The 57,671-nt window shown below is 45.5% G+C and carries 54 protein-coding genes and 1 pseudogene (1 of these 55 running past the window's edge); 40 read left to right on the plus strand and 15 right to left on the minus strand.

Going from position 1 to position 57,671, the window contains the following annotated elements; translation table 11 throughout:
• On the plus strand, positions 1–1,017 hold a 1,017-nt coding region (locus OB236_RS05480), incomplete at its 5' end, for an alpha-L-arabinofuranosidase C-terminal domain-containing protein (protein ID WP_317259319.1).
• Positions 1,018–1,065: 48 nt separating this feature from the next.
• Positions 1,066–2,829 (plus strand): glycoside hydrolase family 2 protein, encoded by a 1,764-nt coding sequence (locus OB236_RS05485; RefSeq protein ID WP_262683117.1) that lies wholly within the window; start codon positions 1,066–1,068, stop codon positions 2,827–2,829.
• Positions 2,830–2,966: 137 nt separating this feature from the next.
• Here the strand turns inward: OB236_RS05485 and OB236_RS05490 are convergent, their stop codons facing one another.
• The 3 genes from OB236_RS05490 to OB236_RS05500 form a co-directional block, all read right to left on the minus strand.
• On the minus strand, positions 2,967–3,116 hold the full coding sequence (locus tag OB236_RS05490) for a hypothetical protein (protein WP_262683118.1): 150 nt from the start codon (positions 3,114–3,116) through the stop codon (positions 2,967–2,969).
• A 98-nt stretch (positions 3,117–3,214) separates the two neighbouring features.
• Complete coding sequence (locus OB236_RS05495) at positions 3,215–3,523, minus strand: hypothetical protein (protein WP_262683119.1); 309 nt, start codon at positions 3,521–3,523, stop codon at positions 3,215–3,217.
• A gap of 72 nt (positions 3,524–3,595) precedes the next feature.
• The gene (locus OB236_RS05500) at positions 3,596–4,060 is read right to left on the minus strand and encodes a hypothetical protein (RefSeq protein ID WP_262683120.1); all 465 of its coding nucleotides are present in this window, start codon (positions 4,058–4,060) and stop codon (positions 3,596–3,598) included.
• Positions 4,061–4,204: 144 nt separating this feature from the next.
• On the opposite strand from OB236_RS05500, the gene OB236_RS05505 reads away from it, so the two are divergent.
• From OB236_RS05505 to OB236_RS05525, 5 genes are all read left to right on the plus strand, one after another.
• Complete coding sequence (locus tag OB236_RS05505; protein ID WP_262683197.1) at positions 4,205–4,624, plus strand: GNAT family N-acetyltransferase; 420 nt, start codon at positions 4,205–4,207, stop codon at positions 4,622–4,624.
• A 255-nt stretch (positions 4,625–4,879) separates the two neighbouring features.
• Positions 4,880–6,319 carry a M14 family zinc carboxypeptidase gene (locus OB236_RS05510; RefSeq protein ID WP_262683121.1) on the plus strand — a complete coding sequence of 480 codons (1,440 nt, stop codon included), beginning with the start codon at positions 4,880–4,882 and terminating at the stop codon, positions 6,317–6,319.
• Between the two features lie 263 nt (positions 6,320–6,582).
• Positions 6,583–7,995 (plus strand): NAD(P)-binding domain-containing protein, encoded by a 1,413-nt coding sequence (locus OB236_RS05515; RefSeq protein WP_262683122.1) that lies wholly within the window; start codon positions 6,583–6,585, stop codon positions 7,993–7,995.
• A 313-nt stretch (positions 7,996–8,308) separates the two neighbouring features.
• The gene (locus OB236_RS05520; protein ID WP_262683123.1) at positions 8,309–11,332 is read left to right on the plus strand and encodes a hybrid sensor histidine kinase/response regulator; all 3,024 of its coding nucleotides are present in this window, start codon (positions 8,309–8,311) and stop codon (positions 11,330–11,332) included.
• A gap of 411 nt (positions 11,333–11,743) precedes the next feature.
• On the plus strand, positions 11,744–12,265 hold the full coding sequence (locus tag OB236_RS05525) for a GNAT family N-acetyltransferase (protein ID WP_262683124.1): 522 nt from the start codon (positions 11,744–11,746) through the stop codon (positions 12,263–12,265).
• A gap of 79 nt (positions 12,266–12,344) precedes the next feature.
• Here OB236_RS05525 and OB236_RS05530 read toward each other — a convergent pair whose 3' ends face one another.
• From OB236_RS05530 to OB236_RS05540, 3 genes are all read right to left on the minus strand, one after another.
• Entirely contained in the window at positions 12,345–13,220 is an 876-nt protein-coding gene (locus tag OB236_RS05530) for a DUF3298 and DUF4163 domain-containing protein (protein WP_262683125.1), read from the minus strand.
• Complete coding sequence (locus OB236_RS05535; protein ID WP_317259320.1) at positions 13,221–13,727, minus strand: RNA polymerase sigma factor; 507 nt, start codon at positions 13,725–13,727, stop codon at positions 13,221–13,223. It lies immediately after the preceding gene.
• A gap of 120 nt (positions 13,728–13,847) precedes the next feature.
• Complete coding sequence (locus OB236_RS05540) at positions 13,848–15,065, minus strand: helix-turn-helix transcriptional regulator (protein WP_262683126.1); 1,218 nt, start codon at positions 15,063–15,065, stop codon at positions 13,848–13,850.
• 157 nt (positions 15,066–15,222) lie between these two features.
• On the opposite strand from OB236_RS05540, the gene OB236_RS05545 reads away from it, so the two are divergent.
• Genes OB236_RS05545 through OB236_RS05555 form a run of 3 tightly spaced genes read left to right on the plus strand, consistent with a single transcriptional unit; the run spans position 15,223 to position 18,706 of the window.
• A complete protein-coding gene (locus tag OB236_RS05545; protein ID WP_262683127.1) occupies positions 15,223–16,635 on the plus strand; it encodes an MFS transporter in 1,413 nt (470 codons plus the stop codon).
• 50 nt (positions 16,636–16,685) lie between these two features.
• Entirely contained in the window at positions 16,686–17,846 is a 1,161-nt protein-coding gene (locus tag OB236_RS05550; RefSeq protein WP_262683128.1) for a Gfo/Idh/MocA family protein, read from the plus strand.
• Positions 17,843–18,706: a sugar phosphate isomerase/epimerase family protein gene (locus OB236_RS05555; RefSeq protein ID WP_262683129.1), complete on the plus strand. Its 864-nt coding sequence runs from the start codon at positions 17,843–17,845 to the stop codon at positions 18,704–18,706. Before OB236_RS05550 ends, OB236_RS05555 begins: the two co-directional genes overlap by 4 nt.
• A 51-nt stretch (positions 18,707–18,757) precedes the next feature.
• On the opposite strand, the gene OB236_RS05560 is transcribed toward OB236_RS05555, so the two are convergent.
• From OB236_RS05560 to OB236_RS05575, 4 genes are all read right to left on the minus strand, one after another.
• A complete protein-coding gene (locus OB236_RS05560; protein WP_317259321.1) occupies positions 18,758–18,982 on the minus strand; it encodes a carboxymuconolactone decarboxylase family protein in 225 nt (74 codons plus the stop codon).
• 20 nt (positions 18,983–19,002) lie between these two features.
• Positions 19,003–19,146, minus strand: coding sequence for a hypothetical protein (locus OB236_RS05565; RefSeq protein WP_262683131.1), 144 nt, complete (start codon positions 19,144–19,146; stop codon positions 19,003–19,005).
• A 75-nt stretch (positions 19,147–19,221) separates the two neighbouring features.
• Positions 19,222–19,899 (minus strand): Crp/Fnr family transcriptional regulator, encoded by a 678-nt coding sequence (locus tag OB236_RS05570; RefSeq protein WP_262683132.1) that lies wholly within the window; start codon positions 19,897–19,899, stop codon positions 19,222–19,224.
• A gap of 76 nt (positions 19,900–19,975) precedes the next feature.
• The gene (locus tag OB236_RS05575) at positions 19,976–20,557 is read right to left on the minus strand and encodes an NAD(P)H-dependent oxidoreductase (RefSeq protein ID WP_262683133.1); all 582 of its coding nucleotides are present in this window, start codon (positions 20,555–20,557) and stop codon (positions 19,976–19,978) included.
• Between the two features lie 171 nt (positions 20,558–20,728).
• Here OB236_RS05575 and OB236_RS05580 point away from each other — a divergent pair, with 171 nt between their 5' ends.
• Positions 20,729–21,733 (plus strand): AraC family transcriptional regulator, encoded by a 1,005-nt coding sequence (locus OB236_RS05580; RefSeq protein ID WP_262683134.1) that lies wholly within the window; start codon positions 20,729–20,731, stop codon positions 21,731–21,733.
• Between the two features lie 64 nt (positions 21,734–21,797).
• On the opposite strand, the gene OB236_RS05585 is transcribed toward OB236_RS05580, so the two are convergent.
• Positions 21,798–22,577: an AraC family transcriptional regulator gene (locus tag OB236_RS05585; RefSeq protein WP_262683135.1), complete on the minus strand. Its 780-nt coding sequence runs from the start codon at positions 22,575–22,577 to the stop codon at positions 21,798–21,800.
• Positions 22,578–22,727: 150 nt separating this feature from the next.
• Between OB236_RS05585 and OB236_RS05590 the strand changes: the two genes are divergently transcribed.
• The 7 genes and pseudogenes from OB236_RS05590 (at position 22,728) to msrA (ending at position 29,139) form a co-directional block, all read left to right on the plus strand.
• A complete protein-coding gene (locus tag OB236_RS05590) occupies positions 22,728–23,786 on the plus strand; it encodes an amidohydrolase family protein (RefSeq protein ID WP_262683136.1) in 1,059 nt (352 codons plus the stop codon).
• 19 nt (positions 23,787–23,805) lie between these two features.
• A complete protein-coding gene (locus OB236_RS05595; protein ID WP_076230470.1) occupies positions 23,806–24,156 on the plus strand; it encodes a Rieske (2Fe-2S) protein in 351 nt (116 codons plus the stop codon).
• A gap of 18 nt (positions 24,157–24,174) precedes the next feature.
• On the plus strand, positions 24,175–25,695 hold the full coding sequence (locus tag OB236_RS05600; protein WP_262683137.1) for a glycoside hydrolase family 88 protein: 1,521 nt from the start codon (positions 24,175–24,177) through the stop codon (positions 25,693–25,695).
• A gap of 195 nt (positions 25,696–25,890) precedes the next feature.
• Positions 25,891–26,018 (plus strand): annotated as a pseudogene (locus OB236_RS40310) (IS91 family transposase); the annotation flags it as partial.
• A gap of 150 nt (positions 26,019–26,168) precedes the next feature.
• On the plus strand, positions 26,169–26,642 hold the full coding sequence (locus OB236_RS05605; protein WP_262683138.1) for a MarR family transcriptional regulator: 474 nt from the start codon (positions 26,169–26,171) through the stop codon (positions 26,640–26,642).
• A gap of 156 nt (positions 26,643–26,798) precedes the next feature.
• Positions 26,799–28,034, plus strand: coding sequence for an MFS transporter (locus OB236_RS05610; RefSeq protein ID WP_262683139.1), 1,236 nt, complete (start codon positions 26,799–26,801; stop codon positions 28,032–28,034).
• A gap of 424 nt (positions 28,035–28,458) precedes the next feature.
• Positions 28,459–29,139 carry a peptide-methionine (S)-S-oxide reductase MsrA gene (gene msrA, locus OB236_RS05615; RefSeq protein ID WP_262683140.1) on the plus strand — a complete coding sequence of 227 codons (681 nt, stop codon included), beginning with the start codon at positions 28,459–28,461 and terminating at the stop codon, positions 29,137–29,139.
• A 13-nt stretch (positions 29,140–29,152) separates the two neighbouring features.
• Here msrA and OB236_RS05620 read toward each other — a convergent pair whose 3' ends face one another.
• Complete coding sequence (locus OB236_RS05620; RefSeq protein ID WP_262683141.1) at positions 29,153–29,950, minus strand: helix-turn-helix domain-containing protein; 798 nt, start codon at positions 29,948–29,950, stop codon at positions 29,153–29,155.
• Between the two features lie 143 nt (positions 29,951–30,093).
• Between OB236_RS05620 and OB236_RS05625 the strand changes: the two genes are divergently transcribed.
• From OB236_RS05625 to OB236_RS05640, 4 genes are all read left to right on the plus strand, one after another.
• The gene (locus tag OB236_RS05625) at positions 30,094–30,543 is read left to right on the plus strand and encodes an SRPBCC family protein (protein WP_262683142.1); all 450 of its coding nucleotides are present in this window, start codon (positions 30,094–30,096) and stop codon (positions 30,541–30,543) included.
• Positions 30,544–30,821: 278 nt separating this feature from the next.
• Complete coding sequence (locus tag OB236_RS05630; RefSeq protein ID WP_262683143.1) at positions 30,822–31,451, plus strand: YhbD family protein; 630 nt, start codon at positions 30,822–30,824, stop codon at positions 31,449–31,451.
• Between the two features lie 15 nt (positions 31,452–31,466).
• The gene (locus tag OB236_RS05635; RefSeq protein ID WP_262683144.1) at positions 31,467–32,144 is read left to right on the plus strand and encodes a polymer-forming cytoskeletal protein; all 678 of its coding nucleotides are present in this window, start codon (positions 31,467–31,469) and stop codon (positions 32,142–32,144) included.
• Positions 32,145–32,171: 27 nt separating this feature from the next.
• Positions 32,172–32,912, plus strand: a complete 741-nt coding sequence (locus tag OB236_RS05640; RefSeq protein ID WP_262683145.1) for a bactofilin family protein — start codon at positions 32,172–32,174, stop codon at positions 32,910–32,912.
• A gap of 53 nt (positions 32,913–32,965) precedes the next feature.
• Here OB236_RS05640 and OB236_RS05645 read toward each other — a convergent pair whose 3' ends face one another.
• Positions 32,966–33,247 (minus strand): hypothetical protein, encoded by a 282-nt coding sequence (locus tag OB236_RS05645; protein WP_076230453.1) that lies wholly within the window; start codon positions 33,245–33,247, stop codon positions 32,966–32,968.
• A gap of 318 nt (positions 33,248–33,565) precedes the next feature.
• On the opposite strand from OB236_RS05645, the gene OB236_RS05650 reads away from it, so the two are divergent.
• The 10 genes from OB236_RS05650 to OB236_RS05695 all read left to right on the plus strand — a co-directional run bounded on the left by OB236_RS05650 (position 33,566) and on the right by OB236_RS05695 (position 44,980).
• Positions 33,566–34,837, plus strand: a complete 1,272-nt coding sequence (locus OB236_RS05650; RefSeq protein WP_262683146.1) for a glycosyltransferase family 39 protein — start codon at positions 33,566–33,568, stop codon at positions 34,835–34,837.
• The gene (locus OB236_RS05655; RefSeq protein WP_076230451.1) at positions 34,810–35,517 is read left to right on the plus strand and encodes a glycosyltransferase family 2 protein; all 708 of its coding nucleotides are present in this window, start codon (positions 34,810–34,812) and stop codon (positions 35,515–35,517) included. The genes OB236_RS05650 and OB236_RS05655 overlap by 28 nt, the downstream gene beginning before the upstream one ends.
• 22 nt (positions 35,518–35,539) lie before the next feature.
• Complete coding sequence (locus tag OB236_RS05660) at positions 35,540–35,917, plus strand: DUF2304 domain-containing protein (protein ID WP_076230450.1); 378 nt, start codon at positions 35,540–35,542, stop codon at positions 35,915–35,917.
• 20 nt (positions 35,918–35,937) lie between these two features.
• Positions 35,938–36,255: a hypothetical protein gene (locus tag OB236_RS05665; protein ID WP_076230449.1), complete on the plus strand. Its 318-nt coding sequence runs from the start codon at positions 35,938–35,940 to the stop codon at positions 36,253–36,255.
• Between the two features lie 6 nt (positions 36,256–36,261).
• Positions 36,262–37,305 carry a GNAT family N-acetyltransferase gene (locus OB236_RS05670; protein ID WP_262683147.1) on the plus strand — a complete coding sequence of 348 codons (1,044 nt, stop codon included), beginning with the start codon at positions 36,262–36,264 and terminating at the stop codon, positions 37,303–37,305.
• A gap of 92 nt (positions 37,306–37,397) precedes the next feature.
• Positions 37,398–38,063 (plus strand): class I SAM-dependent methyltransferase, encoded by a 666-nt coding sequence (locus OB236_RS05675; protein WP_076230447.1) that lies wholly within the window; start codon positions 37,398–37,400, stop codon positions 38,061–38,063.
• Positions 38,056–38,916: a polysaccharide deacetylase family protein gene (locus tag OB236_RS05680; protein ID WP_262683148.1), complete on the plus strand. Its 861-nt coding sequence runs from the start codon at positions 38,056–38,058 to the stop codon at positions 38,914–38,916. Before OB236_RS05675 ends, OB236_RS05680 begins: the two co-directional genes overlap by 8 nt.
• 112 nt (positions 38,917–39,028) lie before the next feature.
• Positions 39,029–39,766 (plus strand): GGDEF domain-containing protein, encoded by a 738-nt coding sequence (locus OB236_RS05685; RefSeq protein ID WP_262683149.1) that lies wholly within the window; start codon positions 39,029–39,031, stop codon positions 39,764–39,766.
• A 243-nt stretch (positions 39,767–40,009) separates the two neighbouring features.
• On the plus strand, positions 40,010–41,257 hold the full coding sequence (locus OB236_RS05690; protein ID WP_262683150.1) for a sn-glycerol-1-phosphate dehydrogenase: 1,248 nt from the start codon (positions 40,010–40,012) through the stop codon (positions 41,255–41,257).
• Positions 41,258–41,377: 120 nt separating this feature from the next.
• Positions 41,378–44,980, plus strand: a complete 3,603-nt coding sequence (locus OB236_RS05695) for an Npt1/Npt2 family nucleotide transporter (RefSeq protein ID WP_262683151.1) — start codon at positions 41,378–41,380, stop codon at positions 44,978–44,980.
• 81 nt (positions 44,981–45,061) lie between these two features.
• On the opposite strand, the gene OB236_RS05700 is transcribed toward OB236_RS05695, so the two are convergent.
• Entirely contained in the window at positions 45,062–45,724 is a 663-nt protein-coding gene (locus OB236_RS05700; RefSeq protein ID WP_262683152.1) for a hypothetical protein, read from the minus strand.
• Between the two features lie 306 nt (positions 45,725–46,030).
• Here OB236_RS05700 and OB236_RS05705 point away from each other — a divergent pair, with 306 nt between their 5' ends.
• Positions 46,031–49,045: a glycoside hydrolase family 2 TIM barrel-domain containing protein gene (locus OB236_RS05705; protein ID WP_262683153.1), complete on the plus strand. Its 3,015-nt coding sequence runs from the start codon at positions 46,031–46,033 to the stop codon at positions 49,043–49,045.
• 236 nt (positions 49,046–49,281) lie between these two features.
• On the opposite strand, the gene OB236_RS05710 is transcribed toward OB236_RS05705, so the two are convergent.
• Positions 49,282–50,175: a helix-turn-helix transcriptional regulator gene (locus OB236_RS05710; RefSeq protein ID WP_262683154.1), complete on the minus strand. Its 894-nt coding sequence runs from the start codon at positions 50,173–50,175 to the stop codon at positions 49,282–49,284.
• Positions 50,176–50,323: 148 nt separating this feature from the next.
• Between OB236_RS05710 and OB236_RS05715 the strand changes: the two genes are divergently transcribed.
• The 7 genes from OB236_RS05715 to OB236_RS05745 form a co-directional block, all read left to right on the plus strand.
• On the plus strand, positions 50,324–51,070 hold the full coding sequence (locus OB236_RS05715) for an RraA family protein (RefSeq protein ID WP_262683155.1): 747 nt from the start codon (positions 50,324–50,326) through the stop codon (positions 51,068–51,070).
• A gap of 76 nt (positions 51,071–51,146) precedes the next feature.
• A complete protein-coding gene (locus OB236_RS05720) occupies positions 51,147–51,626 on the plus strand; it encodes a YhcH/YjgK/YiaL family protein (protein WP_262683156.1) in 480 nt (159 codons plus the stop codon).
• A gap of 181 nt (positions 51,627–51,807) precedes the next feature.
• On the plus strand, positions 51,808–54,096 hold the full coding sequence (locus OB236_RS05725; protein ID WP_262683157.1) for a helix-turn-helix domain-containing protein: 2,289 nt from the start codon (positions 51,808–51,810) through the stop codon (positions 54,094–54,096).
• Positions 54,097–54,345: 249 nt separating this feature from the next.
• Positions 54,346–55,143: a polysaccharide deacetylase family protein gene (locus OB236_RS05730; RefSeq protein ID WP_262683158.1), complete on the plus strand. Its 798-nt coding sequence runs from the start codon at positions 54,346–54,348 to the stop codon at positions 55,141–55,143.
• 30 nt (positions 55,144–55,173) lie between these two features.
• Positions 55,174–56,121: an ABC transporter permease gene (locus OB236_RS05735; RefSeq protein WP_076230436.1), complete on the plus strand. Its 948-nt coding sequence runs from the start codon at positions 55,174–55,176 to the stop codon at positions 56,119–56,121.
• Between the two features lie 21 nt (positions 56,122–56,142).
• Positions 56,143–57,018: a carbohydrate ABC transporter permease gene (locus OB236_RS05740; RefSeq protein ID WP_076230435.1), complete on the plus strand. Its 876-nt coding sequence runs from the start codon at positions 56,143–56,145 to the stop codon at positions 57,016–57,018.
• Positions 57,019–57,070: 52 nt separating this feature from the next.
• Positions 57,071–57,671: the beginning of an extracellular solute-binding protein gene (locus OB236_RS05745; RefSeq protein ID WP_262683159.1), read on the plus strand. The gene runs 1,040 nt beyond the window's last position; 601 of the gene's 1,641 nt are visible here — the first part of the coding sequence; its start codon is at positions 57,071–57,073; its stop codon lies off the right edge, out of view.

A 57,671-nucleotide genomic window follows, 5' to 3' on the forward strand; every position in this document is an offset into this window, starting at 1 on the left:
GGGCCTTGGCAGGTGGGACACTGCAGCGCTGAGCAGTTTGCTGAACGTTATGCTTGCTTTGCCCAAGCCATGAAGGCTGTTGATCATGGGATCAAGCTGTTGGCTTGCGGAGACGTCCGAATGGATTGGAACCAGACTCTCTTACAGAAAGCCGCAGAGCATATCGATTATTTGACTTTGCATTTATATCATGGGTACTCGCGTTTTGGAATGAATGAGCATACGCCAAAGGATGAGCGTTATAAGGCAATGGTTTCCTTTCCGGAATGGACAAGGGCATCTATACAGCAATTAAGAGAAATGTTCAGTTCCAATCAACGGTATGCCCATTTGAAATTGGCTATTACTGAATATAATACGATGTATGCTCCGAATACCATTCGTAAGGGTCTTCCCCATGAGCACACGCTGGAAGCTGCGGTTGCCAATGCGGCGAATTTGAATGAGTTTATTCGAAACAGCGACCTGGTGGAGATTGGCAGCTTCTCCGACCTTGTCAATGGCTGGTTGGGTGGATGTATCAGGGTGGGGGACTTCTATGCGGATCAGTTTCGCGGTAAATCGACAGGCTGGAGCGGTAAGTCTTTGACTGTCTATGGCACACCCACTTATCATGCGATGAAAATGTATGCAAACCGTGACTTGGGTCATGTAGTAAACAGTCATACCGAATGCGGCACTTTTAAAGTGGATAGTCTTGTGTCTGCTGTACCACAGCTTGATCACCTGCTGGATCTGGACGTCGTGGCTTGTATCAATCTTAATGGAGATAAGCTGACCGTCTTTATAGTCAACCGAAGTCTCGAAGCTGCGTTGACCGAAGTGCAGCTGGCCGGATTTGCAGACTCAGGCACAGCCCGTTTATTTGAGTTAACAGCGAATGATTATGAATCCATCAACAGTGTGCACAATCCGGATCTCCTTGTTTGCGTATCCCATGAATTACAATTTTCGCAAAGTCAAGTGAGCTGTCAACTAAGGGCATCATCCGTCTACGTATTGGAAATAACACGCTAACAGGATGGCGATTGCCACTAGCATAAACAGAGGAGCGAAACGAACGAAATGACGACAAAGAAATATGTAAAAAATTATCCGAGACCTCAGTTTGTCAGGGATAACTGGGTTGATCTGAACGGTGAGTGGAGCTTCGGTTTCGATGATGTCAATGAAGGTGAATCCAAGAGGTGGCAGCGAAGCTTCGGCGGGGACGATAAGATTATCGTTCCTTTCACTTACGAGACGGCGGCAAGCGGCATCGGTGAAGAAGCCCACCATCCTTACGTCTGGTATAACAGAGTGCTGCACATCCCGTTGGAAGCAGCCGGCAAGCGAATTCTCCTGCATTTTCAAGCGGTTGATTATATTGCGAAAGTATGGATTAATGGCGAATACGTCGGAAGGCATCAAGGTGGTTATTCGGCATTTTCCTTCGATATCGCACCTTTTGTAACCATCGGATCTTCCAACGAGCTAACGGTCAAGGTGGAAGACAGTATAGACACGACCCAGCCCCGTGGCAAGCAGCGTTGGGTGGACGATAACTTTGAATGCTTCTATGTACAGACGACGGGTATATGGCAGACCGTTTGGCTGGAGTATGTAGATCGGGAATACGTCGATTCGGTGAAAATCACGCCGGACGTCGATTCCGCAACCGTTCGCTTTGAGTACCAGGTCAAAGGCGATGTCCACTCTGGCAGCAGGCTTCGGCTGGAAACAATTATTACGATGAAGGGTCGTCAGGTTAAGCAGGCAAGCTTGATGATTGACCGCTCTTGGCTGCAACTGGAGGTCGATCTCGTTCACGAAATGAACGGACCGTGGAAGCGTTGCTACTGGGCACCAGGTCGTCCGAATCTGTACGATGTTGAGTTTATTCTGTACCGTGACGATGTCGTGATTGACCATGTCTACTCTTATTTCGGCATGAGAAAAATATCTATTGAGAAGGACAAGGTGCTGCTTAACAATGTTCCGATCTACCAGCGGTTACTGCTGGATCAAGGCTATTGGCCGGACAGCCATTTGACGCCTCCTTCCGAGGATGCACTGATCGCGGATATCGATCTCCTTCTGCAGATGGGGTATAACGGTGTCCGTAAGCACATGAAGGTGGAGGACGCCCGGTTCCTGTACTGGTGCGATGTCAAAGGCGTACTTGTATGGTCCGAGATGGCTGCGACCTTCGAATTTAACGATAATGCGGTTCAAAATTTTACATTGGAGTGGATGGAGGTCGTTCGTCAGCAGTATAATCATCCTTCCATTATCACGTGGGTTCCGTTCAATGAATCGTGGGGCATCATGAACATTTTCAAGGATCAAAGGCAGCAGAAATTCACCGAATCGATCTATTATTTAACAAAGGCGTTCGATCCGAATCGCCCGGTCATAACTAACGACGGCTGGGAGCATACGGTGTCCGATATATTGACGCTGCATGATTACGTGGAAACAAAGGAGCGATTCCTTAAACGTTATGCGAACAAGGACGAAATCGTGAACAACGAGAAGACCTTCAACCAATGGAAATACGCTTTTGCCGACGGCTACAGCTACAAGGGACAGCCGATCATCGTCAGCGAATTTGGCGGCATTGCCTTCAAGTCTGACAAAGGCTGGGGCTACGGCGGTCAGGTTGGTTCGGAAGAAGTGTTTCTTGAACGCTTCCGCGGCATTCACGAAGCTATCAAGCAGACGGAATACATCGTAGGGTACTGTTATACGCAAATTACCGACGTTCAGCAAGAGGTGAATGGGCTCTTGACCGAGGAGCGCAAGCCTAAGGTGCCGATTGACAAGATTAGGGAGATCAATCTTGCCTGAAGAGAGCGATCTGTTAAGTTAATCGAACACAATTACCAGTATGAGCCAGTTTCCAAGCAACAAAGAAGCCTTAGTCCGGTATTCACCGAATTAAGGCTTCTTGTCATGGCACGAACACGGATTGAAATGAGGAACGCTTATCGCTTATCTTGGTCTTGATTAGGCGTTTCCGGTAGATCCTCTTGTACCTGACTATTTACAAAAGCCTGCTTGTCTATATTGGCTTGAAACGCGATTTTACCTTCAGCCAATTGTTGTATTTTTGCTATTTGTTGACTTTTGTTCAACAAGATCGCCTCCATTTCATCCATAAGATTCCCATAAAAGAAATGAATCATGCAAATCCGTTCATAAATCGACTTCGTTTCTTTACTCGAATTTAAATTTATCCTTCCATTACATCCGCACCCAATTCGCCTGCAACCTCAATCATTTTGGGAATTACGGCTTCATTGGTGCCGGATACATAAATATCTCCTTGATAGTACCGAAATGGGATCTTTGCATCGCCACAGCTCCACATGAAAAACTCCCCTTCAATGGACATGCTGGTAGAGCCTGTCACCGTAAATACGGAGGTATAGGAAAAATCAGGTTTAGAAGAAAAAAACTTTTTGCACTCTTCTAATGTTATGGTTTTCGCTGAATTGTCATTGTCCTGTAGTGCTCTTGTGATTCGATAACGTTGACTCATTGAGATTCCTCCATTATTACTGGATAGCTGGGTCGTGCACGAGTTCAATGCAGCAGGTACCCTTGTCCAGGCTTATTTTATGACTTTGTGTCCTAGCTCCGCCTTATGTTGAGTTGAAGCCGTAATCATGCAAACCCAAATGCTGAATACTCCACAGATGATATAAGTATACGTATAGTAAGGTGCTGCTTCACCACGAATGAACATCATTGTTGTAATACCATTGGTCGATCCATCGCCTCCAACAAGTATTAATAAATAACCGATTAAGTATATCAATAAACGCTCACTAATTACAGGAATTATACTGACCCATAGTGCGCCAGAGCGCTTTTTGACAAAAGCCCTTTTTACATATAGTCCTGCAAGCAGATACGGTACGATTATCAAAGGTACACCAATAAAAGTGCCGGAAAGATCCCAATTGTAATCAGCTGGTTGTTTGAAAAGTATGGGATACAGTGTAAACATAGCAAACAGCGTAAGTAAATAGCCAAACGTTGTAACCAACCAGCCTCCAACAATCTTACCCATCATATCTATCATCCTCCTTTCCATTGTTGCCTACAGTTATCTTTAAGTAAAGACTGATTACGAGGAAATAATGTCATACTGACGTGTATCCTATTAGGATATAATATGATGGATGAACTCCTCTAGAAGAAAGAGAGTGTGGAAATTTTGAAAATTAGAGTAGCAAGGGAATCCGACTATCCAGAATTAAGACAAATATACCTTGACTCACGTCGTAACAGTTTTGAGTGGGCTAATAAAGAAGAAATGACCTTGGAAGACTTTGATAAGCATACTGAAGGAGAATATATGATTGTAGCAGAAGAAGACGCCCGTATTATGGGATTTACTTCGTTGTACTTGCCGGATAATTTTATTCATAATTTATTTGTTCACCCTGATTGTTCAGGAAAGGGCGTTGGTAGTCAATTACTTCATTCTGCCATAGAAAAAATGAATAAACCAGTAACCTTGAAATGTGTATCTAAAAATCAAAAGGCAATGCAGTTCTACGAAAATAATGGCTGGAAAAAGGTTGTTGAAAAAGGCAGTCCCGATGAAAGGTATTGGGTAATGGTGTACGAATAAAGCAGGATAAAGCAGGATAAAGCAGGATAAAGCATGGTATGAAGAAGTCTTTTCGCTCTGAATGTTGCCACTAGTCTGCCCTCTCTAAATGCTTTTATTTTAATAAAACTATCAAAAAAATACCATTTTCCTGAAGATTTCTTGTAAAATACAGTCGGATATATGGTTTTTTTGTCGGATATATATTAAAATAACTAAGCATTTTTGTAAATTCTTCCTCTGGAAGAGTAATCATACATTATAGGAGAGAGAGACTTGGGCACAGAGAGAAAGAGTAGAGTGCTGCTGCAAGTGCTGGCAGCTATTCTAGCAATCCTACTTATGATGGGGAATGTAGTAGTAATAGCCTCGGATTCGCAATCGGTCAGCAAGGAGATCGTTGATCCCTATCAGGTGTACACGTATGAATTGATGACGCAACAAATCGACCAGTTGGCAGCTGCTTACCCTGAATTAATTGAGGTGAAGTCAATTGGGACAACAGGGTTTGGCCGAGATATTAAGGCGGTAAAAGTCGGGAAAGGCGATGCCTCTATCCTCATAGATGGGTCTCAGCATGCCAGGGAATGGATGGGGACAAATCTGATCCTATATATGATAGACCGTTACGCGTATGCCTATGAGCATAATATGAAATATGAACATTATCCTGTTCGTCAATTGCTGGATCAGTGTTCGATCTGGTTTGTGCCGATGGTCAATCCGGATGGTGTGACGCTTCAGCAGGAAGGGCTGAATGCTTTTCCTGAGTCGTACCATTCTTATCTGCTCAGCATGAACGGTGGCAGCACTAATTTCAAACGCTGGAAAGCAAATGCGACAGGAATCGATATTAACCGTCAGTATCCTGCGATGTGGACGGGCATTCGTAATTCTCCCCAGTACCCGACATTCAAAAACTATAAGGGCTCAGAGCCGGTGGAAACAGCCGAAGCCCTCAGCATGATTCGATTTACATACGAGAGCGATCCGGAAATTGCCCTTTCCTATCACACCTCAGGCGAAGTGTTATATTGGCATTTCAATACGGCTTCGGAATATGTTGCGCGCGATAAAAAAATGGCTGATACGATAAGTGGCATGACAGGATACAGCCAAATCAAACCGGAAAAGGACCCTTCAGGTGGAGGCTTCACGGATTGGTTTATTGTGCAATTCGGGCGCCCCGGTTTTACAGCCGAGCTTGGGCCGTATCAAGAAGAAAACGAGCTGCCCCTGTGGACGTTTACTGACATATGGGAGAAAAATCAGTCGATGGGCCTGTATCTGGCTTCAGAAGGGTACAAGCTGTGGCGGGAGCGCTACCCGATCGAAAAGGTCGAGGAAAACATTCAACTGCTCGAGCCGGTGCAACTCTACAATCGCCCCAGCGATTCGTTTCCTACTGGCGGGGAGTTGAAGGAAGCAAAGGTTACATCGGATTCCCGCATGGGGGATTGGTACCGCATACCAACATGGCTCGGTCCGAGGTGGGTACGACTGAATCACGTGTCTTATCTTCATGGACACAGTGAGAGTTATCCGAATCGCATCAACCTGAAGGAAAAGACAGCTATTTATAAGTATCCCAAAGCGAACGAGGCAGAGCTGCTCGGCCAATTGGAGCCGCAGGAGGTTGAGACCTTGGAACGCTGGAATGACTGGATACTAATCCGAACCTGGTCAGGCGATGGCTGGATACAGGAGAAGAAATAGGGTTGATCGTGAGGTCGGGTGCATTTCGCACTCGGCTTTTTGTTTACTTTGTTTTTTTGAACAATTAGCTCATTAAAATTTAGATCGAATTACAATAAACAGTAGATCAAATTGAAATGTCAGGTTATAAGCGGTAAAATGTGGGCAAGAGCACTTTTATGTCATGAAACATAACGTATATAAGTGTATAAATGAATGGAACATCTTTTTATGGCAATTTTCCTTACAATTAATTCGGGTCGTACAGAAAGGAATGATCAATGATGAGCTTAGAGGCTTTGAACGAACGGGTAAAAACGGATCTTTCCTATCTCGCTTACGGCGGGCCGAACTGGGTACGACCGCTTAACCATCCTGATGGACATGTATATGATGTAGTAATCGTCGGCGGGGGTCAAAGCGGATTAGGTGCGGCCTTCGGCCTTTTGCGTGAGCGAGTATCCAATATTCTGGTCATCGACGAAAACACCGAAGGATTGGAAGGGCCTTGGGAAACTTATGCCCGAATGGTGACACTGCGCACGCCTAAGCATCTGACCTCTATTGATCTTGGAATTCCTTCTCTGACATTCCGCTCGTGGTGGGAAGCGCAAGTGGGGCTGGAAGGCTGGGAGGCATTGGTCAAGATTCCGCGGGGCGACTGGATGAACTATTTGCGCTGGTATCGGAAAATTCTCAATCTGCCCGTCATAAATGAGGTCAAGCTGAAGTTGATTGAGCCTGCTGAAGGAGGCATCCACCGACTGCATGTGGAGAGAGCGGGTATCTCATCCAGTCCATTGCTGGCGCGCAAGGTCATTCTGGCCACGGGGATTCAAGGTGGTGGCGAATGGCATGTTCCTCCCCTGATTGCCGACAACTTGCCGAGGCATCTTTACGCACATACCTCTGAGGCTATTGACTTTGAAGCTCTTATGGGCAAAAAGGTGGCTGTTTTGGGTGGTGGAGCTTCGGCCTTTGATAATGCCAATTTTGCACTATCAGAAGGTGTAGCTGAGGCCCATGTATTCGTCCGCCGCAAGGAGATTCCTCGTATCAACCCGATTCGCCAGATGGAGGTTTCCGGTATGATTGAGCATTTTCCAGCCTTGTCGGACGCTGATAAATATGCGGCTATTGCCCATTTCTTTAAACACAACCAGCCGCCGACCAACGATACGTTTGAACGTGCGGCTTCATGGTCTGGATTTAATGTTCATTTGAATGCACCGTGGCTTGATGTAGAGGCAATTGGTGAGGGTGCATTGGTGACTACGCCTCAAGGCACATACCACTTTGATTTTCTGATTATCAGCACGGGTTTGCTCACTGATCCCGCCTTGCGTCCCGAGCTGAGACTTATTGAAACACATATTGCCCGTTGGGGCGACCGCTACAAGGCCCCGGAAGAGCTGGCCAATCCTGTGCTCGACGCGCATCCTTACCTTAGCCCTGGGTTCGCTTTCTTAAGTCGTACTGAAGAGGGCCAAAAGCAGCTGGACGGACTTTTTACTTTTAGTTATTCGGCATTGATCAGCTGCGGGATTTCCGCCTCTGCACTTTCAGGTATGCGATATGGGATTCCGAAGCTCGTAACAACCGTGACAGACCAGCTTTTCCTGGACGATCGTGAAGAGATTTTGAAAAACTTTTTTGCCTATAGGGATACTGAATTTATAGGAGAATGGACGAAGTAGGGGGAAGCTATGAGTTAGTAACAATGTGCTCGGGGTCATTTTCAGGTGATGCAAGGTAAGGGACTATGTATGGATTTTGAACAACAAGTTCCTGCAAAAAGGTACTGACCTAACGGTCGGTGCCTCTTCGTTATGTAGACTGCCTTGAGTGGAAATTTGATCCTGAATTTATGATATCTTTAAGGTTCCATGGCAGGTGGACCACATTGGGATGTCGAAAAGGTCACTTATGATAAATTCAATGAGTAAATGGAACTATATGAAATTCTTTTTAATGATTGGAGTGATCTGTACCCTACTGGTGGGATTCCGCATGCTCTGGATTGTTATTCAAACGATTCCCGAGCATCCTAAAGCCGTACAGGGCGTTCTGGATCTTAGAAACTTCAGCATCAATAACAGTCGCCCCATTACGTTGGATGGCCAGTGGGAATTTTACCCGGGTCAGTGGTTACAAACAAATGATACAGCCAGCCTCGCGGCGACAACGAACCGAGACTACCTTAACGTTCCCGGCAAATGGGATGATGCCTTCTCTTCAACTGCCCAAGAGAATGCTGCCCACGGTTATGGAACATATCGCTTGGTCGTCAAGATCCCCGAAAGTGAAGAAACAATGTTTGGCATCAGGGTGATGAAAGCGGTAAGTGCCTCCGAGGTATACATCAATGGACATTTGACAGCCCAAAATGGGCGTCCCGCCGTATCGAAAGAGCTTCACCAAGCTCGAAATACACCTTATTCCGCATTCTTCACATCGAATGGAAGCACGATTGAGATCATCATACATATGTCCAATTATGAATATGCACGTGGGGGAGGCATCGTCCGCTCGGTGAAATTGGGAACAGCCGAAGCGATTGGACGGGAGTCCTTGCTATACACCGTCACGAACCTGACAGCAGCTATTGTTTTGTTTCTGTATGGGTTTTGTGCTTTCATTTTGTATGCCTTTCGGAACAGGAGTAGAATGTTTCTTTACTTCTCGTTTCTTTTATTCAGCGGCGCGAGCACGGTGCTGATGAATTATGAAAAACTATTTCTGATAGGGGTGCCTCTCAATTTCGAATGGGCCATGAAGCTTCAGTACCTAGCATATTGCGGTACGGCCATGTTCGTATTACTGTTCTTGAAGCATCTTCTTCCTGAATATGGGAAGGCTAGATCCATTCCCTGGTTTTGTACGCTGTGTGGTTTGGTTGCCTTGGTGAGTGTGCTATCCCCAGCCTCTTACGTTGCGTTAATCGAGCCGCTGCCTGTACTTCTAAACGCAACAACCGCGATTATCGTTCCTGTCTTTTATCTTCGCGAGGCCTGGAAGAGGGGTGAAGGTGCCTTTTACATGCTGCTTGGGGCGTGCGGAACCTTTTCCCATACAGTATGGAGTGTAATGGACAATATGGCTTTATTCGAGGCTGCTTATTATCCATTTGATTTGCTCATTTCATTTTTCAGCTTGGCTTTATTCTGGTCAGTAAAATTTCTTCGGGCCACTGAGAACACCAAAAAGCTCGCCGAGGAGCTTCTGCAAGCAGATCGTAACAAGGATGAATTCCTTTCCGTGACTTCTCATGAGCTGCGCAATCCGCTTCACGGAATGATTAACATTGCTCAGGCTGTCATCGATACTGCGAAACCTGCGCTTGACCACAAGCAAACGAAAGATCTGGAGCTGCTCATTTCTATCGGGCGTCGGATGTCCTTCCTGCTGAATGATTTGCTGGATCTGGATCGTCTAAAAGCGAATGCTATCCGACTTGAGACGTCCCGTGTTCGTGTGCAGTCCGTGGCTTCCGTTGTCCTGGACATGCTTCATTTTATGATAGAAGACAAGAGTCTCCAATTGGTCCATGCCATACCTGATGATTTTCCTGAAGTGAGGGCTGACGAAAATCGGCTTTTGCAAATTTTGTTCAACCTGCTGCATAATGCGGTCAAGTATACACATGAAGGGTCGATTTCGATAAGTGCAGAGTTGAAGGAGGGCATGGCCTACATTCATATTCATGATACCGGAAGCGGCATCGATGTAGAACTGCAGAGTAGAATTTTTGAGCCTTATGAGCGCGGCGATGCTAACCTGACGGGTACGGAGGGTGGACTGGGCCTCGGTTTGAGCATCAGCTCCCGATTGATACAGCTGCATAAAGGATCTTTGACGGTCAGCTCCGAGCAAGGACGGGGATCTATATTTACGTTCACGCTGCCGCTGGCGGATGTTATTGATCCAACGGCCATCATGATGGTTCAAAGTGTAGCTGCAGCTGCTTCATTTAAGGAAATCGCTGCTGCCGCTGTCGCTAATACCTACAATGAGACTTCACTTTCATCGGCGCACTCCCTAACGAATTCACCGAGAATTTTAATTGTAGACGATGACACCATCAACTTGAAAATATTGTACAACCTGCTCAAAGCGGAGCTATATGAAATTGTTACCGTTACAGGTGGTCACGAAGCGCTCGCCATGCTGAACAAAGATCATTGGGATCTGGTTATTACAGATGTGATGATGCCCTATATGTCAGGCTATGAGTTGACACGTTCGATTCGCAATCGGTTCTCATTATCAGAGCTTCCAGTGCTTCTATTAACGGCAAGAAATCGTCCGGAGGATGTATCGATGGGATTCCAGTCCGGTGCGAATGATTTTATTACCAAACCGATGGATGCGCTGGAGTTGAAATTCAGAGTGCGAACCTTGACCGATCTGAATCGCTCGTTCCGCGAACGCCTCAGTCTGGAGGCCGCATGGCTTCATGCCCAGATCAAACCGCATTTTCTTTTTAATGCCTTAAACTCGATAGCAGCTCTTAGCGAATTCGATATGGAGCGCATGCGGAGCCTGCTGGAGGCTTTTACCCAATATTTACGTGCAAGCTTTGACTTTCGTAATCTCGACCAGTTGATTCATCTTGAGCAGGAATTAGACCATGTCCGCACTTATTTGTTTATAGAAAAGGAAAGATTCGAGGATCGCTTAGAGGTTGTATGGGAGTTGAATGGAAAGCAACATCTGATGGTTCCCCCGCTATCGATACAACCTCTTGTGGAAAATGCTATCCGACATGGTATCATGAATCGTATCCAGGGTGGAATTGTCACAATAAGAGTAACACAAAGGTTGGACGGAACGGAAATTACCGTAAGCGATAACGGTGTTGGCATGACGGATGAAAGACTGCAAGCGGTATTGAATAGAACATCGGATGAACGCCAAGGTGTCGGTTTGTACAATCTGGATCGCCGTCTGAAGCAGTCGTTCGGTGAGGGTTTGAACATAGAAAGCGAAGCAGGTCTTGGCACAACGGTGAAGATGTCCATCCCTCTTCAATAAAGCCTCTTAGTCAACATTGCCCGGTTATAGAATGGATAATCGATGAATAGGGGGAATAAGATGAGGTTTATATGCATTTAATTGCTATACCTCAAAGGACGGATGGTTTAACGTTATATCGGGGAATTTACGCAGCTGCTGGTGACGCCATACAGATAGGGCAAATGTAATAAACGCAAATCAGACCCGCATCATATACATGATGTGGGTCTGACCATTAATGTAAGAGGAGGGGTATTGATAGAATACCAGTGGTTAATTAATTTAACCTTAATCACTCGTGAAGGTAATGTTAATTTTATCAGATAATCATTTTTAATGATTATGACTAACAATATTAAACTGGGGAGTCTGAAACAAATCTGTAAGCTGATCGATGTGATTGAAAAAAATGGATCAGGAGTGATTGCGATGCATACCATTCGACTAGTTAAACCTTCCATGGAATACCGTGAATCCTACTTGTCGTTCTATGACGACTGGATAAGCAGCGGTGAAGATATCGTACCTTGGGTAGTCGAAAAGGACCCCAGCGATTTCACGGCAATGCTGGAGTCTTTATATTCAGAGGATAGCGAGGAGAAGTTAACCAATCTCCATTGGGTGCCTCACTCGACCTACTGGCTGATGAATGAGGACAACCTGCTCGTAGGCGCGGCGAACATCCGTCATCGATTGAATCTGAAGCTCCTGAACAGCGGCGGACATATTGGTTATGGAATACGACCCTCATATAGACGCAAAGGGTACGCGAGTGCTCTGTTGGCCCACACCTTACAAATCACGAAGGTAATGGGCTTGGATAAGGTGCTGTTAGTATGTGACAAAGACAACATCGGTTCGGAAAAGACCATTCTGAAGCACGGTGGCGTGTTTGAATCTGAATTTGTGATGGAAGATGGCAATATCGTCAAGAGATTTTGGATTGGATAACACTCATGAAAAACGCTAAGCCCTTGAAGGCTTAGCGTTGAGCCAGGTAAGAAGGTTCCCTCACTTGATTGGCCCTGATTTATTTAACATAATGATGGCTAACCAGAACGTCAGCAAGTACATCGGTTGGAATGATGAATTCTGTAATTCCCATGTAGCCGGGAGCCACCTCGTATTTATCAAAGGAGATAACCAATTTGCCCTCATTGTTAATATAAAAGTTTTGATCCTTCTTAATGGTCATAAATTCCTCTGTGGGGACGTCATTTTTTTCAGTTGAAATCCAATAGATCTTATTAGGATCTGCCTTCATCCGTGCTTTCATTTGTTCCTTGATATTATCACTGATTACACTCATATATCGATCATCTTTAAATAGCATTGGCAGATTCAATAATAGTTGATTCGTCTTATCTATCGTATCATATTTCATAGTTGTAGAAGATGAACCTACGGTATTGACTACGTATCTGCCGATAGACAATAGTTGATCGTTGTCCGTTTTCACCTCATACCCCGTATCTAACCCTAAGTGGCCGTCTCCATTTTTCTTTAATGACTCCATTTCAGCTTGAAACTCATCATATAGCTGTTTGTTTTCCTTCAGATATTTTTCGTTGAGCTCAAGTTCTAATGCTTTATTATCGAGATTGGTAATGACGGGGACCTTGACGTCAGCATTATAGTAGGGCTCGTCAATCTTATACTCTCTAAAAGTGAGCACCTTGACTATACTCTCGACCCCGGGTATTGCGGAAAAAGCATTCGCCACCGTCGTGCTGGTGTTGATTCCGATAACAAAAATCAGTGCTGCCGCACTAACTCCAGCTAGCCATTTAGAGGGAATCCGTTTCTTCCTACCATTACGTAAGGCTCGGTTGACGATTAGGTCCAGTTCCTCAGGAATAGGGACCTGCTTGTATTCATCTTGCAGCTTTTTGAATGGGGTATCCATCTACTTTACCTCCTTGGCAGGTTCGTCATTCATAGTGACTCTTAATATTTGGAGTGCCTGATAGAGCCGGGTTTTGATCGTATTGACGTTTTCATTTAATATGTCAGCGACTTCCTCAATTTTCAAATCTTCAAAATATCTAAGCACGATGACACTTCGATACTTATGGGGAAGATTGTCTAACGTTTGTTCCAAATCAATATCGGGATAAATGTCTGCCGTCCCAGGGCTGTAGGATTCGATCGTTTCTTCATCTACGATTTGAACCTTTTTTTGTTTCCTCAGAAAATCTAAAGAGGTGTAGACCACAATTCTGTAGAACCAGCTCTTGACGGCTTCAGGCTTGTTGAGAAGCTCGATGGACGTCAAAGCTTTGTAAATCGAGTCCTGAACGATATCGAGCGCATCCTCTTTATTTTTGACATAGCTGTATGCCAGTCGGTATACATTTTCCTTGTGATCGGTGATGCAGCGAGTAAGTAATTGTTCGGTTTTCCTGTTGGGCATGATCAGCAATACCTTTCTCTTTATTGACAACTTGATGTCTGTATACAAGTAAGACGTGTGGGCAGCCCAAAAAAGTTTTAACTTGCATCTATTTGATTATCATCTTTTACAAAGTGAGGCTCAAAATTCTTTTCTATATCTGGACGGGGTCATGCCTTCCAGCTTATTAAATATACGAGTGAAATAGCCTGCATCATCAAATCCGACTTGACCGGCAATCCAGTCAATGGAGGTGTTAGCCTTTTTTAATAAAAGCTTGGCCTGGTCGATTCTTGTCCTATTCTGATAATCGGTCAGTGTCATCCCCGTTTCCTTTCTGAATTGCCTTGATAAATGTGAGGGGTGCACAAGACAAATATGGGCCAGCTCTTGCAGGATCAAGGGTTTACTGAAGTAAACATGAATGTGTTGAGCTGCTTTTTGCACCAAGGGGGAATATCCAGAAACGGCACGACGCTTAACCATATCGCAATACTCTTCATACATCCAATCCAAAAGCGCATTAAGGGAATTGATGCTATCGCAGCGTTCGATCTGCTTGGAAAACTTTTCGGAGATGTGATGCAGGAAAAACGGCTGAACCTTTCCTCTGGCTGCAGCCATACGTAACAATGTGTTTAAAACAATTAACATGTTTTTCATTGCCCTGACAGGCTGATTGGGAAAGCGGTCAGAAAAATCAAATAAATTTTTGGTTTCCTTCAGGAGATGCTTCAACATTTTTTTATCCCCGTTTTCGACCGCACTCATAAGTTCTTTCTCTAGTTCATATCTGAGTTCAATAACTTTCGTGTCCATTTCATCGGGCTGCGCCAAAATATGCTGGATGTCGTTGGCATCTAATCGTTCCCACGTATGCTGTGTGTTTAATTTTCGATAAGGAACCTGTTGAATGGAGCCTGCCTGGTTCAAGATATTAACGGCACTCTGGATTCTGGCATTGTTGAGCAGCTTCAAGCAGCGAACAAACTCCCCCATAGCCATTTGCTTGTTTTGTTCTGTACGGAATAGCGCATTAATTTTGTCCATATCCGGTATCTGCATGAGAAAAGGCCCAATTACCCAAACAGCGGGTGGCTCCTCTTCAAACTCAAAGAATCTTGATAAATAAGTCAGCCCAAATACATTCGTGTATGTGCAGCATTGTAGGGGAGCCTGCCTGGTTTGCCAGCTAAGTCTTAAAAAGTCTTCCTGCTGCGTCTGGAGTAAAAAATTTGGCAAGGGGTCGTGGATATGCGCCATCTCTACAGAGCCTTCTGGAGTTAATATGATGGTATTCATATCAAGTACATGGAAAAGGGTCAAACTTGCAGACGTTAGTTGAAAATGCTTGATCACGATGATCCAATCCTTTACATGTGAAATAAGTCCTGATAATGCAATTTACATCCTTCTCGTATGTTTTGAATTTGATTATACTCTTTTTGTAAGCAGTTTCAAATTGAAACCCAAGCTTGCTAAACGATGTTTTTTTGAAAATATTGGAGGGGGAACAATGAAGCAGCATGTCAGTCTGGAAGCCGCGAGCTCCGTGCATACAATGGTGGAAATCAAAAAATTCGGCTTGAGAGATAAATTGGGTTATTTGTTTGGCGATTTCGGGAATGATTTCTTCTTTATTTTAGTAAGCTCATTCTTGATGGTTTATTATACAGATATTTTTGGTATTAGCGCTGTGACGGTAGGGATGCTCTTCCTCGTAGCACGCTTATGGGATGCTCTGGCAGATGTTACCTGGGGTCGGTTTCTGGATTCGAGGAAAGCTGGCAAGCACGGCAAATTTAAGCCATGGATATTCCGAATGTCATTTCCGCTCGTCATCTCGGGTGTACTGATGTTTGTAAAAATTCCAGGAATGTCAGACGGATTCTATCTGGCGTATGCTTTTGTATCCTATCTCATATGGGGGACTTTATACAGCACAGTCAATATTTCTTACGGCTCCATGGCCTCTGTCATTACGAGTGATCCCGTTGAACGTACAACCTTATCTACATTTAGAACGATGGGCGGCTCGTTAGCGAGCTTAATCATTAATGTAGCGGGACCTTTGATCTTGTTTGTAGACAATAAGGCAGACGCAAGCCGGTTTACATTAGGGGCTGTTATTTTCGGAATACTGTCTATTTCTTGTTATATGGCGTGTTACAAATTATCTACGGAACGGATTGTGACTCCCGAAATCAAGGATCGCAAATCCCATCTCGGCCAAACCTTAAAAGGGTTGTTAAGAAACAAACCGCTGCTGGCTATTTTAACCGCATCTCTTATTTTTATGATGTGCAACATGCTCTTGGGTGCAGTCAACGTCTATTTGTTTAAAGATTTTTTTGGTCATGCAGCCGTGCTAAGCCTGGTTGGTTTTATCCAGATCGGTACCGTATTTATTGCAATTCCGCTAGCCAAACCGTTGGTAGCCAAATTTGGGAAAAAGGAAACAGCCTCTGTGGGTATGTTAATCGCAGGTTTGGTATATACACTTCTATACTTCTTGCCTCATTTATCCTCTATCTCGTTTATTGCGATTTCAGCAATCGGTATGTTTGGATATGCATTTTTTAATCTGGTAGTTTGGGCGTTCGTTACCGACGTGATTGATTATCATGAATATGTAACAGGATTGCGCGAAGATGGAACCGTGTACTCTGTGTATTCATTTTCCCGTAAGGTCGGTCAGGCTATTGCTGGCGGTATCGGAGGGGTAGCGTTAACGGCAGTTGGCTATGATGCGACTCACAAGGTACAAACGCAAAGCGCACTGGATGGGATTCATACAATTGCTACTCTGGTGCCTGGTATCGTCTTTTTGGTAGTATTCATCATTTTAGTTTTCTTCTATCCATTAACCAAGCAGCAATCCAAGCAGCTTACAATTGATTTGACAAATAAAAGGCAAAATCCGTCTTGAAGCATGGCTTGAAAATGAAAATATAACTATAGAGAGTGAGGAAAAAAGTAATGAAAAATGTAAAAATGGGAATTATCGGTTTGGGAGCAGAAGGTGGATTATATGCTGGATTTTTGGCAGATGGCAAAGTGAAGGGCATGGTGATCGGTGCGATCTGTGACATAGACCCAGCCAAAAAAGCCTTGTGCGCAGACAAGTATCCGGGCATCCCGTTCTATGACAACTATATCGACATGCTGGAGAGCGGAGATGTTGATGCTATTGTGACGTGTGTACCGCATTATTTGCACCCGGAGATGGGAATCGAGGCACTCAAGAGAGACATACACGCCCTGGTGGAAAAGCCGGCAGGTGTTTATACGAAGCAGGTCCAAGAATTAAACGATTTTGCAGCGACCAAACCTGAGCTGACCTTTGCAATTTTCTTCAATCAGAGGACAAATCCGTTGTACCAGAAGCTGAAAGAGTTGATTGATCAGGATGAAATTGGCGAGATTCGCCGGACGAACTGGTTGATTACAACCTGGTGGAGACCGCAGGGCTACTACGATCAGAGTGAGTGGAGAGCAACCTGGAAAGGCGAGGGCGGAGGTGTGCTTGTCAACCAGGCGCCGCATCAATTGGATTTGCTGCAGTGGATTTGCGGAATGCCGAAGAAGGTATATGCGAATGTAAAATACGGCTATCAAAGAACGATTACCGTTGAAGATGAAGTTACCGCGATGTTTGATTACGAGAATGGGGCGACAGGCGTATTTATTACGTGCACGCATGATGTTCTCGGTACGGATAGGTTTGAGATTTTAGGCGATAAAGGTAAAATCGTCGTGGATGACAGCAAGAGGATTACGATCAAACGACTTATGAAGCCCGAGCCTGAAATGAGTTCGACAATGAGCATGCAGGATGTGATGAAAATTTTCATGGGTCAAAGCGCATCTGAAATCTACAGCGAAGAAGTGCTTGAATTTGAAAGTGTATGGGGCGCTCAGCATATCGCCGTATTGGAAAACTTCGCTGCGAATATTAATGATGGCACACCTTTAATTGCAGCAGGCAGCGAGGGTATTCATGGAGTCAGGCTGGCGAACGCGATCCATCTATCGGGATTTTTGGGTCAAGAAGTCGAGATTCCATTCGATGAGGAGCAATACGTAGCTGAATTAAATAAAAAGATTGAAGAAGAACAACAAATGGAGGTATCTCAATGAAAAAGGGTAAATTCGGTGTTCAAATGATGATGCTCAAAGGGAAAGTGGAGCAAATCGGTGTGTATGAGACGATGAGAAAAATAAATGAGCTTGGGTATCACTGTGTAGAGGTTTCTCAAATTCCGATGACGGCTGACAATGTATCCGAGCTCAAGAGAGCCAGTGCAGATTTCGATATTCAAATCGCTTCACTTTCTGCCGCTCTGGAGCCGATGATGCCCGGTATGCCTGGCGAAACCTTGGCTGCTGATTTCGATAAAATTGTAAATGACTGCAAAACCTTAGACTGCAAGTTTTTACGTATAGGGATGCTTCCCTTAACAACCATTGGGAATAAAGATAAGATCATGGAATTTGTCAAAAAAGCAGATGGTGTCGCAGCCCAACTAGTCGAGCATGGAATCGAATTATATTATCACAACCACCATATCGAGTTTCAAAAATATGATGGCGAATATTTGATGGATATTATCAAAAACAATACAACGCATCTTGGCTTTGAATTTGATATTCACTGGATTCAAAGAGGTGGGGAAAATCCTATAACGTTTATAAAGAAATATGCAGGACGTATCGCCTTATTGCATTTGAAGGACTATCGAATCGGTCAGATCGATATGAGCGTATTAGCAGGCAGTCTGGATATGGGTAAGTTCATGCAAGCTTTCACGAATGTAGTTGAATTTGCCGAGGTTGGCGAAGGTAACCTGGATATGAAAGGTATTATTGAAGCCGGTCTTGAGAGCGGCTCACAGTATTTTCTGGTAGAGCAGGATGATGTATACGGACGTGATCCGTTTGATTGCTTGAAGACATCCGGGGACAACCTGAGAAAGATGGGTTATGCCGACTGGTTTTAAATTTGTACTAATTTAGAGGGCTGCCGCATGGCAGCCTTTTTAGTATGTCGTTCAGCAGAAGCAGTCAGGTGCGGAGGAGGGTGAATCCGTTGACTTGTGGGTGGGAGGATGGGACTGCTCCTCAAAGGATATTAAGGCATGTGTCGCATGACTGAGAATGGCACCTGCCCGCGTAGAGGCTGCGATCATAATCGCCTCCAACATTTCCTCCTGTGTACCTCCGAGGGCTTTGCATTTTTTTACGTGCACATCAATACAGTAGGGGCATCCGGTCACATGAGCAATGGCGATGGCAATCAGCTCTTCATTTTCAAAGGAATCGCATTGGTGGCATGAAAGACATCTTTCTCAAAGGTCAAAAAGGAAGCCGCGGCTTGTGGGGCAAGCTGCATCAGCTCGGGAATTCGCTCCAGATTGGAGCGGTCATAATAAGGTTTCATCGTGTACCTCCCATACAATTTTGGTGAAGCTATGCTTGATTGTATGGGAATCCGGCTGCAGCTTCAGTGACTTAGTCACAAAAGTGGATTGATGATGAGATTGAGTATAGAGCGATCGGAAATGGTGATCCTTCCTCTGCCCAAAACGATAGCTTTTTTAGCTGCCAAATCCTTTAAGGTGCGGGTAATGACCTCGCGGGAGGATCCCAATTCAACCGCCAGCCGTTCATGGGTGATGAACACGCTTGAAGTTTGTGCAGACTGCAATAGCAAATATTCCGCAATCCGATAAGGAATCGATTGAAAGGCAACATTTTCAAGCAGATGAGTGACATTCGTCATCCGGTCAATAAATTGCTTGAAAATATATTGCCGTATCGGTTGGTGGGTGTTCATCCAAGTCCTGAATTGTGCGACCGGGAGCAGTAGAACCTCAGTCGCGGCCTCGATCGAAACCGACGCTTCGTATTCCGTTTCCCCTAATATACTTGCCATCATAAGCACACAGCACTGACCGCTGCCCACGCGATACAAAGTAATTTCTTTGCCTGATGAGCTTATTTTGAAAACTCGAATCCAACCATCCATAATAAACATCGCATGTTGAAGCATATGGCCTTCCCGAATCGAGTGTGGAGTGGAGGAAGTGACGCGAACGAGTTGTGCCAAATCCCAGCTTTCATCGGGAACGTGAGAAAAAACGGGGAAGACTTGTTGAATGTGATCCCGTTGTTGATCATTCAGATTAGTCATACATCGGCTCCTTAGGCGTAGCGGTCACTTAAATATTTCTCCACAACTTCCTAATCACCTGTTTCCCGATTGTGGGTCATGCTCTCTTGTTGCCCAGCGCCTCCACCTTCCGAAGCCACTTTTCCCTTGTTTCCGCAGAGGTTGTTTTTACCATTCCCATTTCGGTAATGGCTACAGGATGGATGCCGCAAAATTGCAGGACGACACTCTTCATGATATGATGACCTGCTCTTCTTATGAACAGACGGTAATACCAGAGCGGGGAATCCATAGTGACGATAAGACGAGCGGATTTCCCTTTCATCAGCTTCTCGACCATCACAGAATCTGGCTTGGATTTGAAAGCAAAGCCAGGTAAAAACACCCGGTCAATGAAGCCTTTCAGGATTGCTGGCATCGTGCCCCACCAGTTCGGATATACAAATACGAGATGATCAGCCCAGCGGAGCGTCTCCTGAGCAGCTAGCAGATCAGGCTCCAGCTCGGTCCGTTGATGATAACCGTATTTCAAATTGGGGTCAAAGCTGATCTGGGCGAGATCGAGGATACGAACGTCTGCGCCGCTGCTGATAGCACCTTTCGTGTAAGCCTGTGCTAATGCATTGCAATAGCTTTTGGGATAGGGGTGGCCAATGATAACAGCAATATTGTTTTTCAAAATAATTCCTCCTCGTTTGTATGTGGATACACGAGAGCAGCCGCATCGCTCCACTTTGCAGGATGTCCGTGATAAGATAGCTATAGTGTAATGATAAGCTCGGATGCTGTAATTACCCATGATGAAATACGCAAAGATATTGATTTTTTATGCAAAGGAGTAGTGGGTTGGATGAATACACAGGGTGTTTCTGTATCTCTTCTGTTTCCGATTATGAAGTCACTGGTTTTAGGCGGATATGATTGGGACGCCTTTTGCACATATGCAGAAATCGATGCGAGCCTGTTGTTGAGGGAGGAGGTGCGCATTGCGCAAGAGGAATTTGAGCGAATGGTGAAGGCGGCTGCCCAATATACAGGGGATGACATGTTTGGACTGCATCAGGGCCAGCGCATGGGGATTTCCGACTTAGGCGTGCTCGGTTATGTCATGCTGCATTCCAAGACCTTGGGTCAAGCGCTGTCGGCCTATCAAAAATATAACTTTATCGTCTGCAGCGGGTTCAATGCTGATATCGACATTGAAGGGGAGGATGTCGTTATTTCCTTGTTCCTCAACAATTCTCCAGAAGTGCCGAGCCGACACTGCGTTGAGGACATGACGGTATCCTTTTACCAGATACTGCTCGGATTAAGCTGCAGAGTGATCCCGATTAGAGCGGTTCAATTCATGTACGACCCACCAGCTGTGATGGATGAGTATTCGACTGTTCTGGGGGTTGTTCCTCAATTTCATCAGCAAGCCAATACACTGCGGTTCAGTAAAGAGATGCTGGATTATCCGGTAATAGGTTCAGATGCGAGACTGCTGGGGGTTTTTAAAGCGATGGCAGAGGAGGTTAGAGTTAAGCTAACTATGGGCTCCGACCTAAAAGTCAAGCTGAGCAGGTGGATCATTGAATGCATGCCTTCCCATTTTCCAACCCTACAGGAGGCCGCCAAGGAGCTGCATATGAGTGTAAGAACGCTGCAGTCCCGGTTGAAAGCAGAGGGAACCTCGTATAATCGCTTGGCAAATGAAATCCGCAAGGAGCTCGCTATCCGTTATTTAGCTCAGCAAGAATATTCAATTGCAGAGATTGCATATCTACTGCATTTCTCCGAGCCGAGTGCGTTTCAGACAACCTTCCGTAAATGGACGAATGTGGCGCCCGGGGAATACCGGCAGCGTGCGTAAGCTTACTCGCAACAGGCTCAAAACTCCGAATCCCCTATCCCCATCCTTCTCGACAAGACACTCATCAGCTCGTTGTATATCCGGTTTTCAGCAAGTGTGACGGTGGATGGCCTACAATCTTCTTGTATATATAGTTGAAATAGGTCTGGTCGCAGTAGCCGAGCGATTCGGAGATTTCTCCAATCGTCATATTTGTGGTTAACAGCAGTTCTCTGGCTGCAGCAATGCGTACTTCATGCATGTACTCCACGGGGGTCCATCCGGTCACTTCTTTAAAAACATTGGAAATGTAATTTGGGCTCCGGTCGACGTGTTCGGCGAGCTCTTTTAAACGGAGCTGACTGCGGTAATTTTGTACAATATATTGCTGCACACGAATCGCCAGATTACGTCTGGAGGAAGGGATTCCACCGGAGACCAGCTCGCGCTGAATCATCCCCAAAATTTCCATCAGGATGCCCTTGGAGATCATTTCATAACAGGGCATCTTTCCGATCCAGCATTCATGAAGCACAGACATACGCTGTTTAAGGTAATCGTTACCGAGCGGACGTATGATTTTGTATGGCTCATCCATGAAATAGGCGAGCTGCTCCGGAGGTAAATCGCTAAAATGCATGGAATACATTTGCTGCGGATCTGTCACATCGCTTTCTGCAGAACGCAGTGTACCCTGCGGCATAAATAACCCCTCTCCTTTTCCAAGCGTGACGGTAGTGCCATCGATATGGTAATGAACTTTGCCTTTGACAACAAGGAAAAGGATATGATGTCGGGTCGGAGCTAAACCGACTTTCCAGTTGGTTCCGTTCGATTGATCGAAATAGATATGCTCGATTTTCAAAATAGATGCCCTCCTATTTAATGATCCTAACCATAATCGTTGAATCGTTAAAAAAAGTGTATGATTACCAATCGTAATTCGAAATCAATGATTTTACAATAGAACCTATAGTGCATAGAGGTAATAACTTGCAGGAGAGGTGTCTAATACATGGATAAGGATTTACGAATTATTGATGTCGATGTGCATAATGACCTGAAGAGCCCGCTAGAGCTTGTACCCTATTTACCTGAACCATGGAGAACCCGGGTAGCTGCATCGGGAATCGGTATGCCAGGTCACGGTTATATGTCCCCTGTTGGAGTCGTGCGTAAGGACTGCATGCCGCCTTCTGGTGGCCCATCAGCTTCTGATCCCGATTTTCTTGTTCAAGATCTGATGCAGCAGTTCAACATGGAACATGTTATTTTAACAGGCAATATGACCAATATTTCAACGATGCATGATCCCGATTATGCTGCCGCTATCGCTTCGGCCTACAACGATCACATTATTGCCGATTGGTTATCGAAGAATGATGCCTTTCGGGGTTCGATTACCGTAGCGCCGCAGGATCCGCTTTTGGCTGCCAAGGAGATCGACCGTCTGGCCGGGCATCCAAGCATGGTGCAGGTGCTGATGGGCAGTGCCCAGCGTGCACCGCTCGGTCAGCGCCAATTTCATCCGATCTATGAGGCTGCTTCACGACATGGTCTCCCGGTTGCGATTCATCCAGGCGGCGAAGGAGCGGGTGGGACTCCGCCTCCAACTCCAGCCGGTTATCCTACACGTTATCTCGAATGGCATACCTGCTTGTCGCAAAATTATATGGCGCATTTGGTCAGCTTGGTCTGCGAAGGTGTGTTCGAGAAATTCCCCAATTTAAAATTCGTCATGCTGGAGGGCGGAATTGCGTGGCTGCCGCACTTGATGTGGCGTCTGGATAAAAATTATAAAGGACTGCGTTCCTCCGTACCTTGGCTGAAGCGAATGCCGAGTGCCTATATACGTGATCATTGTATGTTCTCAACCCAACCCATTGAGGAGCCTCAAGAACCGCAGGAATTGATCTCCATTTTCGATATGATCGATGCCGAGAACATCCTGATGTTCTCAAGCGATTATCCGCACTGGGACAATGATATGCCGACAGAAATATTGAAACGGCTAAGTCCTGAAGCGCGGACGAAAATATTTAACACCAACGCCAAAACGTTATATAAAATCTAGCAGGAGGGATTTAACTCATATGGCGATTCATTATGTGGCTCAAGCAGATGAAATTGAAGAGGGCAAGAGTAAGATTGTTGACGTCGAAGGTCGGTCAATTGGTATATATCGTATTGGCGAGGCGTATTATGCGCTGCATAACCGTTGTCCGCATGAAGGAGCACCATTGTGTAAAGGGCCTGTCTGCGGAACCACGCTGCCCTCGAATGTGTATGAATATGAATTTGGACGCAAGGGAGAGCTGGTACGCTGTCCTTGGCACGGGTGGGAGTTCGACATCAAAACAGGCAAGTCGGTTTTCGATGAAAAGGTACGCACAAGAAGCTATAAAGTCCAAGTCGATGAAGGCAAAATAGGCATTATCATATAAAGCAGGGGAGCGATTGCATTGAGTTTGGAATCTCCAGATTATTATCCGGCGCGGATTATGAACGCGCCGGACAGATTGTTGCCTGAAGGCAAACGATTGCCTCACGGATGGTCAGCTGTCCCTGTTGTTAACGAGCCGCTGCAGTTGGAATGGCCGGACACCGGGGATTATATAGCACGCAAGCTCCCGGCACCATCCCGACTTCGTATCACGGTTGCTCTGGATTACAGAGACGCCAAGCTTATAGAAGTATTTTTGCCGGAAACGGGCTCCGTGTTAGGCCATATTGATATTCGTTACGCCTATGTATTTCAGCCCTTTGAGCTTGCGCTTACTGCCGAACAGACAGAAGCCGTACTGCGTCAGGGCGTCGGTATCAGGGTGGACGAGGGAGAATGGCCGTTGTGGATTTTTGATGCGCTGGAGGGCGACATCTCGCGCAAATTGTATGCTCCGCATCTGTTGATTGGCGACGATCAACAGCCCATGAAGCATTATTTGGATAGTGTATCATCGTTGTCATCCCTGCAGCCCTTCGGTTGGCTTGAAGGCTGTGTGCTGGATGGCATTTATGCGATGCGCAACGTGCTGGGCGCGCAGCGGATTGATCAAGTGATCGAGGCTCATCTTGGACAATTCCTGGATAGTGAAGGCAATCTGCATTACGAGGATCTTCACGGCAGGAAGGCAGATGGCTCATTTACAACGATCGAAGCCACATTGCCCTTGGCCGTCATTGTTAAGGTATGGCCGGATCATTCGATCGTCACGGGGGCGCTGGAATTCTGGAGCTCAAGAGGCACGGATACAGCTGCCGGAGGACTCGTCATCGATGGTGACGCGGTGACTGCGGAAGGGGCTTATACAGTGGCCTATCCGCTGGCGGCTATTGCATCAAGGTTGAACCGACAGGATCTTGCAGAGCAGGCTATTCAGCAGCTCCTGCTGCGTCGTGATTGCTTGGCTGATGGCAACCACATTTACTTAAGATATTTTCAGCAATCACAAACCCATACGTTCCGCAGCTGGTCGCGCGCATTTGCGTGGTACATGCTGGGCATGACCCAAACATGGATTGAGTTGAAGACGTCTCGTTACGCCTCTCTGCCGGGTGTAAGCGAAATCGAAGAAGAGCTCCGCCGCGTCGCCAAAGCGGCACTTTCCTGGCGGCAGCCGGAAGGGCTGTGGACCTGCTTCCTGGATGAACCGGAAACGGGTATTGAGACATCCGGTTCGGCTGGCATTGCGGCAGCGATTGCCCTTTGTGCCAAGCATGGCCTGCTGCAAGAGTCGTATGCGGTCGTGGCAGCGGAGAGCCTGAACGTGCTGGCAACCTATTTGACACCGGACGGTATCCTGTCGGGTGTGGCCCAGCATAATGCCGGAGGCCTGGAATTGCAGCGCGGTGGTTACCGTGTACTATCGCAAATGGGGATGGGCTTGATGGCACAGCTGTATGCGGCGATTCATTCTGATGCACGATTGTCTGCGTTAGGTTCGCGGCTGAGCGATGACATAGGGGTCCGCGATTATGAATAACGGATCGACGATAGACTTAGGGGTAAGGGGTAGAAGATAAAACCACATACCCATGTCCTCGCCAACGCACCCACGTTTCGGGTTTAGACAAGAACTGAGCCGCAGGCTGGGTTATTCTTAACATTATACAATTTATAAATTTTCGGAGTGGGAGTAGGACTACCACTCTGTTTTTGTTTTTGGTAAGGTAGAGGTATGGAGACGAACATTCTGAAACGAATTATCTTTGACGAGCGAGGACATTGGGATGAATTTGTAAAAAATACAAGGATAAACTTCGTCCCGATGTTCTGAAGGAAGTAGAGAAGTTCCGCAAATGCGGATGAGAACTTTAAGACGATCCGTTACTATGGGGTTTACTCGCGGCGGATCAAGAGCTTCCTATGAATAGAATATCCAGGAACAAGGTCAATTCCACTTTAAAAATAATTATTTTAATATTGTTAATGCATCAACGGGTGGGAGGACAGGCCATGAACAAAGAAGAACAGGTCATAATGGGTTTCAGGGACTTATATAACAAGATGGTTTGGCTTAATAAGGATAAGATGGAAGACAGTCTTAAGGGTTATAAGTCTTCTGAAGTACATTGCATCGAATACATTGAAAGAAATGTAGATTCCAACGTGACAAAACTTGCGGAGTCCTTTTATATGACTCGCGGTGCCATAAGTAAAATGACTAAGAAGCTCATAAAAAAAGGCCTTATCGAAAGCTACCAGAAGTCGGATAACAAGAAAGAAATCTATTTTAGGCTTACTGAGCAAGGGAAAGTAATTTATAAAATCCATGAGGACCTGCACAAAGAGTTTCAAGAGCGGGATAAAGCCGTATTTGAGCAGGTAACCGAGGAACAATTTGATAGTATGCTTAGCTTCCTGGAAAAGTATAGTAGGCATTTGGATGCAGAAATAAAGAAACTGGGTATAGATATGAAGTCTGAATAAATTTGAATAATGAAAATGTAACCACAGGCAGCCGGGCTCTATTGAGAACGGGCTGCCTTTTTATTGTCATTAATTTGTTGACAGGGAAACAAAATTGGGATACGATGATTTTGTTTCCAAGGAATCAAAGATATAACTTTTGAGGAGAGAATTTAAATGTCCATATTTAAATCACACAATGAACAGAACAAAGCACAAACCGTAGATAAGCACGCTTTAATATTCGGTCTTATCTCTGTGTTTCTTTGTGGAATAGGCTTCAGTATCATAACACCTGTCGTCCCATTCTTGGTGCAGCCTTATACAAGCAATCCGGGAGAACAAGTTATAGTTGTTACGCTGCTGACCTCTGTTTATGCAATCTGCGTGTTTTTTGCGGCCCCCGCACTTGGAGCTTTGAGCGACAGATATGGTCGTCGTCCATTGCTCTTAGTATGCCTTTTGGGTTCCGCAATCGGGTACTTAGTTTTCGGCATAGGAGGAGCTCTATGGATACTATTTGCTGGGCGCATAATAGAAGGTATAACAGGCGGGAGCGTAAGCACTATCTTCGCATATTTTGCAGACATCATTCCTCCTGAACAGAGAACCAAATACTTTGGATGGGTGAGTGCGGTTGTAGGTGTAGGTGTGGTCATTGGCCCGACTCTAGGCGGATTACTTGCCAACTTTGGTTATTCTGCACCCATGTATTTTGGAGCAATAATCACTTTATTGAATGTTGTTTATGGATATTTTTTTATGCCTGAGAGCCTTAACAAGAACAATAGACTTAAAGAGATTACTCTCGTGAGGTTGAATCCATTTACACAGCTTGCAAACATACTTTCCATGAAAAACTTAAATAGGCTGCTTGTCTCAGCGTTCTTACTTTGGATACCCAACGGATCTTTACAGGCAGTTTTTTCGCAATTTACAATGGATACTTTCAGTTGGGATCCTGCACTAATCGGACTTATGTTTTCAATTATGGGATTACAGGACATCATTTCACAAGGTTTTATAATGCCAAAGCTTTTGAAAAAACTTAGTGATAAACAGATAGCAATTCTTGGAATGGTTGCGGAGATAATAGGCTACAGTTTTATTGCAGTATCGGCTTTGTTCTCATTCTATCCTCTTGTTATCGTTGGAATGTTTATATTTGGTTTTGGTGATTCGATCTTTGGGCCTTCATTCAATGGGATGCTCTCCAAGTCTGTTGATTCTAGTGAACAAGGAAGGATTCAAGGAGGTAGCCAATCTATTCAGGCTTTAGCAAGAATGATTGGGCCTATCATTGGAGGTCAAATCTATATATCACTTGGTCATGCCGCACCCGCTTTTATGGGTATGATCCTTATAGCAGCGGCAATAGCAGTTTTGTATAAGAGAACGCATGTAAATATGTAAATACTTACTTATATTGAATGACAATGCAATAGAGCAAAATGTAAAAACAACTTGCCCTGTGTAAAACGCAGTTTTGGCAGTAGTTTTTTGCTGTAATTTTAGCGGCAAGACCAAACGGCGGCTTTGAAAATAACAAATCAAAACCGCCGTTGTCCTTTTGAAAAAGAGGATTTATGAGGGTGTAATAAATGCGCCATTTTTTAGGATACGGCGGCTATAGGAGGTTGTCGCCATGTTAATTTTCATTCGAGATAATTTGATATTATTCAAGCCCGATTGAGTTTATTTCGGGACTGGACAGACACCATGCTATAATTATGAAAGTGAAGATTCTGATTCCGTGAGTGATCTAACGTGCTTGTAGGTACCCTATAGCGGAGTCACCTGCATGATTTCATTTTGTGGAATGGGAGGGAGGGCAGCTATGGACAAGCTGGAGGAATTACAGAGCAGTGCTCTCGCGCCGTCTTTTTCGGAGAGTGCTATCCAGACAACTACGCTCGGTATGGGTTGCTTTTGGAGTCCTGAAGCCTTGTTCGGCCATTTGCCAGGAGTTATTCGAACACGTGTGGGATATGCAGGAGGTACTGCCGAAACTCCTACTTACCGTCAGATGGGTGATCATACCGAAACGATCCAAATCGATTTTGATTCGGAGAAGATCACGTTTGAGGAAATCCTCGATGTGTTCTGGAACAACCACAATCCGTTCAATATTAACGATTACAAAGGAAACCAGTATAGGTCGCTGCTATTGTATGCCGACGAGCTGCAGGAAGAGGTGATACAGCGCGTCATCAGGACACGGAAGGCGCTCGGAAAGGGGGAGCCGGCAACTGAGATAGCTCCTTATTCCCGATTTTACCTTGCAGAGGACAAACATCAAAAATATTATCTGAAAAGATTTCCGAATGCGATTGAAAAGCTGAGAACCTTGTACACCACTCAGGAGGAGCTTAACAATGCCACTCTGACAGCTCGCTTGAACGGATTGGCTAAAGGATATACCAACATGGAACACATCAAGAACGAAATTCGTCAGTGGCCAACAAGCCCGAGCAGCCAAAAGTTGATGATCGCTCTGATCTCACAAATTCGCTGGTAAGCCTTTGCCATTGTTACTGCTTGGCATATGCGTCTGGCGTTTTGCCAATGATCGCTTTGAAATCTTTGATAAAATGCGATTGGTCGTGATAGCAGAGATCAGCCGATAGCTTCAATCGGTCGTAGTTTCTATCGTGATCGATGGTTTCAGCAGCATTTTGCAGTCGGTATAGCTTGATCACCCATTTGGGGCTTATGCCGACGTATTGATCGAAAATACGCTGAAGCTGTCTTTTGTTGATGGCGAAGCTTGCACAAATATCGTCCACCTTCGTAATTTCCTTTTCGTCCACAATTCGGTCTATGATCCGATTAATCAGGGCGACCGTTTCGTCTTTTTCCGGCAGCTTGGGCTTAATAAAGCTTTCTGCCAGTTCTACCATGCTGCCAGCATCGTCTTGAGACAGAATGGCATCCTCTACAGCAAGGGTCTCTACATCAAAAACGTTGGAAATATCCAGGGGCTGGCTAGCTAGTTCGGAAACGGACTTCTTAATGAATGGATAAAATCCCCCCGGCTTGAACTTTACACCAAACACAGATCCTTTCCCTTCCAACAGCTTGGAATATTTATATTTGGCCGCTCCGTAGATGCCTGTATGGTTTTTTTGAATGACCAGATTCACACAAGGATTCGGAATGACATCCTGCCAATAGGGCTCCTGTCCCGTTAAATCCCAGCTTACGATCCAGTAATGCTTGACGAATAAACCAATCTCCTCGGAGGGAGCATAACGGACAAGCCGAAATTTATCCTCGCTTCCATTTATGTTCAAGATACCCATACTGGGCTGCGGAATATTTGCATTCACATGAATCACTCCTTGTTTTCTTGTCGCGTTTTTACCATACTTGGCTCCCAGGATGAATTATAATTATAGTAGCACAGACAGGTAAGGTTAGACGAGCCCGCAGACCCAGCCAACAACATTCAAATTGATGAAGGAGTGAGACCATGGAACTCAAATATGAGTTTTATATCGATGCACAGCCTGAAAAAGTCTGGAATACTTTAATGTCACCGGAGGGAACGCGTAAAATCTTTTATGGTTGCGTGATCAGATCCACCTTCCAAGAGGGTGATCGTTATGAATACGTGGGGCCAGGCAACGATGGCGATGAGACCGTTCATGTGTATGGCAGCATACTGAAATATGAGCTTTATAAAGAGTTGAGCTGTACCGAGCATCCTGGGCCTTCCTATAGAGCTAATCATGCCGAGCTTGAAACCCGTGTAACCTTTACATTAGAGACGGTAGGCAATTGTACAAAGCTGACATTGATCAATGACCAGTGGTCAGATAATCACCCCTCCTATACAGACACGGAGAAGCATTGGTGGATGATCCTGAGCAACGTCAAGACACTGGCGGAAACCGGAAAGACATTAGACTTTGGATGGTAAAAAATTCCTGGAATTTCATATGTATTTCAGAAGGAACGTCCTGAGAGGCGTTCTTTTTTGTTTGCAGCGGGAACGGAAGAATATGCTTTGCTGCCATTCATCCACAAAGTTATCCACAATGCTCACAGCCTACATCTATTTATTGTATATAAGTTCCCTAAATGTTTTGCACATATCCACAGATAGGGATATCCACAGGCAATATTACTAATCGTGAATGGAGCGGATTTACAACGTAACAATGTTATGTTATATTGTTCTTGAATGGAGGGATCCCCATGGAAGAAGAATTGATATCCAAAAAAGAACTATTAGAGCTAACCGGGATATCCTATGGTCAATTATACCGATGGAAACGTAAAAATCTTGTTCCTGAGGAGTGGTTTATTCGAAAATCGGCGTTTACAGGGCAAGAAACATTTTTCCCGAAGCGAAAGATGTTAGATCGTATGGATAAAATCCTGGATATGAAGGAGGATTTATCGTTAGATGAGCTGGCTAATATGTTTTCCCCGGTGCCTACAGATCTTTCTATAAGCAAAACTGATTTAGTGGAACGAAACATTGTTTCCTTGATAACGATTGAATATGCTGAACCGTATATTGGCCGCTCGGATGTATATAGATTTGAACAAATCCTGTCGCTTTTTTTGCTGGATCGTTGCTTGCAATCAGGAGAGCTGAATCTGGATGAGGGGAAGATTTTGCTGCAAACTTTTGGTGAACACTATACGAAGTTTGAAGGTAAAAATTGTGACTTGATGTTTATTCGCAAAATGGGAGTTTCCGCTTGTCTTCTAGTTGCTGCGGGAAGCGAAATTTACTTTGAAAACGGCGTGAAAATCATCCTTAGGGACAATATATCCAAACGTATTGAGGAGTTAAAGCTCACAATTGGAATGATGTAAAGGAGGTAGGAATCGATGGAAACACCAAGCAAACGTAATCTGATTTTGTCCGGCATAGGTTCTTCCAATGGGGGAACTGTCCGCTTAGCCAAAATTGATGGAATCGGCAAGGTGAATGGGGATATGAACTGCTCCGATTTTATTGTTAACGGAAAAGCAGATGTTCATGGAAGTGTGCAGTCATCCAAGGCCGAAATTAATGGAACTGCGCTTGTTGAGGGTAACCTTCATTCAGAGCGGATTCGAATTCAAGGCAAGTTGACTGTGCAGGGGAACCTGATAGGTGATCATCTACATTTAAATGGCATGCTTTCCGTTAATGGTGGCTGCGAATCGGAAACATTTGATGCCAACGGAAGGCTGCAGATGGGTACGCTCAATGCAGGGAGTATACAAGTTACGCTGCAAGGCCAGAGTCACATCGCGGAAATTGGCGGGGAGCATATCAAGATCCGCAAACAGCCTGGTATCGATTATACGAAGTGGTTGAAATGGATACCGATTCCAGTCGGCAGCCAATTGACGGCTCAAACTATTGAAGGCGACACCATATATGTCGAGTATACAACAGCCAAGGCAGTTAGAGGGACGGATGTAGTTATCGGACCGGGGTGTGAGATTGGTTTGGTTGAATACAAAGGGAAATTTGAACAGGATAAAGGGTCAAAGGTAGAAAGGTTAGAGCAATTGTAATTCATGCTAAAGAATGGAGGCAATCCCATGGTAACTTCCACAAAGGATAAGTTAAATAAAAAAAATCTATTGATTACAGGCAGCTCCTCGACAACGGGTGGCTTGTATCATAGGGTCTCTATCGTAGGTGAGGGTGCGATTGACGGTGATCTGGAATGTTCGCGGCTCAAATGTGTAGGCACACTGGACATCGAAGGCAGCTTGAAATCCGGAGCGGTAAATGTGGTGGGAACCTGCACCTTATCCGGCAATCTTGATGCGGATAGCATGAAGGTATCCGGAACTGCAGCCATTGGCGGGGCGGTTAGATTGAAAGAACTGCGATGCTCAGGAACCATTGAAGCGGCGGGAAATCTGTTCAGTGAACAGCTGGTGCTGAAAGGTGAGATGAAAACGGATGGTGATTGCGAAGCCGAAATATTCAATGCCCACGGGATGTTTCATATAGGAGGCTTGCTGAATGCTGGCACACTGGACATCAAGCTGCATGGGGATTGCAAAGCCCGGGAAATCGGTGGTGAGCGAATACGGGTCACCCGAGCCAGCACATTTAATCCCTTCAGCTTCTTTTTTAAGCCATCACCCCATGCTCTGCTCACCGCTGACGTTATTGAAGGCGATCATGTTCACTTGATGAATACAAAAGCCAAGGTGGTTCGTGGAAATCATGTGATCATCGGATCGGGCTGCGAGATTGGGCTTGTGGAATACAAGAGTCATTTTGAGCAGCAAAAGGGTGCAGTCGTACAGGAGAACCGCAAAGTATAATGATCGATAATATCGGCCGGCGATGAGCGAACAGGATTAGGGCATGAAGCTTGTTACTTCAAAAAGCTTTTGGCCAGACTTTCCGTTTGCATGTCTCTGGTCATTTGTTCATAATTAGGGATGACTTCGATCCTGTAGTCCTCATCTGGCTTATGCGCAACGAACAGGAGCTGGTCTGCATTTTCGATATGCACATCGTGACCGCTTGCCTTCAGACATTGCTCGTAATCCTCGAGCGTAGGCTCCTGATTGCCATCCAGATATAGCAAGCCTCGGCCCAATCGGGTTGCATCATGATGAATCACTTTAAAATGGATAATGCGTTCTTGTTTCATACTATGGCACGCTCCTTCTTTGTGCGGGGATATGTAGGATTGTATACCGGATTGAGTGCTCTGAGCAGTGATAAATGTTACAGACATATGGATTCGATAACGTTGGGTGAACATTGGCATTCGCTTGAGTAACAAGCAGTTGATTAGCGGTACATCGACTGTCGAACATCTTGCTGAAATAAGGGGCTTGGACATTTAAAATATGTAGATAACTCGCACAATTTTTTCATATTTATAGCTTGCGATTCATATGTCGAATATGTCATAATTGAACCATTACATTATAATCATACGCTATATTTGGGAGCAATGTGCACAGTGGGCCAATTACACTATATTTATCACAAATACAAACATTTTGATCTCATTTATATCCTCCCACTTGCCCTATTGTCCTTATGGGTAAGATTACGGTATTTCTTTTATCTCTTATCCTCTGGCAAAGGCTTTCCTCAATCGGACGACACCCAATGGTACCTGGATTATGCTTACTCCTTAATGGAGCATTTTAAAGTTGGACTGGATATGAACGACATTTTGTATTTGGGATACAATGTCTTGCTAACGGTCATGCTCGCTATATTTAGAGACCCTGTTGCCGTCATATTCATACAGGTGGTCACTGCCGCATTAAGTGTCATTCTGGTCTATAAGATCTCACAGATGATATTCAATCGGACAACGGCGATCATCGCTTCTCTTTTTTATGCATATTCTTGGGACATTACCTTATGGTCTGTGTATATATTGACGGACAGCTTTTTCATCAGCCTCATGCTTCTCTCGATCTATTCCTTATTAAAGTTTTATGAATCAAATAAGAACGTTTACAAGATTATTTTTATCGCGACAGCCGTATATATGCTTATATTCAGACCGGCAGGGATCATCACAGTAAGCTTTATTATGATCTATGTGCTCATCAACCTGAACAAGCAAACCATAATGGGCTTTGTCAGAAAATACGGTTTGACCCTTGGAAGTATTGTTCTTGCAGGCATTCTCATTGCCATGATTGTGTTTGCCAGTAATAAATTGGACCCGCTCGTGGCTTCGCTGCAGTTTAACGCCAAAAAGGTCTTATACAATATTTATGCGACGGGATGGCTTTTTGACAGAGCTTCGCCATTCGATCATAAATATAAGCCCAATTACACTATAGATATCGGGAATAGTCTCATTATCAGCTTTATTTACCATAACTGGGATAATATTATGATTTTGTATGGCAAAAGAACACTGGCTTTGCTGGGTAGATGGGTATTCTATGTGGATTTGACCCATATTAGGGGTATTATGAAATTTGCCTGGAATGCATTTCCTGTTTTCATGTTTTTGACCGGACTGGTCTACACCATTCGAAATGGATTGTCCAGAAAGGCATCCATCTTGTGGCTCACTATTCTGGCTTCGTGCGTATTTTGTGTTATTTTCTTCATTGACGGTATGTATAGATATAGAGCCCCTGGTTTGCCATTTGTAGCGATTGTGGCAGCTTATGGTGGGGACAGGATCATCAAGGGAGCCATTGTGATTACCAAAAAATATGCGGGGAAGTTGTTATGGAACAAGCAAAAATACTCATTGTAGTTCCAGCTTATAATGAACAAAACAACATCTTGAGGGTGATCTGGGATATCAGAAAGACGCTTCCTTCTGCTGATATTCTGGTAGTGAATGACTGCTCTCTCGATAGCACCTCTATCAATGCTCGCAAAGCCGAGGGTGTCAAAGTTGTGGATCTTCCTTATAACCTGGGTATTGGCGGGGCTGTGCAGACCGGGTTCAAATATGCCTTAACCCATGGCTATGATTATATGGTGCAAATCGATGGGGATGGGCAGCATCTTCCGTCTGAGGTAGTGAAGCTGTTCGATACCATGGTGTCGAATAGCTGCGACATGGTGATCGGCTCCCGATTTCTCGATATTCAATCCTTTCGGACCACTTGGCTTCGGAGAATGGGTATCAAGGTGTTTTACCTCATATTCAGAATGTTAATAAATGCCAAAATTACGGATGGTACGTCTGGATTTCGGATGTACAATCGGAATGGTATCGCGCTCATGGCCAAATATTATCCTGATGATTATCCCGAGCCGGATGCGATTATTCTGCTCAAAAAACATGGCCTTCGTATAGCTGAGGTCGGTGTTGAAATGAAGGAGCGGGAGCATGGCGTTTCCTCCATATCTATGATCAAAAGTCCTTATTACATGACTAAGGTCATTGTGTCGATCTTTTTCTCCTATATTAGGACAAGGTGGTGAAAGGGCTACGGGGGGTGGGAATTTGTACAGCGTTCAATTGATGGGTGTTGCTTTCAGTCTGATAATGATTATTTCGGTGTTTTTGATGGTAAGAGCTCGGATGATCAGAGAAAAGTATTCACTGGTCTGGTTTCTTATAGGGTTGTTTACGTTAGTGATGTCAGTATTTAAAGACTTGATGGATTGGTTCTCTGCACTAATCGGTGTAGACTATGCGCCGTCAGCCTTTTTTGCCATCTTGATCGCTTCAGCTTATTTGCTGCTATTGAATATGAGTGTCAGCATTTCGGGTATGAAGATGCATAACAAGACGCTTACACAGGAACTAGGATTAACCAAGCTCAGGCTCGAGGAGCTTGAGAAGAGAATGAACGGCGGGGAATCACAATCAAATATTTAATTCTTTTTGCAAGCTTAAGCATGACGGTAGCGGCAAGTACATTGCTCAAAATCGGAAGCAGATCCGTTAACTTTGAAGGCTCGCTGTGGGCGATTTTGTTCGGTTATATGACAACACCTTTGATTGTAGCTGGCTTTGCTTTGTATGCAATAGGCGCTTTTCTGTGGATCTATTGCCTGAATCAATTTGATTTGAGCTATGTGACCTTCGTATCGAGTGTACAATATATACTGTTCGTTGCTGTAGCGATATGGGTGTTCAACGAACAGATCAGCATGATGAAATGGACAGGCTGCGGATTTATTTTGATTGGTGTATTTTTTTGGGTGAAAGGATAGGCTTGGATGTTCAGATGTGTTGTATATACCGAAGCAATGAAGGACGAATGGGATCGGTTTGCGTTAGCTAAGGGTACGATTTTCCATACCATTGCATTGAGACAAGTCTTGATCCAATCTTTTGGGTATACCTGCGGTTATCACGCGATCCTGGATGAGAACAACCGGATTTGCGCCATCATCCCCTTGATAATCGGACGTAATCTCGGCTGGAAGAAAGCCGGTGTATCGCTGCCTTTTGTCAATTACACCGACATTGCCTGTGATAGCGAAGAAGCATTTCAGTATGCTGTGGATGCGATTATTGAATTAAAAGTGAAGTACAAGCTCGACTATGTCGATCTGCGATTAAAGGATCAAAGCATAGACAGCTCAGGCTGGAGCTTGAATCTGCATAACCATACCTTCGTGCTGCCGCTGTGTGAGGATGAGGATAAGATACTTTCACTTTCCAATGCAAGCAATCGCAACCATGTACGCAAAGTGTATAAAAATAACTGGTTTTCGGTTTCGTTTGATCAAAAGCATATCGAGGATTTTCATAAGGTATATGTAAGAAGGATGAAGCAGCTCGGTTCTCCGGCTCAGGATATTCGATTTTTTAAATATTTTTTCGAATATTTACCTGAGCATGCACATCTGTTAACCGTACTCGATAATGAATCCGGTAAGGTTGTAGGCGGGATGCTGCTGTTAACGAGTCCGGGAAATGCCAAGCTGTACTATCCATATGGAGCGAACTTATCCGAATATAATAACAAATACCTCAATAATTTTATGTACTGGGAGGCCGTGCGCTTCGGAATCAGGAACGGTCTGCAGCAGCTCGATTTGGGCAGATCCCAGACAGGCTCGGGAACCTACAAGTACAAGCAGCAATGGGGAGCACAGCCAGAGCAGTTGAAATACTTGCTCTATGACGGAGGCGGCAAAGCAGCAGGCCCTCCAGATAAGCAAAGCCTCAGCTTTTTCGTAGAGATGTGGAAGGTAGCGCCTGCTTTCATCACCGACACGGTCGGCAGGAAATTGATTAAATATTTGTTGCCTTAGAAGTCCGGTGACTTATTCATTGGGCTTCTAGAGTTTTAGCAGGAAAACTGTTATATATACTAATTGTTTATTTAATCGGAGGATATCAGACAATGAGCAATTCCAATTGGAAGCAGTACTTTGACAAGAAAGCCGAAACACATGGAGCTTCTGTCAAATCTTCCGACTATTTCAATGAAGAAAGCTTTTTCATGCAGAGAGACAACACCTTGCGCTGGCTTGGCGAATTAAAGGGAAAGACCGTATTGGATGCGGGCTGCGGCGTAGGTGCTTTTAGTGAGCCTCTGGTCGCTAACAACACCGTGTATGGTGTTGACTTTTCAGTAAAAAGTCTTGAATTCGCGGCAGGCAGAGGTCTGATCACGATGTCGGAGGATTTGACGGCACTTCCTTTTGAAAAGGGCAAGTTTGATGTAGTTTTATGCATTGGCGTTATCCAATTGATCGAACAATATGTGTCCGTCATTAAAGAGCTGGCCAGAGTGACCAAGCCGGGCGGAACGCTTCTCATAGAAACCTTAAACCGCGGCTCCATACAGCGTAAGCTATTGAAGCTATTTGAACGCAGCAATAAATTTGACCGAATGTATGCGATGGACGAGCTGAAGAACGTATTTATGCAGCATGGCTTTGAGCAGATTGAATTTATGAAGATCTACCATCCTTTCAAATTTGTAACCAAGAGCAGCGGACAAGGGGCTTTGTCAGGTACGTTCTGCACTTCGTTTGCGATAAAAGGGAGAAAGAAAAGTGACTAAGCACAAGCAACATGCGACCAATATGCTCACCTTCGATATTGAGGAATGGTTTCATGCCAACTACGATAGTATTGCAGCGCCTGACAGAAGCAGAGGCTCGAATTTCAGGGCTCACATGGATACGTTGCTGCGAATATGCCGCGAAACGGACTGCAAGGCGACTTTTTTTGTGTTAGGCTGCATTGGTGAAGATTACCCGGATGTGGTCAAAGCGATAGCGCGTGAAGGACATGATGTGGCCTCGCATGGTTATGCGCATGAGCTCGCCTATAAACAGACGATTGATGAGTTCAGGGACGACGTGAAAAAGTCGGTTGATATCCTGGAAAACTTGACGGGTACCAAGGTTCTTGGCTACCGGGCTCCTTCATGGTCTATTGTGGAAGACAATCTGCATTATCTGGAAGTGCTCGAAGAGATGGGCATGAAATATGATGCCAGTATTTTTCCTGTAAAAACCTTTCTTTACGGGATTCCAACAGCGCCTACCGAGATTCATAAGCCGCGGGTCAATGGCAGAGAAATTGATTTGTATGAGGTTCCGATGTCAGTCATGAAGCTGGGCGGTAAAAATATCGGGTACTCGGGTGGTTTTTATTTCCGATTTTTCCCAAGGCTTCTGATTAAATATGCAATTCGCTCCGCGAATCGTCGAGGTCACAGCTCGATTGTATATCTGCACCCGAGAGAAATTGATGCGTATGAACAGAAGCTGGATCTGCCGTTCAAGGAAAATTTTATCCACTATTACAGTGTAGGCCGGACCCAGAATAAGCTTGAAGATATATTAAGAAGCTTTAACTTTACGTCCATTTCCGAGCATCTTAAGAGCAACTATAAGATGGATGTCTAAGCTTGAGTCAAGGCGGCGTAGGAGGATAAGGTTCTGCTGTGCAGGATATCCCGGATAATCGTCGAATTTTTGGAGATGGGAATCTTCAAGATATATGCAGGGAGAGAAGCACATGCAGCCAAATCGCCACTCGTACGTGAGATTGTTTTCTGGTGAGTTCACGATCCTTGAGGAAGCTAGAAACGATTTAATAGAACCACCAGCAAGCCAAGAGGCCTTGATGCAGAGATACTCACTGTTAATTGACCAATATGACAAGCTGCTCAGAACGGCATTGAAGCTGTCCCGGATTAGCGATATTCAAGGGCAAAGCCTGACGAATCAAAATCACAGGCTGAAGCAGCAGTCCGAAACGGATTATTTGACGGGCCTGTACAACGTACGTAAGCTGGGTGAATGCATACCCGCATGGATGTCCAAAGGGCTTCCTTTTGTACTGCTGCTGCTGGATATCGATTATTTCAAAAATATTAACGATACCTACGGGCATTTGTCCGGGGACGAGGTTTTGAAGTCAGTTGCCAACATTTTGACTGAACAGACAGGACCTAATGATTTTGTATGCCGCAGCGGCGGTGAGGAATTTTCCATTTTATTGAATAATATCGGGCTGCTGCAGGCAGAGAGCGTTGCACAAAATATTCGTGAAAAGGTCGCGGAAAGCCGCTTTTGGCTGCTGGCTGGTGAATCGGTAGGCATTACGGTATCCATTGGCGCGGTAGAATATGCACCTGGTATGAGCAGTGAGGATTTACTGGTATGCGCGGATGATGCTTTGTATTTGTCGAAGGAGCTGGGACGTAACAAGGTCAGTCTGTTTCCGCCGCTTTCCGATAAAAGGCATTTATAACGATAAATGATGTATGCATTTTTCAAAAAATTTCATCATGTACAGGGCACGAATCGGCTGCGATTAGTGCTCTTTTTTAAAGATTTTAAGTTCATTTGTGTTCATTTAAGTTCAATAACGTTTATTTGATGTGGATTTTCTGGGTGTATTGTCTTGAAAACGACAGCAAAGCAGAGTATATTTTTAAATAACATGATAAGAAATCGACAGTTAAAACAGTAGGGTAAAGAGAGGATGGTAAAAATGACCGATATATGGACGAGAGTCAACCAGGTTGCAGCACAATTGGGGGAAGAAGGAGTTAAGCCTGAGGATCAATATCCGATTATTGTACAATCAGGTGCTCTTAATCAGGTAGCAGGCTTCTTATTCGATCAATCCTATCAGAGGGTTTCGATAGTCGCTGATGCCAATACATACGAAATCGCCGGGAAAGCATTGGAGGCGTCCTTGGCGGACAAAGGCATCTCCACCAAGCTGACGATAATCCAACCTAATGAACAAGGGGATGTAATCGCTGATGAGGTTTCCTTGATTCAACTGATTATGGATTTGCAGCAGTATTCGGCACAGGTCGTGGTGGCCGCAGGATCAGGGACACTGCATGATATTTCCCGATATTCGGCGTATACGGCAGGTATTCCTTTTATATCGGTACCGACGGCACCTTCCGTGGACGGCTTTAATTCCAAGGGAGCGCCAATTATTATTCGGGGTGAAAAGAAAACGATTGCAGCTATCGGACCGGATGCGATATTTGCCGATCTGGATATTTTGGTAAAAGCTCCTGCGGCGATGGTAGCTGCCGGGTTTGGCGATATGCTCGGTAAGTACACCTCGTTATTCGATTGGAAATTTGGCAGCCTTGTAGCCGGAGAGCCCTACTCACAGCTTGTAGCGGATCTTACCCGTAATGCCCTCCAAAAATGTGTGGATCATCTGGACAGTATTGCCGAACGTGGCGAAGAAGGGATCCAAACCTTAATCGAGGCGCTGATTGAATCCGGCATTGCGATGATGATATTAGGTCAATCTCACCCCGCTTCAGGAGCCGAACATCATCTATCCCATTATTGGGAAATGGAGTATATTCGACTTGGCAAGCGGCAGCTGCTGCATGGGGCCAAGGTAGGTGCAGCTTGTGTGCAAATCGCTACTTTGTATCATCAGCTGGCGGAGAGTAGTATATCCCCGAAAATAGCATCCATGGAGCCAAAGGCAGCTGCTGATGAATCGACCACAGTTAGACAATCGGCGATAATTAGTCATTGGCCGGAAATTCAGGAGGAAATTGGCCGAATTCCGGAGGGTCAAGCGCTGCGTGAGATGCTTCACAAGTTGGGTGGTCCCACGACGCCGGAACAGCTTGGAGTAGGCTCCGAGCTGTTAGCGAGAAGTCTGCAAGAGGCTCACCACATAAGAATGAATCGGTTTACATTACTCAGAGCGTATAATGAAATTTTACGTGACCATTCGGTAATCTCTAAATAATATGTTGCAGGGCATCCAAGAAATAAAGGGGTCAGCCGCTTTGCTGAAGCTGATTAGTTCGCAAATGCCTGACCCTGCGTAGGAAGACAATTCTTGGAAATGGAGATGTAACCCAAAGCCATGCAAATTTCGAGCCTTTCCCTTAAAAATACGATTAACCGATTTGCAGAAGATCGAGAGGAATACGTCAAGGTATTCTGGCTGTTCGGTTATTTGTTCTGTGTAGTATCGGCTTCCACCATGGGTCGGACTGCAGCAGACACACTGTTTCTCAGCCGCTTTGATGCTTCTTACTTGTCGACAATGTACTTGCCCCAGGCGGCGGCGATGATCCTGATGGGGTTTATATTCCAGAGGTACAGCAGCAAGTTTCGGCTGGATCGTTTGATCCTTAGGTTGATCCCGTTGATTTCGTTTCTCGTGCTTATTTCGAGGCTTGGTGTAGGTACGGAAATGCGTTGGGTGTTTCCTGTTATTTATGTCGTGTATGATGTGTTTAACTTTTTGATGATCGTCTGCTTCTGGCAATTCGCTACCTCGGTGCTCGATCAGCGTAAGGTCAAACGAATGATTGGTTGGGTCGGCAGCGGCGGTATTATGGGTGGAATTTTAAGCGGTTTTGGCTTGAAGGCACTGGTACCGGCAGTCGGCACAGCGAATTTAATTTATTTTTATGCGGGGCTGCAGCTGCTTTGTCTGATAGCAGTCGTGCAGATTCTACGAATGCTGTCTGCGCCAAAAGAGCTCTTTTCAACCGATCAGTCTACGAAGAAACGGCCACCAGCAGCAAGGAAAAAGGTTGAAGCCAAGTCGAGCCTGTTTCAGAACGTGCCCCATTTGAAATACGTGGCGATCATGTCGGCGGCGCTGGTGCTGTCGCTTACCTTAATCGATTATCAATTCAAGGTTATTTTGAAAGAGACGCTGCAAAATGAAGCCTTGGCCGGATTTATGGGCAGCTTTTATGGATATTCGGGACTGTTGGCTTTATTCGTTCAGTTGTTCGTATCGGGTAGGGTGTTAACCCGTTTTGGTGTGATGACAGCGCTGCTGGTGTTTCCGATTGCCTTGTTTATGGGCAGCTTTGGTGTGCTGCTGATGCCTGTGCTGGCAATGGCTGTAACTGTTAAAGGTAGTGATAAGGTCATTGGGGATACGATTTATTCATCCGTCAGTCAGTTGATTATGTTCCCGATTTCACCGGAATGGCGTGGGAAGGCAAAAGGTTTTCTGGACGGTATCGTACGTAATGGAGCAAAGGGTCTGGCTGCGCTCTGCTTGCTTGTCGTCTCCCGGTTGTTTGCTCCAGAGCAGCTTAGCTATATCATTCTGGTGCTGCTTGCTATCTGCATCGCGGCTGCAATCAAGGTAAAGGGTGCGTATTTGAAGACACTGCTGTCCACCCTGCAAACGGGCAATGATGATTTGGAGAAGGCAGAACTCAATATGATGGACCCTTCAAGCCGCTTGCTGCTGGTTAACGCTTTATCGAGTCCCGATAAGCAGCAGGTGCTTTACGCACTCCGTCTATTAAATGAGCTGGATTCATTTGATATGAAGCCGTTTCTCCCTGCACTGCTGCAGCATCCTGCTGCCGAGGTTTGTTCCGAGGCATTGGTCTATGTAGAGCGAGTGACACCGGATGGGCTGGAGCCTATGCTGCAGCAGCTGCTAGTCGAAGGGGACCAGCAGGTACGAGCGAGAGCCTTAGTAGCGCTGGCAGCATATGCGAAGGATGAATATATCGATGAAATTACAAGCTATCTGGAGAAGCCGGAAGTCCGCATGAGAGCGGCAGCAATTGCAGGACTTGTAAAATATTATGGGGTTGAAGGCATGTTCCGCGCGGTAGGTACACTGAAGCAGCTGCTGGAAAGTATCCATGAGGAAGAACGGATGGCGATGGCGGCATTGTTTGGCCAAATCGGGATTGCCAGCTTCTATAAGCCGCTGCTTGCCTTGCTTCAGGATGCCTCCCCACAGGTACGTATCGGTGCTCTGCAGTCTGCGGCTGCGCTTCAGGTATTGGAGCTGGTTCCTTATATTGTTCCTCTACTGGATAGCAGTGAGACCCGGCGTTATGCGGTTGCAGCATTAGCTGCTTATGAGGAAAAGCAAATACTGCCGCTGCTTGAGCCTTTCCTGGTTGAGCACACTGCGGCCCTGTATTTGCCGCAAGTATATGAGCGAATCGGTACCCAGCGGTCATTTGATATGCTGATGTCACTTTACAAATCCGCTCGCTTTGAACTGCGCGACAAGATTCTGGAAGCCTTGCAGAGAATGAACAAGGACCATTGGCGGGTGGATGAGAAGCAGGTTGAAGAGCTTATTCTTGGGGAAATTCAGCTTTACTGGAAATTTGCCGTACATGGGGCACGTATATCCGGAGCAGAGGATCGCTCCGAAATGCCGCTGATCATCGAGCAGACGCGTCTTTCGGTATGCAGGCGTATTTTTCAACTATTATCCTTGATCATTGATGCCAAGACCGTACAAGCGGTGTTAGCCAGTTGGTTGTCGGGCGATAGCAGACAGCAGGCGAATTCGACCGAAGTGATGGATCAGATGCTTCAAGGGAACCTGCGTACTGAACTGGCCAGAATGATGTCGACTCCACGTACTTTAACAGGCACAGCTTCACCTGAAAGTTTAAATGAGGACGCATTGATTTGGCTGTATGAGCAAGGAGATACGTGGCTTCGTCACTGGATTCGTTATATGACCATGCAGAGTCACTCCAGCAGGGCGCTTGCTTTTATCGAGGAACATGCAAACGCAGAAGAGAAACAACTGTCCTATGAAAGCCTTGCTGATCAGATCGAACGTGTCCGACTTTTGCACAATGTCACCTTATTCCATGGTTTGGTAGCTCGCGATCTCTCGGCGATAGCACCTCGATTACAGAAGCTTAGTCGGGTACAAGGAATGGATATCATTCGTGAGGGCGACCCGGGAGATTCTTTATTCATCATTCACAGTGGTCAAGCAGGTGTATACGTGAATGGCCAGAAGGTAAGTAGTCTGAAGGCTGGCGATTGCTTTGGAGAAATGGCTGTTCTGACTCAAGGGCTGCGGACGGCAACGATACGGGCAGAAACCGATATCGAGCTGTGGGAGCTGGATTCAACGGCATTGTATGAAATGATGTTCGATCGTACGAGTATTGCGATTGAAATGATGAAGCTGCTTTCACGCAGACTGCGAACCAAGCTGGAACGGGGTGGGCAGGAAGCCATTGATCAGATCACTGTGCAGGAGATTGCAGCGGTGAGCACAGTATCATCTCCCGATACTGCGGATCAGTCCAAGGATGCGATCATATTGCGGCGTATTCTGGTTTTGCAGAAAATCAATTTATTCGCCCATCTCAGTCAGGATGACTTCATCCGGCTTGCCCAAATCGTTGAAGAGGTTACCTATGGCCCCGGTGAAGTGATCTGCAAAACCGGGGAATTTGGAGACACGATGTACGGAATCATTGAAGGGAACGTCCGCGTCCATAATGGAAATGAAACGTTTGCGATGCTCGGTCAAGGAGATTGCTTTGGAGAGATGGCGGTTATCGACAGCGGTCCGCGTTCGGCCGATTGTACATCAACAGACCGTACCGTGCTGCTCGAGCTCCAGCAGGATCAGGTATTTGCCTTTTGCTTTCAAAATATCGAAGTGCTGCGCAGCATGATGCGTGTGCTGGCAGAACGAATTAAAGGTATGGTGTAGCTTTAAAGCTTTGATCAAATTGCGATATAAAAAGAACCTTCATTCCACACAATAAATCCGTGGATATGAAGGTTCTTTTGCTTACGACCCCATTTTATTTGGTTTTGGCTTGCAGCAGCTCAACGAGCTGTTGCCCGATATTGCCGCCTTGAGGACGCTGCCCGCCTTGACCATTTGCATTGCCTGAAGGATTGGCACCCTCTTTGTTAGCTGCATCACCCTGAGGACGCTGTCCCGCCCGTCCTGTCCTTGACCGGCTGCTGCTTGTCCACCGGCTTGATCACCTTGTGGGGGCTGACCAGCTTGTCCGCCATTTGCTCCGCCTTGTCCGTTAGCTCTTTGCTTGCTCTTGGCTTGAGCTTCTTCAATGAACTTTTTCTGGTCGGCAGTTAGTGGTGCCAACAGATTGGTTTGCGCATCTGTGCTCAGCTCGCTTTTGGTCACGGCTTCCTGAACAACAGGCAGCATTTTGGCAGCCTGATCCTTCGTAATGGCAAGACCAGTGGATTTGTCCATCATAATGAGGGATTGGAACGTCATCATCATCGTACGCTGGTTCGAATTGGCTGCTGATCCAGGTGCGCCATTTTGTGGCTTGGCTTGATCTGCTGCCGGACTTGTTGTACTTGCCGCTGGCGCTGCACTTGCCGAACTAGAGGCACTTGGTGCTGCCGTATTCGTACCACATCCGCTTAATAGTAGGGCTGTTAATGCACATGCTGCTATCATTTTTGTTGTTTTCATCTCTACACCACCATCTCCTTTAATACCAAATTATAGAACGATAAACTGAATGGAGACTTAATGGAGTCTGAATGCCAACTTAAAATGTAGTGTAAGCGCAGCATCACCGTGAGCCATTTCATTGATGTGGTTTTACTTCATGAGGTGGGCTGCGGACAGCTGACGATCAGAGATTGTTCGATACGGAGTGTAATCGATAGTATCTTCAAATCGTTATATCAGGATTCAAATGTTCTGATAGAAATCCATCTGTGAATAAGTTATAACTGAAAATAATACGACTACTATGTACAAGGAGCGATAGTGATGATTCATTTGAACAAGTATTGGGAGGATCTGAACGTCCTGCAAGTGAACAGGGAGGCTTCGCGGGCCTACTATATTCCATATCAGGATGAGCAATCAGCTTTGTCGCAAAAGAGAGGGCGTTCCCCTTTTTACCAAACTTTAAATGGCGGCTGGAAATTTAAATATCATACCAGTGTTAAATATGTGGAGGATGGATTTTACGAGACCTCGGCCGATGTTAGCGGCTGGGATGACCTGCTCGTACCTTCCTGCTGGCAAACCAACGGTTACGATCAGCTGCAATACAGTAATGTCAATTACGTAATCCCTTGCGATCCGCCTTATGTGCCTAATGAAAACCCGGCTGGACTGTATGTTCGGGATTTCAACGTCTCAGAATCCTGGAACGATAAAGACGGGTATGTGGTGTTCGAAGGGGTGAACTCGTGTTTTTATCTGTGGGTGAACGGCAAGTTTGTCGGCTACAGCCAAGGCAGCAGAATCCCTGCGGAATTTAATCTGACTCCGTACCTGACAAGCGGCAAAAACCGGATTGCCGTGATGGTACTAAAATGGTGCGATGGTACGTATATCGAGGATCAGGATTTGTGGAGATTTTCGGGGATTTTCCGGGATGTGTATTTGCTTGCACGGGACCGCGCACATATCCGCGATGTGTTCAATAAGCAGGAGCTATCGGATGACTTCGGCAAAGCGGTTTTGCGAAGTGAGCTGGTAACTACGGGGCTGCTTGAAGTAAAGGCCGAATTAAAGAACGCCCAAGGATATCTTGTAGGCGAAGGCAAAGCGCTTATAGATGGCAAGGGTAGTGTAGAGATTGAGATTACCGCTCCAGAGCTGTGGAATGCGGAAACACCTTATTTGTACCAGCTGTATATTCATGGCGGGGACGAGGTACTGCGGTTTTCCGTAGGCTTCCGCAAGGTTGAAATCATCGACGGTGTATTCAAGATCAATGGGGCGGCCGTTAAGCTTAAAGGCGTTAACCGCCACGATTCTCATCCAGAGCTTGGCCAGACGATTCCGCTGAATCACATGATCAAGGATCTGGACCTGATGAAACGACACAACGTGAATACCGTCCGAACCTCGCATTATCCTAACGATCCGCGGTTTTTGGAGCTATGCAACGAATACGGGTTTTATGTAGTGGATGAAGCGGATCTGGAATGTCATGGTGTGCATAATGCCGGTGATTACCATATGCTGACGAAAAACCCGGAGTGGGAAGCGGCATTTGTAGATCGGATCGAGCGGTTGGTCGAACGGGATAAAAATCAGCCTGCGGTTGTTATCTGGTCATTGGGCAACGAGGCGGGCTACGATAAGAATCATATGGCGATGGGTAAGTGGGCCAAGGAGAGGGATACGTCCAGACCTGTTCATTATGAAGGCGTAGATCCCCGATATAACGGTAGTAAGGACAAGGAATATATCGATTTGGAAGGCCGGATGTATACGTCCACTACGGACATTGAAATTTATGCATTGGACCCAGCCAGCACGAAACCGATGTTCCTGTGCGAGTACAGCCATGCTATGGGTAATGGACCTGGAGATTTGAAAAATTACTGGGATGTCATCTATAAATATCCGCTGTTAATGGGTGGCTGCGTATGGGAATGGAATGACCACGGGATCAAAACCGAAACGGCGGACGGTCTTCCTTTCTTTGCTTACGGAGGCGATTTTGGGGAGAAGCCCCATGACGGGAACTTCTGCATCGACGGACTGGTAAGTCCGGACAGGAAGCCGCACATCGGACTGCTTGAATTGAAAAAGGTTATTGCTCCTGTCCGCATCGAGGCGCAGGATTTACACAAAGGTACGATCGCGATTACCAATTTGTATGATTTTATCGACTTGTCGCAGGTTACGATCTATTGGAAGGTTGAAAAAGACGGGCACACAGTACAGCAGGGTGAGCTTGCAAGTATCGAAGCGGCTCCTCATACTACGCAAACTACGGTTGTTCCTTATACACTGCCGAAGGCTTCATCCAGCCGCTATTTCCTGACATTATCGGTTAGGTCAAAGCAGGATTACCGTTGGGCGGAAGCAGGCTATGAGCTTACATTCGAACAGTTTGAGCTTCCGGTAGCTGCAGTCGTTGAAGAGAGCAGCAAACGGGAAATTCCTGCGATTCGTGTAGATCAGCAGGGTCATAACCTCGTGATAGATGGCTTTGATTTCCGTCACAGCTTTGATTTGTATGATGGTACCTTCGTAAGTGTAACGAAGCAGGGTGTAGAGATGCTGCAGGCACCGTTCGCCTTTAACATCTGGCGGGCTCCGATCGATAATGACCGGAATATTAAACACGAGTGGATGAAGGAAGGCTATGATCGGGCTAAGATGCACGTATACAGCTCCGAAATCGTTAAGCAGACGGGTAATTCTGTAGAGATCTCCGTACAGTATTCGTTGGGAGGTTACATCAAGCTGCCGCTGCTGCACGGTACCGCGCATTGGACTGTAGATGGCACAGGGGCTATCTCGCTGCAGACGAAAGTAAAGGTAAGAGAGAATTTAGCCTTCCTGCCGCGGTTTGGTCTGCAATTGACGATGCCGCAAGGAACGGAGGAAGTCGAATATTTCGGTTTTGGTCCGCATGAAAGCTATTCGGACAAGCGAGAAAGCGCGAAGAAGGGTAAATACCTGCTGACGGTCGACGAAATGTTCCAGAACTACGTGATGCCACAGGAAAACGGCTCACGTTATGGCACAGAATGGGCCATTGTATCCAATGAGCAGGGTATGGGTCTGAAATTCTCCAGCCGCGGCGCTGAGTTCTCCTTGAATGCAGCGCACTTTACACCAGAGGATTTGGCGATTGCCACACATGCGCATGAGCTTAAGAAGCGTAAAGAAACGATTGTCCATCTGGATTACAAGATGAGTGGTGTTGGCTCCAATTCCTGCGGACCGGAGCTTCTGAAGCAGTATCGTTTGGATGAGAAGGAATTTGAATTTAATCTGACAATTATGCCCTTGTTTAAAGAAGACGAATAAGCGAATTGTGGATATGTGTGGATAAATTGTGGATAAAATGTGAATAAGTAATCCGATAAGCACGAATTAAAGTTGTATTCCTTAAGCAAACAGGCAGCCCAGGGGTTTAACCCTTGAGCTGCCTGTTTGCTTTTTCTCGTCCATTGCTACCGTTTGAATCAAGATGTCTGATACGGAGTCGCCAGAAGCAGCATAATCAGCACCAACGCACCGAAGTTTGAATATGTGCTAGTTTCTCATGGAATCTGGGAATGACAGAGACTATGACCGGCTTGTTTGCTCCTGTACGCCCGGGGAGAACATCCTTTTAGCTTGCGAAATGTTCGGTTAAATGTCGAATAGGCATCGAACCCGGACTCCATCGCTACCTCGGAAAGCGGCATATCCGATGAGAGCAGCAAACTGCAAGCATGACGAATCCGCAGTTCCTGAAGGAATTCCAGAAAACGAATACCATAATATTCGGAGAATAGCTCACTGATATAGGTAGGATGAAGATGAAATGCATCAGCTAATACAGACAACGTAACGGATTCCAGATAATGCTCGTGCAGGTATCTAATCATTTGCCAAATGGGCTTGGTTCGAACAGGTGCTGAGCCTACTAATTGAGCTGATTTATGTGTGTGGGATCTCATACTCCTTGCATAATAGGTTAACGCTTCAAGCAATTTTGCTTTGATGATCATATGTTTACCGTATTCATCACCCTGATATTCTTGCAGCATTTTCGCAAATATCGATTGAATATCCCCAAGTATGGAAGAATCGAATTGAACGAAGCTGGATTGTTGGCTGTCTCCTCCATAGATCAAGTCCCATAATACCTGCTCTGGTTCAGACCCCTCCGTTAGCAGCTTCATGTCAAAATTACAAATGTACATATCCAAAGGACTTAAAGGATCGGCCTCGATTTGATGAATTTGATACGGCAGCAGCAGCACCATCGTGCCAGGTGTCATGGAATGCGTTAACCCATTGATGAGTTCCTTTCCTTTTCCGTCCATAATTAAGGTTAACTCAATAAAATCGTGGCGATGTGGCGGAACAAGTGTATGCTTTTTTCTTTTGATGTAAAAAGGGAAGCTGGTGTTCATGTTGGGATATTCAATCAGGTATTGAGGATACATGTAGAGCCCCCTTGTTGCATGGTACCCTCTATTATAAATGAAAAGGATTTCTTTAGAAATGATCATTTTAGCTTGAAATATGATCAATTTATTCTGAAGAAAGCGTTAAGATGAACATGTACTTACAATGATTGAAAGGGTGTAAGCAATGGTACGATTAGCACATTCCGACTTGTTGAAGCTGAAGCGCTGGAATACCCCGACTATATATAACGGTTGGGAGGCTATTACGAAACACGATATCACTCGCGGATTTAATATGGAAGCGACAAGAGATTTTATGCCACAAATGGGGCCTATGGTTGGTTATGCCGTTACCGTGCAATTTCAACCAAGCAATCCGGATCATCCGATCCAGAATCCGAATGCATGGAGTGAATATCGTCAATATGTGGCCGGTATTCCCGGTCCGAAGATCGTAGTGGTGCAGGATCTGGATAAGCCTAATGTCATTGGCGCTTTCTGGGGAGAAGTGAACAGTAATATTCACAGGTCATTGGGTTGTATAGGTACGATTACTGATGGAGCTATCAGGGATGTGGATGAAATGGCCAATGCTGGTTTTAAAGCCGTCGCTCGTCAAATGTGTGTAAGCCATGCCTACAGTACGCCGGTACGTTGGGGAATCGAAGTGGAGGTATTCGGTACGAAGGTAAAGCCGGGGCAATTGATTCACGCGGACAAACATGGTTTTCTCACCATTCCTGAGGAGGATGAATCCAGGCTGCTTGAAGCCTCCTTATATATGGACAGTAATGAATGCAATACGGTTATTCCTGCCGCTCGTCATGCTGCTGGTAAATCGACAGAGGAGCTTTTGCAGGCAATCGATGAAGCGGGTCGCGAGTTTGGCGTCAATATGAAAGCAAGGTTCGGTGGAAAGGGCGAATGGTAATCTTAAATAAGGAGCAGCCGATCATAGGGTTGAGTATCATTTTAGTGGCTCCTAAATTAGATAAGAGGTGAAGAAGATGATCTGGGGAGACCTTGAGCATTGGGGAGAAGAAAAGCACGCATATCATCCAGCTTTACAAAAGGCGATTCAGTATTTAATTGAGACGGATCTGGACAACGCTGAGGTTGGGACTTATCCGATCCAGGGGGATGATATGTACGCCATGGTGCAAGCACCCGTCACGGTTATACGAGCGGAGCGTAAATCAGAGCATCACGCCAAATATATAGATGTTCAATATTTAATTGGCGGTGGTGAAGAGCTGCAGATTGTAGGCAGACAATCGCGCGGCAATAGGTCCGTAGAAAATGAATTGGAATCCAAGGATTACGAATTATACGACGAGGTTGCTGGCGAGAACGAGATTACTTTGACCCCTGGCATGTTTGTCGTGTATTTCCCGAATGATCTTCACCGTCCGGTTTGTGGAAGGTTGGGTGGGATTAAATTGAAAAAGGTCGTGATTAAAATTAATAAATCCCTACTCGGTTTGTAGCAAGGATGAAGAAGCTTCGATTCTATCGTGCTATAGAGCCGTTTTCGATAGGAATAACCGCTGTCTCGTTCGTGATATAATAAAGCAGCGCCCATCAGCTTGGAGCCCATTATGGGGATATAGGGAGCGGGAAGCCACAAGAGGCTTCCTTTTTGCCGTCGAAAGGAAGTGTTATTGGATTGTGAATATTCGAAGCACAACGAATAAGAACAGGTTCATGCAAGGAAAGGAAGAAAGGATTCGAAAGAAGTGGTACTATCAGCTGCTTCTTTCCTATTTGCCAGTGTTTTTTATTGCTACCTCGATCATCGTCATTATTTCTTTTGTGGGTGTCCGTTTAACTATTGGCAATGAAGCGAAGCGGGTAAACGAAGTGGCAACTACCCAAATGCTGAAAAACATAGATGATGCATTGCGGTCTATCGATCATTTAATATTAAAGGAAATTCTCAACAATGTAGCTTTTGATAAATTTTTTGACTTGTCGAAGGAGACGGATAAATATCTGGATTCCCTGGAAATGAGTGACCGAATCCGTAACATTATTCATGCCACACCCTTGATAGATTCCTTATATTTATATCGATTTCGCGATCAGATTGTGCTGACTAGAGATGAGAGAATAGCCATCGAGCAGTTTCAGGACAAGGATTTTTTGGCGAAGCTGCTGCAAAACCAACAGCAATCGAAGTGGTCGGATTTACGAGAGGTTACGGAAACCAATGTAGTGACCAATGAAACCATATCACGCAAGGTGTTGACGTTGACCAGCAAGGTGCCGACGATCTCGGGTGAGCTTGGACTGATTGTTGTGAATGTCCGCCCTTATGCTATTCAATCGATGATTGATCAAATGGCTAATTCCAGCTACAGCTTGTTGGACTTTGTAGATAAAAATAATACTACGATCGCGTCAGTTCGTGATGCAGCTCTGCCCCAGGAGGATCGACTGGCGAATCAAACACATTCCTTTACCATCAGATCTAGCTATACGGGATGGAGCCTGCACAGCTCCATTAATAATTCCGAGGTCTATGGTTTTAGCTCTGCGATTTATTATGGTTACTTTGCGTTCTGGATTGCTGCCATCGCAGCAGGGGCCTACTGGATATATTTGATTACCCGAAGAAATTATAAGCCTGTTGAAGCTTTGATGGGCCGCTTGGAGAAATATAAATCCGAAAAAAGCCTGCAGCTGCTCGGTAGCGACAAGCGGGGCGAGTTTGATTATATTGAGCATGCTTTAGACCACCTCATTGATCGATTTGACTATCAACAACGGCACGTAGAAGAACATGTGAAGCTGCGTCAACGAAAGCTGCTTCTGGATTTACTTGAAGGGAATTTTGTAGACCGCAACGATGAGATTGTGAAAAATATGCTGGAGGAGCAGGGCCAAGCCTGTGTTATCGTCGTCGAAATTGATGCTTATGAGCATTTTGTGGAGCTATATAATAAGCATGATCAGTATCTATTACGATTTGTGGTCGAAAATGTCTGTTATGAGGTTTCTCAGGAGCATGGCATTCAAGTCTGGGCAGAATGGGTGGAAGGGCATCAACTCGCCGTTTTATTTCAATCGCGGGAGTCGGCCTCGCAGGTAGAGGCTACATCTCGGAAGCTGTCCCAATGGGTTCAGGACAATTTGGATTTTACAGTTACCATTGGCATAGGTTCGCCTGCCAAGAGCATGGGGGAGGTTTCGGGTTCCTACGAGCGCGCTTTGGCAGCAATCAAAATGAAGTTCAAATTCGGCAGAAACCGGGTAATCCGGTTCAATGATCTTCCTGAAACGGAAGAGGAATTGATTGTGCAGCCAAAGGTTTTGAAAATGATTGCGCAGTCCTTTCGCCAAGGGGACACTGAATGGCCCAGGAAGCTGCTCGATTTTGTCAACCAGACGACAGAAGCCCATGCTGCCAAAGAGAATGTACAGCACATTTTGCAGCTCCTGTTATTTTCGATGGATCGGGAGATGAGCGAGGTCTCTTCAGAGCTTAGAGCCATTTGGAAAAAACGATTATTGCGGTTAAACGAGGGGCTGGATACGCATGAAACAGAAATAGAGCTATCGCAGTTTTATTGCAGTGAATTGAATGAAGCTTACGAGGATATTAAACAACATAAGGATGAGAAGTCACACACAGCCTTAATGCATAGAATCAAGGAACATATAGATAAGGAATATATAGACCCAGACTTGACCCTTGCCAGGCTCGGTGAAGTTTTTCAAATCAATTCCAGTTATTTAAGCCGGACGTTTAAAGAAGAGATCGGAATGAATGTGACCGATTACATAGTCGTGAGCAGAATGGAAAAGGCGAAGCAGCTGTTGAAGGATACGCAAGAAGCTGTGCAGGACATTTCGGTTCAGGTTGGATACACATACACGATGTCTTTTATTCGAGTATTCAAAAAAACAACGGGGCTCACCCCTGGTGAATATAGAAGGCTATCGGCGGAAGCCTGAAAAGTGTAATTAATCCTATGTGTATTCTCCCGACGCCTCTCATTGTCCATATATGCAATGCGGTTTATCCAGTAAAGGAATGTTAATCAGGCTTTGTTCATCGGAAGTAGGCTGCATGTATGCCTTCGGAAGACAGGAACAAAGCCTGTTTGTATTGCTGTTATCGAGAAAAAAGATGGATATTGTCTCATGGGTCCGATCATTATATGGTGAGTACACCAAACGGGATGATATCCAGGAGGAATAGTGATGAATATTAAATACGACCGATTTTATGGAGGGAAATCGAAGGCATTAACCTTAAGCTACGATGATGGAAGAGAACAGGATCGTCGACTAGTTGAGCTTATGAACCGGTATGGTCTCAAAGGTGCTTTTCATTTGAACTCCGGTTTGCTGGGAAGGCCGGGCTATATTCGTAGTGAAGAGATTCAATCTTTGTATCAGGGACACGAGGTATCTGTCCATACGGCAAGCCATCCTTTTCTTGATTTGATCCCGCAGGAGCGATTGATTATGGAGATTATGGAGGACCGCTCTGCATTGGAGAAACTGGTGGGCCACCCGGTTAGAGGGATGAGTTATCCCTTCGGCAGCTATAATGAGCAAGTGGTCCAGCTATTGTCCGCCCTTGGCATGGACTACGCACGGACAACCGGGGGCAATGGGGGATTCAGTCTGCCTTCCAACCCGCTACTGTGGAATCCGACCTGCCACCATAAGCAGATGCTGGAGTATGGGGAGAAATTCATCCAGTATGAACCAAGGCATTCCCGAATGAGCCTTCTTTATGTATGGGGCCACAGCTATGAGTACGATCGTGACGATAATTGGGAGCTTGTTGAGCAATTCGGGGAGCTCACAGGTGGTCGAGCGGATATCTGGTATGCTACGAACATTGAAATTATTGCTTATCTGCATGCGCTTCAACAGCTTCAATGCTCGGTATCCGGGCGCATCATTCATAACCCGTCAGCAACTGCAGTATGGGCCAGCGTAGAAGGGGAGGCTTTCGTGATTCCTGGCGGTCACACGGTACACCTGTAAGGTGTAATCATGTAAGAAGGAGGGAAACCCGTGAGAACGGAATCCAGTATAACCAAGCTGCAATCACTAGCCAGATTTAGAAAAACACGCTTATGGAAATCCAACATTCCGCTTTGGTGCATGTTTGTACCCGTGCTGCTCTACTTCATTATTTTTAAATATGCACCGATGGGCGGCATTATCATCGCTTTTGAGAACTACAATTTACGCCAAGGGATGCTGCACAGTCCATGGGCAGGCTTAACGTATTTTGAGATGCTGTGGAGGAGCCCGGAATTTTTTCGAATCTTTCGCAACACGCTATTGCTCAGTATTCTGGGATTTGTAATCGGTTTTCCTTTTCCCATTATGCTGGCTGTTCTCTTAAACGAGCTGCGTCGGCTTTGGTACAAAAAGCTGGTGCAAACTCTCGTCTATTTGCCGCATTTTATATCGATGGTGATCGTTACCGGTATTATTGTTACGGTTTTTGCGTCAAACGGGATCGTGAATGAAGTATTGAAGACGGTATTTGGGCAAACGGAAGCTTATCCGTTCCTATATCAGGTGTCTTCCTGGCTCATGATCTATTTTGGTTCCGCAATTTGGCAGGAAGCCGGTTTTTCCGCGATTATTTATTTGGCTGCATTATCGGCTATTGATCCCCATTTGTATGAATCGGCTGCCATGGACGGCGCCAGCAAATGGAAACAAATCTGGCATATTACGCTGCCTGGCATACGTGGAACCATTATCATCCTGTTAATCCTGCATATGGGCAAACTGATCGATGTGGGTTTTGACAAGGTGTATATGCTGTCGAATGCTGCTGTTTCCGATGTGGCGGATGTGTTTTCAACTTATATTTATCGGGTTGGCCTGCAAGGCGGGCAATTCAGTATAACAGCAGCGCTGGGCTTGTTCGAGTCCGTCATTGGCTTGATCCTGGTGTTGTCTACAAATGCTTTGGCGCGAAAATTTGACCGTGGATTATTTTGATCAGGGGTTGGGGAGGCAGCTATGAAACCTACGTGGGGCGAGAAATTATTTTACCAGGTCAACGCGATCCTGTTAGGCTTGGCGGCTCTAAGCGCTTTATTACCATTGTTTAATATTTTATCGCTTTCTTTAAGCAGCAACCATGCGATACTAGCTGGAAAGGTAACTTTCCTGCCTGTAGAGTTCACGTTAAGCTCCTACGCGGCTCTGCTCAAGGGGACACGTGTTCCCGAAGCCTTTATGAACAGTCTGATTATTACGTTCGTTGGGGTTGCGTTCAATATGATCTTCACGGTGCTGGCGGCTTATCCGCTGTCGAGAAGTAATTTTATCGGCCGTCGTCCGATGACGCTGCTTATTATTTTCACGATGCTTTTCTCAGGCGGACTTATCCCCTCCTATTTATTAATTAAATCGTTGGGCATCTTGAATTCTTATTGGTCACTTTGGCTTCCTGGATTAGTTAGTGCTTACAATATGCTGATAATGAAGTCTTTTTTTGAAAATATTCCTGAGGAGCTGGTGGATGCGGCACGCATGGATGGCTGTGGAGAATGGCGCTTGGCGGTCCAAATTATTCTTCCGCTTTCTACACCTGTCCTGGCGACCATGGCTTTATTTTATGGGGTTAGTCATTGGAATTCCTTCATGAATGTTTTGATCTATATTCAGGACTCGAGCAAGTACAATCTCTCTGTGCTTATTCAGCAAATGGTTGCCCAGTCCAACATGATGAATGAACTGCAAAATTTGCAGGAGCAGGACATGGTACTGCTGACTCCTGAGTCGATCAAATCGGCAGGTATGATGGTGATGCTGATGCCTATGATCATTGCGTACCCTTTTCTGCAAAAATATTTTGTTAAGGGAGTTTTAATCGGTGCTGTGAAGGGTTAAATCCAGAGCGTGGACTTCACATTAAACTACCAACCAAACAGGAGGTCTAAATATGTCATTTATACAAAGAAAGCAAATGATCAAGCTTCTAGGAGTCGGGGGGAGCGTCTTGGCACTGGCTATTGGAGGGTGCTCAAATTCACCATCGGACAAGGCATCATCAGGTGGAGCAGCCGCCAAACCAGAAATTACGATTTCCGCATATGAGAATGGAAGTACGCCTCCCGATGAGGGAACGATTGAGAAAAATCGTTGGGTCGACTGGATGTCCCAGAACGGTCCGGCCAAGATCAAAGTGATCTCTATACCGCGGACGGAATCGGTCCAGAAATTCAATACGTTGTTTGCCTCTGGCTCTGCGCCTGACCTCATTCAGGAATTCGACGCGAGCTTTCGCAATCGAATCTATGATCAGAAGCTGATCATGCCTGTTGATGAGCTCATTGAGAAGTACAGTACGACGTATAAGGCACTTTTGCAGAAATACCCTGCGCTGAAAAAAGTGGCTACGATGCCGGACGGGAAGATGTATGGATTTGGCCGAATCAATGGACTCAGGCCGCAAAATGTTCTCATGATCAGAACAGACTGGTTAAATAAGCTGAATCTTCCTGTGCCGCAAACAACTGATGAGCTGCTTCGCGTATTAACAG

The organism is Paenibacillus baimaensis (assembly GCF_025567575.1).

What these genes read in the sequence shown, in the direction of transcription:
- OB236_RS05485 (WP_262683117.1), top strand. Translation starts at nt 1,066, where the DNA reads ATGACGACAAAGAAATATGTAAAAAATTATCCGAGACCTCAGTTTGTC.
- OB236_RS05495 (WP_262683119.1), bottom strand. Translation starts at nt 3,523, where the DNA reads ATGAGTCAACGTTATCGAATCACAAGAGCACTACAGGACAATGACAAT.
- OB236_RS05500 (WP_262683120.1), bottom strand. Translation starts at nt 4,060, where the DNA reads ATGATGGGTAAGATTGTTGGAGGCTGGTTGGTTACAACGTTTGGCTAT.
- OB236_RS05515 (WP_262683122.1), top strand. Translation starts at nt 6,583, where the DNA reads ATGAGCTTAGAGGCTTTGAACGAACGGGTAAAAACGGATCTTTCCTAT.
- OB236_RS05520 (WP_262683123.1), top strand. Translation starts at nt 8,309, where the DNA reads ATGCTCTGGATTGTTATTCAAACGATTCCCGAGCATCCTAAAGCCGTA.
- OB236_RS05525 (WP_262683124.1), top strand. Translation starts at nt 11,744, where the DNA reads ATGCATACCATTCGACTAGTTAAACCTTCCATGGAATACCGTGAATCC.
- OB236_RS05530 (WP_262683125.1), bottom strand. Translation starts at nt 13,220, where the DNA reads ATGGATACCCCATTCAAAAAGCTGCAAGATGAATACAAGCAGGTCCCT.
- OB236_RS05535 (WP_317259320.1), bottom strand. Translation starts at nt 13,727, where the DNA reads ATGCCCAACAGGAAAACCGAACAATTACTTACTCGCTGCATCACCGAT.
- OB236_RS05545 (WP_262683127.1), top strand. Translation starts at nt 15,223, where the DNA reads ATGAAGCAGCATGTCAGTCTGGAAGCCGCGAGCTCCGTGCATACAATG.
- OB236_RS05550 (WP_262683128.1), top strand. Translation starts at nt 16,686, where the DNA reads ATGAAAAATGTAAAAATGGGAATTATCGGTTTGGGAGCAGAAGGTGGA.
- OB236_RS05555 (WP_262683129.1), top strand. Translation starts at nt 17,843, where the DNA reads ATGAAAAAGGGTAAATTCGGTGTTCAAATGATGATGCTCAAAGGGAAA.
- OB236_RS05565 (WP_262683131.1), bottom strand. Translation starts at nt 19,146, where the DNA reads ATGAAACCTTATTATGACCGCTCCAATCTGGAGCGAATTCCCGAGCTG.
- OB236_RS05570 (WP_262683132.1), bottom strand. Translation starts at nt 19,899, where the DNA reads ATGACTAATCTGAATGATCAACAACGGGATCACATTCAACAAGTCTTC.
- OB236_RS05580 (WP_262683134.1), top strand. Translation starts at nt 20,729, where the DNA reads ATGAATACACAGGGTGTTTCTGTATCTCTTCTGTTTCCGATTATGAAG.
- OB236_RS05590 (WP_262683136.1), top strand. Translation starts at nt 22,728, where the DNA reads ATGGATAAGGATTTACGAATTATTGATGTCGATGTGCATAATGACCTG.
- OB236_RS05595 (WP_076230470.1), top strand. Translation starts at nt 23,806, where the DNA reads ATGGCGATTCATTATGTGGCTCAAGCAGATGAAATTGAAGAGGGCAAG.
- OB236_RS05605 (WP_262683138.1), top strand. Translation starts at nt 26,169, where the DNA reads ATGAACAAAGAAGAACAGGTCATAATGGGTTTCAGGGACTTATATAAC.
- OB236_RS05610 (WP_262683139.1), top strand. Translation starts at nt 26,799, where the DNA reads ATGTCCATATTTAAATCACACAATGAACAGAACAAAGCACAAACCGTA.
- msrA (WP_262683140.1), top strand. Translation starts at nt 28,459, where the DNA reads ATGGACAAGCTGGAGGAATTACAGAGCAGTGCTCTCGCGCCGTCTTTT.
- OB236_RS05625 (WP_262683142.1), top strand. Translation starts at nt 30,094, where the DNA reads ATGGAACTCAAATATGAGTTTTATATCGATGCACAGCCTGAAAAAGTC.
- OB236_RS05630 (WP_262683143.1), top strand. Translation starts at nt 30,822, where the DNA reads ATGGAAGAAGAATTGATATCCAAAAAAGAACTATTAGAGCTAACCGGG.
- OB236_RS05635 (WP_262683144.1), top strand. Translation starts at nt 31,467, where the DNA reads ATGGAAACACCAAGCAAACGTAATCTGATTTTGTCCGGCATAGGTTCT.
- OB236_RS05640 (WP_262683145.1), top strand. Translation starts at nt 32,172, where the DNA reads ATGGTAACTTCCACAAAGGATAAGTTAAATAAAAAAAATCTATTGATT.
- OB236_RS05645 (WP_076230453.1), bottom strand. Translation starts at nt 33,247, where the DNA reads ATGAAACAAGAACGCATTATCCATTTTAAAGTGATTCATCATGATGCA.
- OB236_RS05655 (WP_076230451.1), top strand. Translation starts at nt 34,810, where the DNA reads ATGGAACAAGCAAAAATACTCATTGTAGTTCCAGCTTATAATGAACAA.
- OB236_RS05665 (WP_076230449.1), top strand. Translation starts at nt 35,938, where the DNA reads ATGACGGTAGCGGCAAGTACATTGCTCAAAATCGGAAGCAGATCCGTT.
- OB236_RS05670 (WP_262683147.1), top strand. Translation starts at nt 36,262, where the DNA reads ATGTTCAGATGTGTTGTATATACCGAAGCAATGAAGGACGAATGGGAT.
- OB236_RS05675 (WP_076230447.1), top strand. Translation starts at nt 37,398, where the DNA reads ATGAGCAATTCCAATTGGAAGCAGTACTTTGACAAGAAAGCCGAAACA.
- OB236_RS05685 (WP_262683149.1), top strand. Translation starts at nt 39,029, where the DNA reads ATGCAGCCAAATCGCCACTCGTACGTGAGATTGTTTTCTGGTGAGTTC.
- OB236_RS05690 (WP_262683150.1), top strand. Translation starts at nt 40,010, where the DNA reads ATGACCGATATATGGACGAGAGTCAACCAGGTTGCAGCACAATTGGGG.
- OB236_RS05695 (WP_262683151.1), top strand. Translation starts at nt 41,378, where the DNA reads ATGCAAATTTCGAGCCTTTCCCTTAAAAATACGATTAACCGATTTGCA.
- OB236_RS05700 (WP_262683152.1), bottom strand. Translation starts at nt 45,724, where the DNA reads ATGAAAACAACAAAAATGATAGCAGCATGTGCATTAACAGCCCTACTA.
- OB236_RS05705 (WP_262683153.1), top strand. Translation starts at nt 46,031, where the DNA reads ATGATTCATTTGAACAAGTATTGGGAGGATCTGAACGTCCTGCAAGTG.
- OB236_RS05710 (WP_262683154.1), bottom strand. Translation starts at nt 50,175, where the DNA reads ATGTATCCTCAATACCTGATTGAATATCCCAACATGAACACCAGCTTC.
- OB236_RS05715 (WP_262683155.1), top strand. Translation starts at nt 50,324, where the DNA reads ATGGTACGATTAGCACATTCCGACTTGTTGAAGCTGAAGCGCTGGAAT.
- OB236_RS05720 (WP_262683156.1), top strand. Translation starts at nt 51,147, where the DNA reads ATGATCTGGGGAGACCTTGAGCATTGGGGAGAAGAAAAGCACGCATAT.
- OB236_RS05730 (WP_262683158.1), top strand. Translation starts at nt 54,346, where the DNA reads ATGAATATTAAATACGACCGATTTTATGGAGGGAAATCGAAGGCATTA.
- OB236_RS05740 (WP_076230435.1), top strand. Translation starts at nt 56,143, where the DNA reads ATGAAACCTACGTGGGGCGAGAAATTATTTTACCAGGTCAACGCGATC.